The 57,671-nt window shown below is 69.1% G+C and carries 48 protein-coding genes and 1 pseudogene; 28 read left to right on the top strand and 21 right to left on the bottom strand.

Annotated elements, in window-relative coordinates; translation table 11 throughout:
* Positions 1 to 184: 184 nt before the first annotated feature.
* From IF11_RS0112905 to IF11_RS0112895, 3 genes are all read left to right on the top strand, one after another.
* Entirely contained in the window at positions 185 to 1,030 is an 846-nt protein-coding gene (locus IF11_RS0112905; RefSeq protein ID WP_030351686.1) for a GNAT family N-acetyltransferase, read from the top strand.
* A 16-nt stretch (positions 1,031 to 1,046) separates the two neighbouring features.
* Positions 1,047 to 1,625, top strand: coding sequence for a GNAT family N-acetyltransferase (locus tag IF11_RS0112900; protein WP_030351685.1), 579 nt, complete (start codon positions 1,047 to 1,049; stop codon positions 1,623 to 1,625).
* A gap of 67 nt (positions 1,626 to 1,692) precedes the next feature.
* Positions 1,693 to 3,384 carry a proline--tRNA ligase gene (locus tag IF11_RS0112895; RefSeq protein ID WP_030351684.1) on the top strand — a complete coding sequence of 564 codons (1,692 nt, stop codon included), beginning with the start codon at positions 1,693 to 1,695 and terminating at the stop codon, positions 3,382 to 3,384.
* Between the two features lie 116 nt (positions 3,385 to 3,500).
* On the opposite strand, the gene IF11_RS0112890 is transcribed toward IF11_RS0112895, so the two are convergent.
* The 3 genes from IF11_RS0112890 to IF11_RS0112880 are packed head-to-tail and all read right to left on the bottom strand — an operon-like array spanning position 3,501 to position 5,505.
* Positions 3,501 to 4,427 (bottom strand): aminoglycoside phosphotransferase family protein, encoded by a 927-nt coding sequence (locus IF11_RS0112890; protein WP_030351683.1) that lies wholly within the window; start codon positions 4,425 to 4,427, stop codon positions 3,501 to 3,503.
* A gap of 32 nt (positions 4,428 to 4,459) precedes the next feature.
* Entirely contained in the window at positions 4,460 to 4,927 is a 468-nt protein-coding gene (locus tag IF11_RS0112885; protein ID WP_051745855.1) for a ferritin-like domain-containing protein, read from the bottom strand.
* The gene (locus IF11_RS0112880; protein WP_240627918.1) at positions 4,924 to 5,505 is read right to left on the bottom strand and encodes a hypothetical protein; all 582 of its coding nucleotides are present in this window, start codon (positions 5,503 to 5,505) and stop codon (positions 4,924 to 4,926) included. The genes IF11_RS0112885 and IF11_RS0112880 overlap by 4 nt, the downstream gene beginning before the upstream one ends.
* Before the next feature lie 121 nt (positions 5,506 to 5,626).
* On the opposite strand from IF11_RS0112880, the gene rimP reads away from it, so the two are divergent.
* The 8 genes from rimP (at position 5,627) to IF11_RS0112835 (ending at position 13,974) form a co-directional block, all read left to right on the top strand.
* Positions 5,627 to 6,124: a ribosome maturation factor RimP gene (gene rimP / locus IF11_RS0112875; protein WP_030351680.1), complete on the top strand. Its 498-nt coding sequence runs from the start codon at positions 5,627 to 5,629 to the stop codon at positions 6,122 to 6,124.
* 2 nt (positions 6,125 to 6,126) lie between these two features.
* Entirely contained in the window at positions 6,127 to 7,182 is a 1,056-nt protein-coding gene (nusA, locus tag IF11_RS0112870; protein ID WP_030351679.1) for a transcription termination factor NusA, read from the top strand.
* A gap of 157 nt (positions 7,183 to 7,339) precedes the next feature.
* Positions 7,340 to 7,630: a YlxR family protein gene (locus IF11_RS0112865; RefSeq protein WP_078490684.1), complete on the top strand. Its 291-nt coding sequence runs from the start codon at positions 7,340 to 7,342 to the stop codon at positions 7,628 to 7,630.
* 149 nt (positions 7,631 to 7,779) lie between these two features.
* Positions 7,780 to 10,896, top strand: coding sequence for a translation initiation factor IF-2 (gene infB, locus IF11_RS38830; RefSeq protein WP_078490653.1), 3,117 nt, complete (start codon positions 7,780 to 7,782; stop codon positions 10,894 to 10,896).
* A 169-nt stretch (positions 10,897 to 11,065) separates the two neighbouring features.
* Complete coding sequence (locus IF11_RS0112850; RefSeq protein WP_030351675.1) at positions 11,066 to 11,359, top strand: DUF503 domain-containing protein; 294 nt, start codon at positions 11,066 to 11,068, stop codon at positions 11,357 to 11,359.
* Between the two features lie 40 nt (positions 11,360 to 11,399).
* Complete coding sequence (gene rbfA, locus IF11_RS0112845; protein WP_030351674.1) at positions 11,400 to 11,864, top strand: 30S ribosome-binding factor RbfA; 465 nt, start codon at positions 11,400 to 11,402, stop codon at positions 11,862 to 11,864.
* Positions 11,861 to 12,760: a tRNA pseudouridine(55) synthase TruB gene (truB, locus tag IF11_RS0112840; protein WP_030351673.1), complete on the top strand. Its 900-nt coding sequence runs from the start codon at positions 11,861 to 11,863 to the stop codon at positions 12,758 to 12,760. The genes rbfA and truB overlap by 4 nt, the downstream gene beginning before the upstream one ends.
* A gap of 263 nt (positions 12,761 to 13,023) precedes the next feature.
* Positions 13,024 to 13,974, top strand: a complete 951-nt coding sequence (locus IF11_RS0112835) for a bifunctional riboflavin kinase/FAD synthetase (RefSeq protein WP_030351672.1) — start codon at positions 13,024 to 13,026, stop codon at positions 13,972 to 13,974.
* A 113-nt stretch (positions 13,975 to 14,087) separates the two neighbouring features.
* Here the strand turns inward: IF11_RS0112835 and IF11_RS0112830 are convergent, their stop codons facing one another.
* The 9 genes from IF11_RS0112830 to eccE form a co-directional block, all read right to left on the bottom strand.
* Positions 14,088 to 15,155: an oligopeptide/dipeptide ABC transporter ATP-binding protein gene (locus IF11_RS0112830; RefSeq protein WP_030351671.1), complete on the bottom strand. Its 1,068-nt coding sequence runs from the start codon at positions 15,153 to 15,155 to the stop codon at positions 14,088 to 14,090.
* Positions 15,152 to 16,144, bottom strand: coding sequence for an ABC transporter ATP-binding protein (locus IF11_RS0112825; protein ID WP_037727665.1), 993 nt, complete (start codon positions 16,142 to 16,144; stop codon positions 15,152 to 15,154). The genes IF11_RS0112830 and IF11_RS0112825 overlap by 4 nt, the downstream gene beginning before the upstream one ends.
* Complete coding sequence (locus tag IF11_RS0112820) at positions 16,141 to 17,076, bottom strand: ABC transporter permease (RefSeq protein ID WP_030351669.1); 936 nt, start codon at positions 17,074 to 17,076, stop codon at positions 16,141 to 16,143. Before IF11_RS0112820 ends, IF11_RS0112825 begins: the two co-directional genes overlap by 4 nt.
* Complete coding sequence (locus IF11_RS0112815) at positions 17,073 to 18,146, bottom strand: ABC transporter permease (RefSeq protein ID WP_030351668.1); 1,074 nt, start codon at positions 18,144 to 18,146, stop codon at positions 17,073 to 17,075. The genes IF11_RS0112820 and IF11_RS0112815 overlap by 4 nt, the downstream gene beginning before the upstream one ends.
* 3 nt (positions 18,147 to 18,149) lie before the next feature.
* The gene (locus IF11_RS0112810; protein WP_030351667.1) at positions 18,150 to 20,030 is read right to left on the bottom strand and encodes an ABC transporter substrate-binding protein; all 1,881 of its coding nucleotides are present in this window, start codon (positions 20,028 to 20,030) and stop codon (positions 18,150 to 18,152) included.
* Positions 20,031 to 20,227: 197 nt separating this feature from the next.
* Positions 20,228 to 23,254, bottom strand: coding sequence for an SCO5717 family growth-regulating ATPase (locus IF11_RS0112805; RefSeq protein ID WP_030351666.1), 3,027 nt, complete (start codon positions 23,252 to 23,254; stop codon positions 20,228 to 20,230).
* 520 nt (positions 23,255 to 23,774) lie between these two features.
* Positions 23,775 to 24,008 carry a DUF397 domain-containing protein gene (locus IF11_RS0112800; protein WP_030351665.1) on the bottom strand — a complete coding sequence of 78 codons (234 nt, stop codon included), beginning with the start codon at positions 24,006 to 24,008 and terminating at the stop codon, positions 23,775 to 23,777.
* A gap of 149 nt (positions 24,009 to 24,157) precedes the next feature.
* Entirely contained in the window at positions 24,158 to 24,877 is a 720-nt protein-coding gene (locus tag IF11_RS0112795; protein ID WP_030351664.1) for a hypothetical protein, read from the bottom strand.
* Complete coding sequence (eccE, locus tag IF11_RS0112790; protein WP_030351663.1) at positions 24,874 to 26,220, bottom strand: type VII secretion protein EccE; 1,347 nt, start codon at positions 26,218 to 26,220, stop codon at positions 24,874 to 24,876. Before eccE ends, IF11_RS0112795 begins: the two co-directional genes overlap by 4 nt.
* A 183-nt stretch (positions 26,221 to 26,403) precedes the next feature.
* On the opposite strand from eccE, the gene eccB reads away from it, so the two are divergent.
* From eccB to IF11_RS0112750, 6 genes are all read left to right on the top strand, one after another.
* On the top strand, positions 26,404 to 27,930 hold the full coding sequence (gene eccB, locus IF11_RS0112785) for a type VII secretion protein EccB (RefSeq protein ID WP_030351662.1): 1,527 nt from the start codon (positions 26,404 to 26,406) through the stop codon (positions 27,928 to 27,930).
* A gap of 8 nt (positions 27,931 to 27,938) precedes the next feature.
* Positions 27,939 to 29,189, top strand: a complete 1,251-nt coding sequence (mycP, locus tag IF11_RS0112780) for a type VII secretion-associated serine protease mycosin (protein WP_030351661.1) — start codon at positions 27,939 to 27,941, stop codon at positions 29,187 to 29,189.
* Between the two features lie 239 nt (positions 29,190 to 29,428).
* Positions 29,429 to 29,890, top strand: a complete 462-nt coding sequence (locus IF11_RS0112775) for a hypothetical protein (protein WP_030351660.1) — start codon at positions 29,429 to 29,431, stop codon at positions 29,888 to 29,890.
* A gap of 1,736 nt (positions 29,891 to 31,626) precedes the next feature.
* Positions 31,627 to 32,928: a S8 family serine peptidase gene (locus tag IF11_RS0112760; RefSeq protein ID WP_030351658.1), complete on the top strand. Its 1,302-nt coding sequence runs from the start codon at positions 31,627 to 31,629 to the stop codon at positions 32,926 to 32,928.
* 110 nt (positions 32,929 to 33,038) lie between these two features.
* On the top strand, positions 33,039 to 33,398 hold the full coding sequence (locus IF11_RS0112755; protein WP_030351657.1) for a WXG100 family type VII secretion target: 360 nt from the start codon (positions 33,039 to 33,041) through the stop codon (positions 33,396 to 33,398).
* A 65-nt stretch (positions 33,399 to 33,463) separates the two neighbouring features.
* Positions 33,464 to 33,763: a WXG100 family type VII secretion target gene (locus IF11_RS0112750; RefSeq protein ID WP_030351656.1), complete on the top strand. Its 300-nt coding sequence runs from the start codon at positions 33,464 to 33,466 to the stop codon at positions 33,761 to 33,763.
* 308 nt (positions 33,764 to 34,071) lie between these two features.
* Here the strand turns inward: IF11_RS0112750 and tnpA are convergent, their stop codons facing one another.
* A complete protein-coding gene (gene tnpA / locus IF11_RS0112745; RefSeq protein WP_078490651.1) occupies positions 34,072 to 34,500 on the bottom strand; it encodes an IS200/IS605 family transposase in 429 nt (142 codons plus the stop codon).
* A gap of 26 nt (positions 34,501 to 34,526) precedes the next feature.
* Between tnpA and IF11_RS42935 the strand changes: the two genes are divergently transcribed.
* Both IF11_RS42935 and IF11_RS42930 read left to right on the top strand, forming a co-directional pair.
* On the top strand, positions 34,527 to 35,048 hold the full coding sequence (locus tag IF11_RS42935) for a hypothetical protein (protein ID WP_338119935.1): 522 nt from the start codon (positions 34,527 to 34,529) through the stop codon (positions 35,046 to 35,048).
* A gap of 136 nt (positions 35,049 to 35,184) precedes the next feature.
* The gene (locus IF11_RS42930; protein WP_338119936.1) at positions 35,185 to 35,460 is read left to right on the top strand and encodes a zinc ribbon domain-containing protein; all 276 of its coding nucleotides are present in this window, start codon (positions 35,185 to 35,187) and stop codon (positions 35,458 to 35,460) included.
* Between the two features lie 95 nt (positions 35,461 to 35,555).
* Here the strand turns inward: IF11_RS42930 and IF11_RS0112735 are convergent, their stop codons facing one another.
* The 6 genes and pseudogenes from IF11_RS0112735 to eccCa all read right to left on the bottom strand — a co-directional run bounded on the left by IF11_RS0112735 (position 35,556) and on the right by eccCa (position 45,024).
* Positions 35,556 to 36,116, bottom strand: coding sequence for a hypothetical protein (locus tag IF11_RS0112735; protein ID WP_133243276.1), 561 nt, complete (start codon positions 36,114 to 36,116; stop codon positions 35,556 to 35,558).
* Between the two features lie 837 nt (positions 36,117 to 36,953).
* Positions 36,954 to 37,652 carry a hypothetical protein gene (locus IF11_RS40855; protein WP_133243277.1) on the bottom strand — a complete coding sequence of 233 codons (699 nt, stop codon included), beginning with the start codon at positions 37,650 to 37,652 and terminating at the stop codon, positions 36,954 to 36,956.
* A 2-nt stretch (positions 37,653 to 37,654) separates the two neighbouring features.
* Positions 37,655 to 39,958, bottom strand: coding sequence for a DUF6571 family protein (locus IF11_RS0112730; protein WP_030351653.1), 2,304 nt, complete (start codon positions 39,956 to 39,958; stop codon positions 37,655 to 37,657).
* A pseudogene (locus IF11_RS42020) lies at positions 39,958 to 40,403 on the bottom strand (hypothetical protein). Before IF11_RS42020 ends, IF11_RS0112730 begins: the two are co-directional and overlap by 1 nt.
* Before the next feature lie 74 nt (positions 40,404 to 40,477).
* The gene (locus tag IF11_RS0112725; protein ID WP_030351652.1) at positions 40,478 to 41,047 is read right to left on the bottom strand and encodes a hypothetical protein; all 570 of its coding nucleotides are present in this window, start codon (positions 41,045 to 41,047) and stop codon (positions 40,478 to 40,480) included.
* Complete coding sequence (eccCa, locus tag IF11_RS0112720; protein WP_030351651.1) at positions 41,047 to 45,024, bottom strand: type VII secretion protein EccCa; 3,978 nt, start codon at positions 45,022 to 45,024, stop codon at positions 41,047 to 41,049. The genes IF11_RS0112725 and eccCa overlap by 1 nt, the downstream gene beginning before the upstream one ends.
* Before the next feature lie 304 nt (positions 45,025 to 45,328).
* Between eccCa and eccD the strand changes: the two genes are divergently transcribed.
* The 6 genes from eccD to IF11_RS0112690 all read left to right on the top strand — a co-directional run bounded on the left by eccD (position 45,329) and on the right by IF11_RS0112690 (position 52,493).
* Positions 45,329 to 46,837: a type VII secretion integral membrane protein EccD gene (eccD, locus tag IF11_RS0112715; RefSeq protein ID WP_030351650.1), complete on the top strand. Its 1,509-nt coding sequence runs from the start codon at positions 45,329 to 45,331 to the stop codon at positions 46,835 to 46,837.
* Between the two features lie 154 nt (positions 46,838 to 46,991).
* Complete coding sequence (gene rpsO / locus IF11_RS0112710; RefSeq protein ID WP_030351649.1) at positions 46,992 to 47,282, top strand: 30S ribosomal protein S15; 291 nt, start codon at positions 46,992 to 46,994, stop codon at positions 47,280 to 47,282.
* Between the two features lie 366 nt (positions 47,283 to 47,648).
* Entirely contained in the window at positions 47,649 to 49,874 is a 2,226-nt protein-coding gene (locus IF11_RS0112705) for a polyribonucleotide nucleotidyltransferase (RefSeq protein WP_030351648.1), read from the top strand.
* Positions 49,871 to 51,247 (top strand): M16 family metallopeptidase, encoded by a 1,377-nt coding sequence (locus tag IF11_RS0112700; RefSeq protein ID WP_030351647.1) that lies wholly within the window; start codon positions 49,871 to 49,873, stop codon positions 51,245 to 51,247. Before IF11_RS0112705 ends, IF11_RS0112700 begins: the two co-directional genes overlap by 4 nt.
* Positions 51,248 to 51,283: 36 nt before the next feature.
* A complete protein-coding gene (gene dapB / locus IF11_RS0112695) occupies positions 51,284 to 52,036 on the top strand; it encodes a 4-hydroxy-tetrahydrodipicolinate reductase (RefSeq protein WP_030351646.1) in 753 nt (250 codons plus the stop codon).
* A 4-nt stretch (positions 52,037 to 52,040) separates the two neighbouring features.
* Positions 52,041 to 52,493 carry a tetratricopeptide repeat protein gene (locus tag IF11_RS0112690; protein WP_030351645.1) on the top strand — a complete coding sequence of 151 codons (453 nt, stop codon included), beginning with the start codon at positions 52,041 to 52,043 and terminating at the stop codon, positions 52,491 to 52,493.
* 88 nt (positions 52,494 to 52,581) lie between these two features.
* Here IF11_RS0112690 and IF11_RS0112685 read toward each other — a convergent pair whose 3' ends face one another.
* Together IF11_RS0112685 and IF11_RS0112680 are read right to left on the bottom strand one after the other, a co-directional pair.
* Entirely contained in the window at positions 52,582 to 53,127 is a 546-nt protein-coding gene (locus IF11_RS0112685) for a hypothetical protein (RefSeq protein ID WP_030351644.1), read from the bottom strand.
* A 94-nt stretch (positions 53,128 to 53,221) separates the two neighbouring features.
* Complete coding sequence (locus IF11_RS0112680; RefSeq protein WP_030351643.1) at positions 53,222 to 53,461, bottom strand: hypothetical protein; 240 nt, start codon at positions 53,459 to 53,461, stop codon at positions 53,222 to 53,224.
* A gap of 215 nt (positions 53,462 to 53,676) precedes the next feature.
* Between IF11_RS0112680 and thyX the strand changes: the two genes are divergently transcribed.
* The 3 genes from thyX (at position 53,677) to IF11_RS0112665 (ending at position 57,361) form a co-directional block, all read left to right on the top strand.
* Positions 53,677 to 54,414 carry an FAD-dependent thymidylate synthase gene (thyX, locus tag IF11_RS0112675; protein ID WP_030351642.1) on the top strand — a complete coding sequence of 246 codons (738 nt, stop codon included), beginning with the start codon at positions 53,677 to 53,679 and terminating at the stop codon, positions 54,412 to 54,414.
* A 200-nt stretch (positions 54,415 to 54,614) separates the two neighbouring features.
* The gene (gene dapA / locus IF11_RS0112670; RefSeq protein ID WP_030351641.1) at positions 54,615 to 55,514 is read left to right on the top strand and encodes a 4-hydroxy-tetrahydrodipicolinate synthase; all 900 of its coding nucleotides are present in this window, start codon (positions 54,615 to 54,617) and stop codon (positions 55,512 to 55,514) included.
* A 161-nt stretch (positions 55,515 to 55,675) separates the two neighbouring features.
* Positions 55,676 to 57,361: a ribonuclease J gene (locus IF11_RS0112665; protein ID WP_030351640.1), complete on the top strand. Its 1,686-nt coding sequence runs from the start codon at positions 55,676 to 55,678 to the stop codon at positions 57,359 to 57,361.
* Positions 57,362 to 57,671 lie beyond the last annotated feature (310 nt).

Below are 57,671 nucleotides of genomic sequence, written 5' to 3'. Positions count from 1 at the left end.
ACGCTCTGTCCGGCCATGGACATACGTTCGCGACGGGTCCCGCAGCCACCGCCCCCCGGGCATCGGCTGCGGGACCCGTCGCGCTCTGACCTGCGGCGATACCGGACCCCGCTCCGATGAGCGGCATACCGCGAAGGGGCCGGGTACAGTGCGGAGATCGGCAGACGTATGGTGAGGCCCCCTCGTGTTGACGCAGACCACCACCCGGGTCCTCGAACCCAGCGAACTCGACGCCGCGCTCGCCATCCTGGAGAGCGAGCCCGTCGAAAACGCCTTCGTGACGTCCCGCGTACAGGTCGCGGGGCTCGACCCCTGGCGCCTCGGTGGCGAGATGTGGGGCTGGTACGCCGACGGGCGGCTGCGCTCCCTCTGCTACTCCGGCGCCAATCTCGTACCCATCTGCGCCACCCCCGAGGCCGTGTGCGGCTTCGCCGACCGGGCCCGCAGAACCGGCCGCCGCTGCTCCTCGATCGTCGGCCCCGCCGAGCCCACCACCCAGCTGTGGCGGCTGCTGGAGCCGAGCTGGGGCCCGGCCCGTGAGATCCGCGCCCACCAGCCGCTGATGGTCACCGAGCAGGTCCCCGCCGCGGTCGCGCCCGACCCGTTCGTCCGCCGTATCCGCAAGGCCGAGCTCGACGTGATCATGCCCGCCTGCGTGGCGATGTTCACCGAGGAGGTCGGTGTCTCGCCGCTCGCCGGTGACGGCGGACTGCTCTACCAGGCGCGCGTCGCCGAACTCGTCGGCGCGGGACGGTCGTTCGCCCGTATCGAGGACGGCAGGGTCATCTTCAAGGCCGAGATCGGCGCGGCCACCACCCGGGCCTGCCAGATCCAGGGCGTCTGGGTCGACCCCGAATTCCGCGGCCGGGGCCTGTCCGAGGCGGGCATGGCGGCGGTCGTACGGTACGCGCTGGCCGATGTCGCGCCCGTCGTGAGCCTGTACGTGAACGACTACAACACCCCTGCCAGAGCCGCGTACCGCCGGGTGGGTTTCCGTGAAGTGGGCGCCTTCATGAGCGTGCTGTTCTGAAAGTAGGGTTCGGCCCATGCTGAGCATTCCCGGGGGCAGCCCCCGCACCCCCGACGTACAGGTAGGGCCGGTCGATCTCGCCGCGCGCGTCGACGAGGCGCTCGCCGTACAGGCTCTCGCCTTCGGGCTCAGCGACGACGAGATCGAGGTACGCCGCCATATCGTGCTCCGGCATCTGCTGCTGCGCGGCGCCCGCGCCCTCGGCGCGACCACCGCCGCCGACCGGCTCGTCGGCTTCGTATACGGCCTGCCGAACGACCGCGCCCACTGGTGGTCCACCGTGGTCGAGCCGTATCTGCGCACCACCGGCTCCGAGGACTGGCTCGTCGACTCCTTCGTGATCACCGAGCTGCATGTCCACCCGGAGTTCCAGGCCCGGGGCATCGGCCGGGCGCTGATCACCACGATCACCGACAGCGCGAGCGAACCCAAGTCGATCCTGTCCGCGATCGACATCGAGAGCCCGGCCCGCCGCCTCTACCGCGCGCTCGGCTACCGGGACCTGGCCCGCCAGGTCCACTTCCCCAGCGCCCCCAAGCCGTACGCCGTGATGGGCGCCCCGCTCCCGCTGCGCAGGGCGGGCGCGGAGAACTGATTTCCGCCCGCGGGCGTGCCCCGGCTAACCTCCTGGCATCACCCGAGAGAACGCAGGAGTACTCCCCATGTCCCAGGTCCAGCGCATGTCCCGTTTGATGGTCAAGACATTGCGCGACGACCCGGCGGACGCCGAGACGCTCAGCCACAAGCTGCTCGTCCGCGCGGGGTATGTCCGCCGTACGTCCGCCGGCATCTGGAGCTGGCTGCCGCTGGGCAAGAAGGTCCTCGACAACATCTCGCGCGTCGTCCGCGAGGAGATGGACGCGATCGGCGCGCAGGAGGTGCTGCTGCCCGCGCTGCTGCCCAGGGAGCCGTACGAGGCGAGCGGCCGGTGGGAGGAGTACGGCGACCTGCTGTTCCGTCTCAAGGACCGCAAGGGCGCCGACTATCTGCTGGGCCCCACGCACGAGGAGATCTTCACCCAGGTCGTCAAGGACCAGTGCACGTCCTACAAGGACCTGCCGGTGATGCTCTACCAGATCCAGACGAAGTACCGCGACGAGGCGAGGCCCCGCTCCGGTGTGCTGCGCGGGCGCGAGTTCCAGATGAAGGACTCGTACTCCTTCGACACCACGGACGAGGGCCTCGTCGAGTCGTACGCGCTGCACCGCGCCGCGTACCAGAAGATCTTCGCCAGGCTCGGCCTCGACTTCCGGATCGTGTCCGCGGTCTCCGGCGCGATGGGCGGCTCCGCCTCCGAGGAGTTCCTGGCGCCCGCCGCGGCTGGCGAGGACACCTTCGTGGACTGTCCCGCCTGCGACTACGCGGCCAACACGGAGGCCGTCACCTTCGCCGCGACCGTGCCCGCGGCGGTCGAGCCCGGCCCGGTCGAGGAGCTGGACACCCCCGACACCCCGACCATCGAGACGCTCGCCGCGCACCTCGGCGTGCCCGCCTCGGCGACCCTGAAGAACCTCCTCGTCAAGATCGACGGCGAGATCACCGCGGTCGGCGTCCCCGGCGACCGCGAGGTGGACCTCGGCAAGCTCGGCGAGCACCTCGCGCCCGCGGTGGTGGAGCTGGTGACGGCCGAGGACTTCGAGGACCGCCCCGAGCTCGTACGCGGCTATGTCGGCCCGCAGGGCCTCAAGATCCGTTACATCGCCGACCCGCGCATCGCGCTCGGCACCGCCTGGATCACCGGCGCCAACAAGCCCGGCACCCACGCCCGCAATGTGGTCTGCGGGCGCGACTTCGAGGTCGACGACTACCTGGACGTCGTCGTGGTCGAGGAGGGCGACCCCTGCCCCGCCTGCGGCACCGGCCTCAAGCTCGACCGCGCGATCGAGATCGGTCATATCTTCCAGCTCGGCCGCAAGTACGCCGACACCTTCCAGCTCGATGTGCTGGGCCAGCAGGGCAAGCCGGTCCGCGTGACCATGGGCTCGTACGGCATCGGCGTCTCGCGCGCGGTGGCGGCCCTCGCCGAGCAGAGCGCCGACGAGCAGGGGCTGTGCTGGCCCCGGGAGATCGCCCCGGCGGACGTCCATGTCGTCGCGGCGGGCAAGGCGCTCCAGACGGAACTGGCGCTGGACGTCTCCGAGCAGTTGTCGGCGGCGGGTCTGCGGGTGCTGGTGGACGAGCGCCCCGGGGTCTCCCCGGGCGTGAAGTTCACCGACGCCGAACTGATCGGTGTCCCCAAGATCCTGGTGGCGGGCCGCCGCTCGGCCGAGGGCGTCGTGGAACTGAAGGACCGCCGTACGGGCGAGCGCGAGGAACTGACAGTCGCGGAGGCGATCTCCCGCCTGACGGCCTGACCGTGGCTCCACCGTGGTACGGGCTCGGATACCGGGCCCGTACCACGGGGAAGACCGACCCGTCCGGCACGGAACCCTCAGCGCGTCCGGCGCGGAAATCCCTTAGGGGCGGGGCCCTACAGCCAGCCCGCGAACTCCAGCAGCAGCTCCCCGCTCTGCCGCCGCCCCGCCCGCAGCGTGCGCACCCCCGACTCCACCGCCCGGAACAGCGTCCACCCCCGCACCCGTTCCCGGTCCAGATCCAGCGAATCGGCCAGTCTGTTGACCCGGCGACGGGCCGAGGACGCCCCCGACGAGGCCGCCACCAGATCATCCACCCGGTCGCGCACCAGCCGCGCCAGATCGTAGGCGGGCTCACCGACCAGCGGTTCCGGGCCGACCGCGAGCCAGGGCGCGCGGTCGCCGGCGAGGACCTTGCCCTGGCCGAAGGCGCCGTGCAGCAGCCGTATCTCGGCGGCGGAGGCGCAGAGTTCGTCGCGCGCCGCCAGCGCCGCCGACACCAGCGGCGCGAGCGTGTCGTCGGCGGCCGTCCGCAGCGCCGCCGCCTCCCGCGCGGTCCGCTCGGCCACCGTCTCGAAGCCGTGGTCCCCGGGCGGGTCGACCCACAGCCGGCGTACCGTACCCGCCGCTTCGAGCAGCGACTTCGCCTCCGGCAGGGAGCGCAGCGACACCTCGGGATGCAGTCGCTCCAGGAGCAGCGCGCCGCCGGCGGCGTCAGGGTTGTCCGCGCCGTCGTCCTCCCCGGCGTCGAGCAGCTCCACCGCCCCCCAGCCCTTCCAGTGCGCCAGCGCCGCCCGCTCCAGCGAGGGAGCCGCGAACGGCGGGACGATCTTGAGCGTCGCGGGGGAGCCGTCGGACCGCCGTACGAGCAGCACCAGTCCGCTCCGGCCGCCCGGCGCGATCACCCGCTCGACCTCAAGCCCCCGCCGGGCGACCGCCTCACCGGCGATGCCGGGCAGTTGGCCGAGCCACTCGGCGGCGGTGGTCTCCCCGTACCTCTCGCCGAGCGTGCGCACCAGACGCTGCGGCGGTTCAAAACCCATACGTGCGTTGTTCCCTTTCCGACCTCACGGGCTCACGCGCGCTCGGCGAGCCCAGGAAAGGCTACGCCGGTCCCGCGCCAGCGCACCGCGCGCACGGCGGCCTCGCGCAGCGCGCCCGCCGCCTCCCGCCGAAGGGGGCCCTCCGCGGCCCGTACGAGATCGGAGTAGACGCCCGCGACCCGGTCCTCCAGATGGGCGGCGAGCCGTACGGCCGCGGCGGGGTCCGGTACGGGGAAGGGCAGGGCGTACGCGGCTTCCGCGGGGGCGGGCGTGCCGCCCAGGTCCCGTACGGTCCGCGCCAGCGCGTCACGCCGGGCCCGGTGCGCCGCGTGCGCGCTGGTGGCCTCGCTCCGGCGTGCGCTGCCCACGCGACCGCCGACGACCCCGTACCCGTACACCGCGGCGTGCTCCGCGGCGAGCGCGGCCTGCGCGGCTTCCAGCGCACCGCCGCTCGTTCCGGTCGCCGTGCCCGCTGTCGCCACCGTCCGCGCCGTACTCATGAGCGGGATCCTTCCGTCAGCAGATAGGCGTGGGCGGCGCTCGCCGCCGCGAGAGAGGCCAGCAGCCGGGCCAGCTCCGGGGGTGCTTCCATGAGCGACGCGGTGTGCGCGTCGCTGGTACGGCGCTCGGTCGCGGCCAGTGCTCTGAGGGCCGCCGCCGGTTCCGCCGGTACGGCCGGCGAGCCAGGCGCGGGGGCCGCGGCCGTGACGGATACGGACGGAGCGGCGGACGGCGACGCGGCCGGGCTCGCTGACCCGGACGGCTCCGGTGCCAGCGCCGCCAACTGCCGTACGACCGCCGCCCGCAGCGGAGCCAGCCGCTCACGCTGCCCGGGGTGCCGCTTCAGCACGGCGTCGTACTGATCCAGCAACTCCCGGTTGGTGGCGGTCGCGCGCATCCGCAGCGCGCGCTCCGCCTTGGCCGCCCGCGCGATTCCCGCCGGGCTGTCCACGGCCGGGGAATCCTGGGAACAGCCGGTCAGCAGACCGGCCGTCGCGGCGCCCGCGGCCCTCAGCGCATGCCTCCGTGTCGTCCCCGTGCGCCCCACGCGTCTCTCCTCGGGCTTCGCGATGATCACCGCAGGCGAGCGTACCCGCGGGTCACCCCCAGGTGGACGGCAACACCCCTTGGGACCGGATACCCTTTGATCTGACACGCGACGATCCCACAACAGCACACGCGGCCGAGGAGTCACCCGGATGAGCACCACCCAGAGCGAAAGGCTGCGCGGACTGCTGGAACCACTCGTCAGCGCGAAGGACCTGGATCTGGAAGAGATCGAGGTGTCCCGGGCGGGCAGGCGTCGTGTGCTGAGGGTCGTGGTGGATTCCGACGAGGGCGTGGACCTCGACGAGTGCGCCGAGCTGAGCCGCTCCATCTCCGACAGGCTCGACGAGACGGACGCGATGGGCGAGGACGAGTACCAGCTCGAAGTGACCTCCCCCGGGGCGGAGCGCCCGCTGACCGAGCACCGCCACTACGTGCGCGCCGTGGGCCGCCTGGCCAGGTTCCAGCTGCACGACGACGGCGAGCTGGTGGCCCGCATCCTCACCGTCGACGACGAGGGGCTCGACCTCGAAGTGCCGGGTGTGAAGGGGCGCAGGCCCACCGCCCGCCGGATCGAGTTCGCGGGGATCGACAAGGCGCGTGTGGAGATCGAGTTCAGCCGCAAGGACAAGAAGGAAGAGGAGGCGTAGCCGTGGACATCGATGTGAAGCTCCTGAAGGGCTTGGCACAAGAGAAGGAGATTCCCTTCGACCTGCTGGTCGAGGCGATCGAATCGGCACTCCTCATCGCCTACCACCGCACCGAGGGCAGCCACCGCCGCGCCCGGGTCGTATTGAGCCGGGACACCGGCCATGTCACGGTCTGGGCCAAGGAGGACCCGGCCGATCTGGAGGAGGGGCAGGAGCCCAAGGAGTTCGACGACACCCCGTCGGACTTCGGCCGGATCGCCGCGACCACCGCCCGCCAGGTCATCCAGCAGCGGCTGCGCGACGCCGAGAACGATGTGACCTTCGGTGAGTACGCGCGCCGGGAGGGCGATATCGTCGCCGGTCTGGTCCAGCAGGGCAAGGACCCCAAGAACGTCCTGGTCAAGCTGGACGACAAGCTTGAGGCCATCCTTCCGGTGCAGGAACAGGTGCCGGGTGAGGAGTACACCCACGGCCTTCGGCTGCGTACGTATGTGGTCAGGGTGGCCAGGGGGGTGCGCGGGCCGTCGGTGACGCTGTCCCGTACCCACCCCAATCTGGTGAAGAAGCTCTTCGCGCTGGAGGTCCCGGAGATCGCGGACGGCTCCGTCGAGATCACGGCGATCGCCCGCGAGGCAGGCCACCGCACCAAGATCGCCGTACGGTCGACACGTTCCGGCCTCAACGCCAAGGGCGCCTGCATCGGCCCGATGGGCGCGCGAGTGCGCAATGTCATGGCCGAGCTGCTGGGCGAGAAGATCGACATCGTCGACTGGTCGGACGACCCGGCCGAGATGGTGGCGAACGCGCTGTCGCCGGCCCGCGTCAGCAAGGTCGAGGTGGTCGATCTGGGTGCCCGCTCCGCGCGGGTGACCGTGCCCGACTACCAGCTGTCGCTGGCGATCGGCAAAGAAGGGCAGAACGCCCGGCTCGCCGCCCGGCTGACCGGCTGGCGCATCGATATCCGGCCGGACACGGAGCCCACGGACGACGACCGCGACCGCGGCGACGACCGGGACCGCGGGCGGGACGACCGGGACCGCGGTCGCGGCCGCGGCTGAATATCCGACTCGAATGATCAAGGAGTGACCGGCGGTGGCGGCCTGTCGCGGTACGCCGCGACCGGGCCCCGCCGGACATCGACGCGATCTTTTGGGCGGCAGGCGTTCGAACCCAGCCCCAAAGGGGTGAGGTCGGCGCGGGGAGGTAGACTTGAACGTGTCTGGCCGGACGATCGACCGTGCATGCCCTGAGCGAACCTGCGTGGGCTGCCGGAAGCGAGCGGCCAAGAACGATCTGTTGCGCATCGTGGTGGCCGGAGAACAATGTGTTCCCGATCAACGCGGTACGCTGCCCGGCCGGGGTGCGTATATGCACCCCGCCTTGATCTGTCTCGATCTGGCGGTCCGCCGCCGGGCGTTCCCCCGGGCCTTCCGGGTCCAGGGACCGCTCGACAGCGCGGAGCTGCGCCGGGTGGTCGAGGCGATCACAGTGCAGGCAGCACTGTAGGAAGAAGTACGGCACGGAGCCCCGTGCGGTTCAGGTACCTCGCGAGTTGGAAGTAGGTCGAGATTGCGATGAGCACTCGATGAGTACGCGATGAGTACGCCCATGAAGTAGCGACGGTCCGGCGGTAACCCGGACCTAAAAGGAGCGAAGTGGCTAAGGTCCGGGTATACGAACTCGCCAAGGAGTTCGGCGTGGAGAGCAAGGTCGTCATGGCCAAGCTCCAAGAACTCGGTGAATTCGTCCGTTCGGCGTCGTCGACGATCGAGGCGCCGGTTGTACGCAAATTGACTGACGCTTTGCAGGGACCCGGTGGCAACGCCGGCAAGTCCGCTGCCAAGCCCGGGGCGCCCCGCAAGGCGACCCCCGCCAGGCCCGCCGCGCCCTCTCCGGCGCAGGCGGCACGTCCCGCTGCCCCCAAGCCTGGTGTCCCGGCCCCCAAGCCGGCCGCCGCCGAGGCCCCCAGGAGCATCCCTTCCGCCGCGCCGACGCCCGGCCCGCGCCCGGCTCCGGCCCCGCGGCCCGCGGCTGCCGCCCCGAAGCCCGCGCCCGCCGCACCGGCGGCGCCGGAGTTCACCGCGCCCCCGTCGGCCCCGGCCGCCGGTCCCCGGCCCGGTGCCACCCCCGGCCCGCGTCCGTCCAACCGCCCCACGGGCGGCCAGGGCGACCAGCGCCAGGGTGAGCGGCAGAGCGATCAGCGTCAGGGAGACCAGCGTCAGGGCGGCCGCTCCGGCGGTGCGCGCCCCGGCCAGGCCCCGCGTCCCGGTGCCCGCCCCGCGGGCCCGCGTCCGGGCAACAACCCCTTCACCTCAGGTGGCTCCACCGGAATGGCGCGCCCGCAGGCGCCCCGTCCGGGCGGCGCCCCGCGTCCGGGCGGCCCCGGTGCCCCCGGTGCTCCGCGCCCGCAGGGCTCCGGTCAGGGCGGTCCCCGTCCGCAGGCCGGTCCCGGTGGACAGACCGGACGTCCCACCCCCGGTGGCATGCCGCGTCCGCAGGCGCCCCGCGCCGCGGGTCCCGGCGGTGGCCCCGGTGGTAACCGTCCGAACCCGGGCATGATGCCGCAGCGTCCCGCTGCCGGCCCGCGTCCCGGTGGTGGCCCCGGCGGTGGCCGTGGTCCCGGTGGCGGCGGTCGTCCCGGCGGTGCCGGTGGCGGCGGCGGTCGTCCCGGTGGCGGCGGCTTCGCGGGCCGTCCCGGTGGCGGCGGCGGTGGCGGTTTCGCCGGTCGCCCGGGTGGCGGCGGCGGTGGCGGCGCTCCGGGTCGTCCCGGTGGCGGCGGCTTCGGTGGCGGCGGTGGCCGTCCCGGCTTCGGCGGACGTCCGGGTGGTCCCGGCGGCCGTGGTGGCACACAGGGCGCGTTCGGCCGTCCCGGCGGGCCCGCCCGTCGTGGCCGTAAGTCGAAGCGGCAGAGGCGCCAGGAGTACGAGGCCATGCAGGCCCCGTCGGTAGGCGGCGTGATGCTGCCGCGCGGCCAGGGCCAGACGGTCCGGCTGTCGCGCGGTGCGTCGCTCACCGACTTCGCGGAGAAGATCAACGCCAACCCGGCGTCGCTCGTCGCCGTGATGATGAACCTCGGCGAGATGGTCACCGCCACGCAGTCCGTCTCCGACGAGACCCTCCAGGTCCTCGCCGGCGAGATGAACTACGTCGTCGAGATCGTCAGCCCCGAGGAGGAGGACCGCGAGCTGCTTGAGTCCTTCGACATCGAGTTCGGCGAGGACGAGGGCGGCGAGGAAGCCCTCGTGTCCCGTCCGCCGGTCGTGACCGTCATGGGTCACGTCGACCACGGTAAGACCAGGCTGCTGGACGCGATCCGCAAGACGAACGTCGTCGCGGGCGAGGCCGGCGGTATCACGCAGCACATCGGCGCGTACCAGGTCGCCACGGACGTCAACGGTGAAGAGCGCAAGATCACCTTCATCGACACCCCGGGTCACGAGGCGTTCACCGCCATGCGTGCCCGTGGTGCCAAGTCCACCGACATCGCGATCCTGGTGGTCGCGGCCAACGACGGTGTGATGCCCCAGACGATCGAGGCGCTGAACCACGCCAAGGCGGCCGATGTGCCGATCGTGGTCGCGGTCAACAAGATCGACGTCGAGGGCGCCGACCCGACCAAGGTGCGCGGTCAGCTCACCGAGTTCGGTCTGGTGGCCGAGGAGTACGGCGGCGACACCATGTTCGTCGACATCTCCGCCAAGCAGGGCCTGCACATCGACAGCCTGCTGGAGGCCGTGGTCCTCACCGCGGACGCCTCGCTCGACCTCCGGGCCAACCCGGAACAGGACGCGCAGGGTATCGCCATCGAGGCTCACCTCGACCGCGGTCGCGGCGCCGTCGCCACCGTGCTCGTCCAGCGCGGCACGCTGCGCGTCGGTGACACGATGGTCGCCGGTGACGCGTACGGCCGCGTCCGGGCGATGCTCGACGACAACGGCAACAACGTCGAGGAAGCGGCGCCGTCGACGCCGGTCCTGGTCCTGGGTCTCACCAACGTCCCCGGCGCCGGCGACAACTTCCTCGTGGTCGACGAGGACCGCACCGCCCGGCAGATCGCCGAGAAGCGCGCCGCTCGTGAGCGGAACGCGGCCTTCGCCCGCAGGGGCGTCCGGTTCTCCCTGGAGAACCTGGACGAGGCCCTCAAGGCCGGTCTGGTGCAGGAACTCAACCTCATCATCAAGGGCGACGCGTCCGGTTCGGTGGAGGCTCTTGAGTCCTCGCTGCTCCAGCTCGACGTCGGCGACGAGGTCGACATCCGGGTCCTGCACCGCGGTGTGGGTGCGGTCACGGAGTCGGACATCGACCTGGCCATGGGCTCCGACGCCATCGTGATCGGCTTCAACGTGCGCGCCGCTGGGCGTGCCGCGCAGATGGCCGAACGCGAAGGCGTGGACGTCCGGTACTACTCGGTCATCTACCAGGCGATCGAGGAGATCGAGTCCGCCCTCAAGGGCATGCTCAAGCCGGAGTACGAAGAGGTCGAGCTCGGTACGGCGGAGATCCGCGAGGTCTTCCGCTCGTCCAAGCTGGGCAACATCGCGGGTGTTCTCATCCGCTCCGGCGAGGTCAAGCGGAACACCAAGGCCCGGCTCGTCCGCGATGGCAAGGTCATCGCGGAGGACCTCAACATCCAGGGTCTGCGCCGCTTCAAGGACGACGTCACCGAGATCCGCGAAGGCTTCGAGGGCGGTATCAACCTCGGAAACTTCAACGACATCAAGATCGACGACGTCATCGCGACGTACGAGATGCGCGAGAAGCCGCGCGGCTGACGCACGGGCTGGGTTCTCTGGGGGACACCCCCAGACCCCCGAGATCCGGGGCCGGTCGATGGGACGCATATTCCGTCGATCGGCCCCGGCCGTTCCGTGTACGGTTCTTGTGCCCCTGCCAAGCGCTGGCAGGGCATCTGAACCCGTACCGGCGGGGATCCGGAAACGCATGTATGTGGGGACGCTGTCCTTCGATCTGCTCCTCGGCGACGTACGGTCGTTGAAGGAGAAACGCTCGGTCGTCCGGCCCATCGTCGCCGAACTCCAGCGGAAATTCGCGGTGAGCGTGGCGGAGACCGGCGGCCAGGACCTCCATCGCAGGGCCGAGATCGGTCTCGCGGTGGTGTCCGGGGACTGGGCGCACCTCACGGAAGTGCTGGACCGGTGCGAGCGCATGGTCGCCGGCCACCCCGAGGTGGAGCTGCTGTCGGTACGACGGCGGCTGCACGGCGATGAAGACTGACCAGTACACAAGAAAACCCAGAAGGAAGAGTGACGGACCGGTGACCGACAACGCGCGGGCCCGCAAGCTGGCCGATCGCATCCAGGTCGTGGTCGCGGAGACCCTGGACCGGCGTATCAAGGACCCGCGGCTGGGCTTCGTGACCATCACGGACGCCCGCGTCACCGGCGACCTGCGGGAGGCCACGGTCTTCTACACGGTCTACGGCGACGACGAGGAGCGCGCGGCCTCCGCGGCGGCCCTGGAGAGCGCCAAGGGCGTTCTGCGCTCCGAGGTGGGCCGTCAGACGGGCGTCCGCTTCACGCCGACGCTGGCGTTCGTGCCCGACGCCCTGCCGGACAACGCCCGCACCATCGAGGACCTCCTCGACAAGGCGCGCGCCAAGGACGCGGAGGTGCGGGAGGTGTCGACCGGCAAGACCTACGCGGCCGGGGCCGACCCCTACCGCAAGGACGACGAAGACGCCGACCACACTGACAACACGGACGGCGCCGCCGCGGAATGACTCAGCAGAACTCGACGCCCGACGGGCTTGTCATCGTGGACAAGCCGTCGGGCTTCACTTCGCACGACGTCGTCGCCAAGATGCGCGGGATCGCCAGAACCCGGCGCGTCGGCCACGCCGGCACCCTCGACCCCATGGCGACGGGCGTCCTCGTCCTCGGCGTGGAGCGGGCCACAAAGCTTCTCGGCCATCTCGCGCTGACCGAGAAGGAGTACCTCGGCACGATCCGGCTGGGGCAGAACACCGTCACCGACGACGCGGAAGGGGAGATCACCTCCTCCGCCGACGCCTCCGCGGTGAAGCGCGAGGCCATCGACGCCGGGATCGCGGCGCTGACCGGCGCCCTCATGCAGGTGCCGTCCAAGGTCAGCGCCATCAAGATTGACGGCAAGCGGTCGTACGCGCGCGTACGCGGCGGCGAGGAGTTCGAGATCCCGGCCCGTCCGGTGACCGTCTCCTCGTTCCGCCTCTACGACGTCCGCGAGGCCGTCGCGGAGGACGGCACTCCGGTCCTCGACCTGGTCGTCTCCGTCGTCTGCTCCTCCGGCACGTACATCCGCGCCCTCGCCCGCGACCTGGGCGCCGGCCTCGGGGTCGGCGGCCATCTCACCGCGCTGCGCAGGACCCGGGTCGGCCCCTACGCGCTGGACGCCGCGAAGACGCTTGAGCAGCTCCAGGAGGAGCTGACCGTCATGCCGGTCGCCGAGGCCGCCGCGGCGGCGTTCGCGCGCTGGGACGTGGACGAGAGGCGCGCCAAGCTGCTGATCAACGGCGTACGGCTGGACATGCCCTCGTACGCGACGAACCCGGTCGCCGCGTTCGACCCCGAGGGGCGCTTCGTGGCGCTCGTCGAGGAGCAGAACGGCAAGGCCAAGAGCCTCGCGGTCTTCGGCTGAACCCCTCCACCGTGGGGCGGGCAGGCACGCCTGCCCGCCCCACGGTCCCCCTCCCGGAGAGGGTCTGTCCACCGCGCACCCGCCAGTCACCTCACCGGCCGGGCGCTCGGAGTGCACCACGGGTGTACGGGGGGCGTGTTCGGTCCGCGGGCGGCCCCGCCGGGTTCTCCGGTGCCGGTGAGGGCGGTGGGCGCCGGGCATGGCAGTCTTAGAGCTGCGTAATCGGCAATGACGTACACGGTTTCGGGCGAGGAGCGGTCACAGTGCAGCGCTGGCGTGGCTTGGAGGACATCCCCCAGGACTGGGGGCGCAGCGTCGTCACCATCGGCTCCTACGACGGGGTGCACCGAGGTCACCAGCTGATCATCGGACGAGCGGTGGAGCGGGCGCGCGAGCTGGGGATGCAGTCGGTCGTCGTGACCTTCGACCCGCACCCCAGCGAGGTCGTACGCCCCGGCAGCCATCCGCCCCTGCTCGCGCCCCACCACCGGCGCGCCGAGCTGATGGCGGACCTGGGGGTGGACGCGCTGCTGATCCTCCCCTTCACCCTGGAGTTCTCCAAGCTGTCGCCCGCCGACTTCATCGTGAAGGTCCTGGTCGACAAGTTGCACGCCCGCGCGGTCATCGAGGGCCCGAACTTCCGCTTCGGCCACAAGGCGGCCGGCAATGTCGCCGTCCTCGCCGATCTGGGCGTGACCTACGACTACGAGGTCGAGGTCGTCGACCTCTACGTCACCGGCGAGGCGGGCGGCGGCGAGCCCTTCTCGTCCACCCTCACCCGCAGACTGGTCGCCGAGGGCGACGTCGCGGGCGCGGCGGAGATCCTGGGCCGGCCGCACCGGGTCGAGGGCGTGGTCGTACGCGGAGCCCAGCGCGGCCGCGAACTCGGCTTCCCGACGGCCAACGTGGAGACCCTGCCGCACACCGCGATCCCGGCGGACGGGGTGTACGCGGGGTGGCTCACGGCGGACGGGGAACGGATGCCGGCGGCGATCTCGGTGGGCACGAACCCGCAGTTCGAGGGCACGGAGCGGACCGTCGAGGCGTATGCGATCGACCGGGTGGGGCTGGATCTGTACGGGCTGCATGTGACTGTGGACTTCTTGTCGTATGTGCGGGGGCAGCGGAAGTTCGAGTCGATCGATGCGCTGCTGGAAGCGATCAGGGACGACGTGAAGAGGTCGCGCGCGCTTATCGAGGCGTATGACGCGTAGCGGCTTGCGGTTCGTCTGTGGCCGGGGCCGGGGCCGGGGCCGGTGGTGCGGTGCGGGTGCTCGTGGGTGGCGGGTGCCGGGGTCTCCGGAGGTGCGTGTCCGGACTGCTTTCCTCACCGCGCTTCGCGCGAGCTGCGACGCTTTACGTCCGGACACGCACCTCCTCCGTAACCCGCGCCCACCCAATGGCACGCCACCTGCGTAGACGCCCCACCCATCAGCACCGGCAGCGCCTCCGACCGGCATCTCTCCGCCACCCCCGCCCTCTCCGCCTCCCCCGACGCCAGCACCTGGCACCGCGCGTGGAAGCGGCAGCCCGTCGGGATGCGGGACGGGTCCGGGGGTTCGCCCGTGAGGATGACCGGGGGGCCGTCCGATTCCGGGAGGACGGACAACAGTGCCTGGGTATACGGATGCTGAGGGTTCGTCAGTACGTCCTCGACCGGGCCCGTCTCCACGATCCGGCCCAGATACATCACCGCCACTCGGTCCGCGATGTTCCAGGCGAGACCCAGGTCGTGCGTCACGACCAGCGCGGAGAGGCCGAGTTCGTCGCGCAGGGACAGCAGGAGCGCCAGGATCTCGCCCCGTACGGACGCGTCCAGGGACGCCACCGGCTCGTCCGCGACGATCAGTTCGGGCTTCAGGACCAGCGCGCCGGCGATGACGACGCGCTGGCGCTGGCCCCCGGACAGCTCGTGCGGGTAGCGCAGGAAGAAGCGCTCGGGCGGGCGCAGGCCGGCGCGGGAGAGCGCCTCGGCGACGGCCTCGCGTTCGTCGCCCCGGTAGCCGTGGATCCGCAGGCCCTCGGCCACCGCGTCGTACACCGTGTGGCGTGGGTTGAGGGAGCCGCTCGGATCCTGGAGTACCAGTTGGACCCGCTTGCGGTACGCCTTGAGGGTGCGGGAGGCGTACCCCAGCGGTTCGCCGGCGAAGCTGACACCGCCGCCGGTGGGCGGCACCAGACCGAGCAGGGTGCGTGCCAGCGTGGTCTTGCCGCAGCCGGACTCGCCGACCAGCGCGACGATCTCGCCGGGACCGATGTCGAGGTCGACACCGTCGACGGCGCGGGCGGGCGGAGCGCCGCGTCGGCCGGGGAAGGTGACGTTCAGTCCGGCGGCCGAGAGCAGGGGGGCAGCGGGCATGGGTGGCTCCTGAGGGGTGGTCGCGGACGCCGTCATGGACGTACCTCCGCGGGTGCCGTCGAGCCCACCCGTACGCACGCCGCCCGGCGGTCCGGCCCCGCGTCCCGCAGCTCCTGGTCGTCGGTCGCGCAGGAGTCCAGCGCGACCGGGCAGCGCGGATGGAACGTACAGCCGGACGGCAGCGCCGACGGGTCGGGCGGGTCGCCGGGCAGCCCGCGCGGGGCGCGGCGTGACGCGAGGTCCCCGATGCGGGGGAAGGCGGCGGAGAGCGCCCGGCCGTACGGGTGCTCGGCGGCGTCGTACACCGTGCGTGCCGGGCCCTCCTCGACGATCCGGCCCGCGTACATCACGGCGAGCCGGTCGCAGGTGTCCGAGAGGACCGCCAGGTCATGGCTGATCATCAGCAGGCTGATGCCCTGGTCCGCGACGAGCTGTTCGATCAGCCGCAGGATCTGCGCCTGGATCATCACATCGAGCGCGGTGGTCGGCTCGTCCGCGACGATCAGCCGCGGATCGCAGGCCAGCGCCATCGCGATCATCACACGCTGGCGCTGGCCGCCGGAGAGTTCGTGCGGATAGGCGTCCGCGCGGGCAGCTGGCAGCCCGACCTGTTCCAGCAGTTCGCCGGCGCGCGAGCGGGCCGCGGCGGGGGTGGCGCGGCGATGCAGCAGCACCGGTTCGGCGATCTGGTCCCCGATCCGGTGCACCGCGTTGAGCGAGTGCATCGCGCCCTGGAAGACGATCGACGCCCCCGCCCACCGAACGGCGCGCAGCCGGCCCCACTTCATGGTGAGGACGTCCTCGCCGTCGAGCAGGATCTCCCCGGACAGCCGCGCGGAGGCGGGCAGCAGCCTGAGCAGCGCGAGAGCGAGGGTGGACTTGCCGCACCCCGACTCACCGGCGATGCCCAGCTTGCGGCCGGACTCGACGGTGAGGTCGACACCCCGTACGGCGGGCACGGCGGAGGGACCGGAGCCGTACGTCACATGGAGATCCTTGATCTCCAGCAGCGTCGTGTCGGTCAACGGGCCACCCCCAGCTTCGGGTTGAGCACGGCCTCGATCGCACGGCCGCAGAGTGTGAAGGCGAGGGCGACGAACGCGATCGCGATACCGGGCGGTGCCAGGTACCACCAGTGTCCCGATGAGACCGCGCCCGCCTCGCGCGCGTCCTGGAGCATGCCGCCCCAGGAGATGATCAGGGGATCGCCGAGGCCGAGGAAGGCGAGCGTCGCCTCGGTCAGGATGGCGCTGGAGATGCCGAGGGTGGTCTGCGCGAGCACCAGCGGCATCACGTTGGGCAGCACATGGCGCGTCATGATGTGGCCGTGGCCGCCGCCGAGCGCACGGGCGCGCTCGATGTACGGACGGGACTCGACGGCGATTGTCTGGGCCCGTACCAGCCGTGCCGTTGTCGGCCAGCTGGTGACGCCGATCGCCAGGATCACCGTCCAGATGGACCGTGACATGACCGTCGCGAGGACGATCGCGAGCACCAGCGTCGGCATCACCAGGAACCAGTCGGTGATTCGCATGACCACCGTCGCGAACCAGCCGCCGTAGTGCCCGGCGATGACCCCGACGAGGGTGCCGATGGCCACCGAGAGCGCGGCGGCCAGCAGGCCCACGGTCAGCGAGATCCTGGCGCCCCAGATCAGCAGGCCGAGCAGCGAGCGCCCGAACTGGTCCGTACCGAGCGGGAATTCACCGCTCGGCTTCTCCAGGGCCGTACCGGGCGCGTTGGTCACGCTCTGCACATCGCCGCCGACGAGCAGCGGCGCGAAGAGGGCGATCAGCGCGATGAACGCGAGCCCGGCGAGCCCGAGAAGTCCGGCGCGGTGTGTCCGGTACTCCTTCCAGAAGCGGGCCACCGAGCCGCGCCGGCGGGCCCACGCGAGCGAGGAGGCCGACGGCGACGAGGGGTCCGCGGACGCGGGCGGGGTCTTCTCCAGGGTCATCGGCCCACCCGGGGATCGAGGAGCGGATAGAGCAGGTCGGCGAGGAGGTTCATGAGGATCATCGCCCCGGCGAACACGACGAACAGCCCCTGGACGAGGGGCAGATCGGGCACGCTCAGCGCCTGGTAGAACAGTCCGCCGAGACCGGGCCAGGAGAAGACCGTCTCGACGAGGATCGAACCGGCCGCCACATGGCCCAGGTTGATGAAGACCATGGTGACGGTGGGCAGCAGGGCGTTCGGCACCGCGTGCCGGCGTCGTACGAGATCGTCCCGCAGCCCCTTCGCCCGCGCCGTCGTCAGATAGTCGCCGCCCATCTCGTCCAGCAGGGAGGACCGCATGACGAGCAGCGTCTGCGCGTATCCGACCGCCACCAGCGTGGCCACCGGCAGCACCATGTGGTGCGCCACATCCAGGACGTAACCGAAGCCGGACGAGTCGCCCGACTCCATACCGCCGGTGGGGAACATGCCGGGGACCGGACCGATGCCCACCGAGAAGACGATGATCAGCAGCAGTCCGAGCCAGAAGGACGGGACGGACCAGAGCGTCAGCGCCACACCGGTGTTGACGCGGTCGCTCAGGCTGCCGTTGCGCCAGGCGGAGCGGGTGCCGAGCCAGAGCCCGAGCGCCGAGTAGATCAGCACGGCTGTACCCGTGAGCAGCAGTGTCGCGGGCAGCTTCTCGGCGATCAGCTCACCGACCGGCGCGTGGAACTGGTACGAGGTGCCGAGATCGCCGGTCAGCGCCCGGCCGCAGTAGTCGGTGAACTGCTGCCACAGCGGCAGATCGAGCCCGAACTGCTTGCGCAGCGTGGCCAGTTGCTCGGCGGAGGTCGGTACGCCATGGGTCATGGCCTTGACCGGGTCGCCGGGGATGATCCGGAAGAGGAAGAAGCTGGTGACGAGGACGGCGAGCAGCGAGACGGCGGCGCCGCCCAGCTTGCCCGCCACATAGAGCGGATACGCGGTCCTGGTGCCCGAGGTGGTGGGTGCGGAGCCGGACGGCCCGGTCTTCACCGGGCCGTCGACGGCGTCCCGCATCACACCGGGGGTGCTTGCGGTGCTCATCGGTTATTCACGGTCTTCCGCGGTGGAACGGCGACGCATCGCGACGAAGAGACCGAGGGCGGCGACGACCACGACAGCGGCCCCGATCCCGATCACCACACCGGTCGAGGAAGAGCTGCCGGAACCGCCGCCGTCATCGGCCGGCACCGCGGACCACCAGCTCCAGTAGCCGTCCTGGCCCCAGAGATTGCCGGCGGCCTCCGGCATCGTCGTGATCGACTTGATCTGGTCGGTACGGTACGCCTCGACCGCGTTCGGATAGGCCATGACATTCATATACCCGGTGTCGTACAGCCGCGATTCCATCTGCTTGACCAGTTCCGCGCGCTTGGCCGGGTCGTACTCCGCCGACTGCTGCGCGTAGAGGTCGTCGTACCGCTTGTCGCAGATGAAGTTGTCCGTGGCGCCGCTGTCCTTGGGCGTGGCGGGGAGCGCACCGCACGTGTGAATGGAGAGCACATAGTCGGGATCGGGGTTGACCGACCAGCCGTCGAACGCCAGGTCGTAGTCGCCCGCGAGCCAGGGGTCGGAGACATTGTCGAGACAGTCGACCTTCAGCCCGATGCCGAGCTGTCCCCACCACTCCTGGAGATATTTGCCGATGGCCTTGTCGTTCGGGTCCGTGGCATGGCAGAGGATCCGGAAGTCGAGCGGCTTGCCGTCCTTCCCGACGCGCTTGCCCGCGGCGTTCTTCTCGTAGCCGGCCGTGTCGAGGGTCCTGGCCGCCTCGGCGGGGTCGTACGCGATCGTCTGGTCGGCCGAGGGCTCCCAGAAGTACGCGCTGAAGCGGGGCGGGATATAGCCCTTGCCCTCGACGGCGTGGCCCTGGAAGACCTTGTCGATGACGGTCTTGCGGTCGACGGCCTGGAACAGCGCCTTGCGGACCGCCGGATCCAGCAGTGCGGCATGCCCGTTGCCGAACTTCTTGCCGTCCTTCGAGCGGGCACCGGGGTTGGTGGCGAGCGCGTAGAAACGGCGCCCGGGAGCGTCATTGACCTTGATGTTGTCGGCGCTCTTCAGCGCCGCCGCCTGCGCGGGGGTGAGACCCGAGGTGAAGGACACCTCACCCTTCTGGAGCGCCGCGACGGCCGCGTCCCCGTCCTTGTAGTACTTGAGGACCAGCTCGTCGAACTTGGGCGCGCCGCGCCAGAAGTCCTTGTTCGGCTTGAGCTTGATGTACTGGTCGACCTTGAAGTCCGTGATGATGAACGGTCCGTTGCCGACGATCGGGAACTGCTTGTCGTTGTTGAACTTGGAGAAGTCGCCGACCTTCTCCCAGATGTGCTTGGGCACGATCGGCACATCGAGCGCGGTCATGGTGGCCTGCGGCTTGTTCAGCTCGACGACCAGCGTCTCCGGGTCGGGCGCGGTGACCTTTTTGAAGTTGGAGGTGAAGCTGCCGTTGGCGGTGGCCGCGTTCTCGTCCGTCATCATCTTGTTGAACGTCCAGGCGGCGTCCTCGGCGGTCGCCTGCACGCCGTCGGACCACTTCGAGTCCTTGCGGATGGTGAAGGTCCACGTCAGCTTGTCCGCGGAGGACTCCCAGGCGGTGGCGAAGCCGGGGACCGTGTGCGCGTCCTTGGGGTCGTAGTTGGTCAGATACTCGTAGGTCAGCCGATGGATGCTGGTACTGACCAGTTTCTGGGCCAGGAACGGGCTGAGGGAGTCGACGCTCTGGCTGACCGCGACGGTGAGGACCTTCTTGCCGTCGGCCGCCTGGGCCTGCTGGGGCGCCGGGAGCAGCGGGTTGAGGGGGATCACGGTCCCGGCCACGAGTGCGGCGGAGGCGGCACCGGAGGCCAGGAGCAGACGGAGACGGGGGCGTTGCCGGGCGGGCTGCCGGGCAGGTCGCCGGGGCGTGCGCGGGAAGACTCTTTCGACCATGGGACGGTGACCTCGTGTTATCACTCGCACGGAGAAGCCGGGTTGCTGCTGAATCGCCAACTGGTGAAGCGAAGGTTTATCAGCGCCCGTCCGGCTGAGTCAACGGCCGCCCATACCCCGTGTGGTCTGCGGGAATACGGCGAGGGGCCGCACCGTGAAGACGGTGTGGCCCCTCATTGGTCTCTACCTCTGATGCCTTACTGCTGAGGCGCTGGCGGTGCCTGTGGGGGCTGCTGCTGCGGCCGGCCACCGGGCGGGACGGGCCCCTGCAAGTCCGGCTGACCGGGCTGGTGCGGCTGGCCCGGCTGACCGGGATGACCGGGCTGCTGACCGGCGGGGGACGGCGGCTGTTGCTGCCAGCCCTGCTGGACAGCAGGTCCCGGGTAGGGTCCCGCCTGCTGCTGGGGCGGATAGGGGTACGGCGGCTGATGCTGCGGGTGGTGCGGTTGCGGCTGCTGCTGCGGGTAGTGCTGGGGATGCTGCTGGGGCGCGTACGGCTGGCCCTGCACCGGCTGGCCGTACAGGGGCTGACCCTGCATCGGCTGCTGGCCGGGTCCCGGCATCGGCGGCGCGAGGTGCGGCGGCGGCTGGCCGTCCGCGGTCCACAGCCCCTGCGCCTGCTGGGCGCGTACGAAGTCCTCCGCGACCATCGCGGAGAGATTGAAGTACGCCTCACGCGTCTTGGGGCGCATCATGTCGAGGTCCACCTCGGCACCGGCCGCCAGATGCTCGTCGAAGGGCACCACGATCACCCCGCGGCAGCGGGTCTCGAAGTGCTGCACGATGTCATCGACCTTGATCATCTTGCCGGTCTCGCGAACCCCCGAGATCACCGTGAGGGAGCGCTGCACCAGTTCGGCGTAGCCGTGCGCGGACAGCCAGTCGAGCGTGGTCGACGCGCTGCTCGCGCCGTCGACGGACGGGGTCGAGATGATGATCAGCTGGTCGGCCAGGTCCAGCACCCCGCGCATCGCGCTGTAGAGCAGACCGGTGCCCGAGTCCGTGAGGATGATCGGGTACTGCTTGCCCAGGACCTCGATCGCGCGCCGGTAGTCCTCGTCGTTGAACGCCGTGGAGACGGCCGGGTCGACGTCGTTGGCGATGATCTCCAGACCGGAGGACGCCTGCGAGGTGAACCTGCGGATGTCCATATAGCTGTGCAGATGCGGGATCGCCTGGACCAGGTCACGGATGGTCGCGCCCGTCTCACGCCGTACGCGGCGGCCGAGCGTGCCGGCGTCCGGGTTGGCGTCGATCGCCAGGATCTTGTCCTGCCGCTCGGTGGCCAGGGTGGAGCCCAGCGCGGTGGTCGTCGTGGTCTTGCCGACACCGCCCTTGAGACTGATGACCGCGATCCGGTAGCAGGAGAGCACCGGCGTACGGATCAGTTCGAGCTTGCGCAGCCGCTCCGCCTCCGCGGCCTTCCCGCCGATCTTGAAGCGCGAACCGCCGGACGGGTTGCGACTGCTCTTGGCCTTCGGCTTGTTGTTGCGCAGCAGCCGGTCGGAGGAGAGCTCCACGGCGGCGGTATAGCCGAGCGGAGCACCGGGCACGGACCGCTCGCGGTGGTCGTGCGAGACGGCGGAGGGCCAGGCGGCGCCGGTACGGGGATCCACCGGAGGGGCCCCGGGCGCGGGCTGCTGGTGCGGCTGGGGCTGCGGCTGGGCCTGATGGGGCTGAGGGGCGTGCGGGGGCTGCTGGGCCTGCTGGGCAGGGAGGTTGGGGGCGGCGGGTACGGGCAGATGGGACGCCTGCGGAGGCAGCGGGGCGGGAGCGCCGGGGCCCGGCTGACCGGGGTGCGCCTGCTGGCCGGGGAGTCCCGGTTGGCCCGGCTGTCCTGGCTGAGGGAAGCCGTAGCCGCCCGGCGCTCCCTGCTGGGGGAAGCCGTAACCGCCTTGCGGGGCCGGCTGGTACGGGCCCGGCTGCCCCTGTTGGTGCGGGAAGCCGTAACCGGCCGGTGGGACGGGGGCGTCGGGGCCGGGTACGGCGGGCGGCAACGCGGCGGGGGCGGCGTGTCCGGGCTGGCCGGGGTGCCCCTGCTGTGTGGGCTGCGGCGGCTGGCCGGGCTGGGCCTGGTGGGGGAAGCCGTACCCGCTCTGGGGCGGCTGTCCGGGCCAGGCGTTCGGAGCCTGCGCGGGGCTCTGCGGCTGGGACTCGGGCTGCGGTTGTGCCTGTGCCGGGGCCTGGACGGGCCACTGCGGCGCGGCCGTCGGCGCGGCGGGCTGGTACGCGGGCGGCAGCGGAGGCAGTCCGGGGCTCTGGGCGGCGGCCGGCTGAGGGGCCCAGGGCTGGGCCGGCGCGGGGGCCGGGGGAGCGTCCTGGGGCTCGTCCGCGGGTGCGGCGGCCGGGGGAACGGCGTCCATGATCGCGTCCACGGGCGCGGGGGCGGCCGGTTCGTCGGCGTCGGTGGTCTCGCCGACGTCGCGTTCGTCGTCCTCGTGGTGCTCATGGTCCGCACGCTCGCGGGAGCCTTCGGCCTCGTCCGGAACCTCGGGCTCCGGCGGAGCCTCGGCCGCCGCGACCGGATCGGCCGCCGGCTTCGGTACATCCGGCGCCTCGGCTTCCCCCGTACCGTCGGCAACCACCGCGGACGTGGAGTCGGCCTCGGGCTTGGTCTCGGACTCGCTCACGCGTACGGCCTCTGCGGCGTCCGGTCCCTCGGGGGCTCCGGATTCGGTGCTCTCCGTAGCCCTGTTCTTCGCCGCCTCCTGCTCGGCGATCTCCCGCTTGAGAGACGCCGGGGAGAACCGCATGGTCGAGCCGCTCTCGATATCACCGCCACCGAACGGCTCCGGCGCGGCGGGAGCGGGGTCCGCAACCGAAGCCGAAGCCGGGTCCTGGGCCGGGGGAGCGGCCGGGGCCGGGGCCGCGGCCGGAGCAGGCACCGGTGCGGGCTCGGGCGGCGGCATCTGGACGGGGGTCTGCGTCGGGGGCGCCGGCTGCTGCGCCGGTGCCCAGTTGGGTTCGAAGCCACTGCCCGCGGGCAGCCCCGGTACGGCGACGGGCGCGCCGTCGGGCGGCGGGGGAGGGGTCGTGAACGACGCGGGTGGCGGTGTGCTCGCCGCGCCACCACCGGACGTGTCCCCCGGCGCGTTCTGCGTGTACCAGGCCGGCGGGGTGTAGTCGATGGTGAACTCACCCGTCATCTCGGGCTCCGCGTCGGACTGATCGTCCGCGGCAGGCCGGTTCCAGCCTCCGCGGATCTCGTCCCGATCGCCCTTCACTTTGCCTCCTGGTGTGGTCGAGCACCCTTGTGCCGTGGTGGGTGGGGGCGACCGAATCTGTACGTCCGGTCCGCCCGGCTCTTCCCCTTACGACGCGGTCGGCCTGTCCACAAGTTCAACGCTGCCGCGCCCACACCTACCCTAATCGTCAACGGCGTCGACACGTCAGGCCGGACCGGTCCGTCAACGGCCGTCCCGTACAACACGTACCGCACTCCAGCTGCCCTCAAGTGAACAATCCAGGGCGGAGAGTGAACGGGACGAGTGGTCAAATCCGTATATCTCTGTACGAGATCCCGGCGAAACCCACACCGGCCGGGCGCACCGACGGTCCATGGGCGGGTAGCGGCCCTCCCGTGTGCGCTGCCCAACAATCCGGTCTCGGTGTCGATGTCCCGCGCCCCGGTGCGACTCGAATCCGGAACGCGCCTCCGGCACGCGTAGGGGGCGCGCTCCGTCCGAAGCGTGCCCCCTACATATCCGTCCTGTGTCCCGGGCCGCCTCCGCGGCTTCCGCGGCCTCAGCGCAGATCGAACTCGCCGTCACGCGCGCCGAGTACGAACGCCCGCCACTCCGCCTCGGTGTAGCGCAGCACGGTGTCCGGATCGATGGACGACCGCATCGCGACGGCCCCCTCGGGCAGATAGGCGATCTCGACCCGTTCCTCGTCCGCGCTCGTGCCGGGGGCGCCGATCCACTCGACACCCGAGATGTCGAGGGCGTACAGCTCTTCCTTCTCCTGTGCGCTCCCCATCAGTCAAGCTTCCCTTCGGTAACGGCCGACGTCACTTCGGACATCTTAGGACAGCCCCCTCAAGCCGGTTGGGCGCTCCGGTAAGTTCGACGCCTGTTCGCGCAGTGCGCACACGACGTGAAGATGCGGTGCCGAATCCGCCGACGGAATCAGTCCATCCGGCGCGCGACACCCAGCAGTCCGGTCTCGGCGTCCGTGGCGCCCGTCATCACCCAGTGGCGCTCACGCCCGGCGCACCAGAGCGTCACACCGTCCGCGAGTGTGGGCAGGGCCTCGCACTCGACCCGGGACAGCCCCAGGATCCTGCCGATCTGCTCGGCCTCCTGCGGCGACACCCGCTGGACACCCACCAGCGTGGCCGCCCGCATCAACCGGGGGGCGACCGGGCTCAGATACGGCAGAAGGGTCAGCACCGACTGCCACGGGGACGACACGACGCGCCCGCGCGGCGGCCGCATGCCGCAGTCCCGGATCACCACGACCGGGCTGCCCACCGTCGCTCCCATCGGCGGGACGCGACCGACCTCGTGCAGTGTGATGCAGTCAAGTCCCGCGCCGGCGGCCTGCGCCAGCCGGGTCCACGCCTGGGCGCGCCCGGTCTCGACCGCCACCCGCGCGCCCGTGCCCGCCGCGCGCAGCGCCAGCACCTGGGCCGTCCACAGACCGCCGATCAGCAGCACGTCGTACGGCGTCGAACGGTGGAACCCCACCAACTGGGGGCGCCCCTCCGCGTCATCACCGATCACCACTCCGTCGTCCCCGACGGGCAGCGACAGCGCGCGCAGATCCTCGATGGCCAGCGTGTGTCCCGCGTGGCGGGGGCCGCGCAGCCCCCGCAGTCCACGCGCCGTCCCGCTCGCGGCGGTCATCGCGCACCTCCCAGGGGCAGCGTCGCGAGAACGCCGGGCAGCTGTTCTCGGTCCAGCCGTACGAGACCGACCTTCGCCGACCGCGCCGCCTGCTCCAACGACCGCCGTACCCGCACCAGTCCGGTGTCGGTGCCGCCGGTGATCCGCACATGACCGGACATGGTCATCGAACCCCGGTGCGGGCCGGGCCGCAGGGTGAGGCTGAAGGTCGTCGCGTACGCCGGCGCCGCCGTGAGCAGCGCCGCCAGCTTGGGGAGCGGGGTCGCGGCCCGCCCCAACTCGGGCCAGCGGCCCACCGCGTAGGTGGTGTGCCAGCGGTTGTCACACCGCCACACACGCGGCGTCTCGGCCGTACGCCGACGGGGCGCGGCCTCCGGCCGGCCCGTGCGGGCGGACAGCGCCGGACTCGCGCACGCCGACGTCGCCATGGTGGAGTTCAGCTCGTCCTGGTCCAGCACCACCGCGCGGAAACCCGCGCCGGTGATACGGCTCGCCACATGGTCCGCCACCCGCACCAGACAGCGCTGGGCGCCCTCGATGCCGCCGCCACGCGCCTCGACCGCCTCCCGGCACAGCTCCGGATCCAGCTTCACCGCGACCCAGGTGAGCCGCAGCGCGGGCGCTCCGGTCAGCTCCTGGAGCGGGGCGTACGAGAGCCGGGCCACCGACTGCTCGGGAAGGTGCGGCGCGGGCGCGGCCCGCACCTGCTGCACCAACTGCACCGACTCCAGCATGATGTCGTCGACCTCAAGGGCATCGCCCAGGAGCGAGAGCGGGAGCGCCCGCGCGCCGAACACCGGGCGCAGCGCGTCGCTGCTCGCCTCGACCCGTACCACCGCCGTGAGGAACGTGCCGTCACCGAGCATGCCGACGGTACGGCGGTCCCGGTCGACGTAGGTGAACGGACGGAATCCCGGCACGCTCTCCACGACCGGGACCAGCGACGGGTCGACCTCCCAGGCGCAGGGCTCCGCGGCCCGTCTGCGGGAGCGGAGGGCGAGGGCGGTGGACACCCAGTCCTGTACGGCGTGACCGCGGCGGCGTATCACGGCGAACAGCACCAGCGCGGCGGCGACGACGAGCGTGGGCACCATCCAGAGCCCGCCGAGCGCTCCGCCGATCAGGGCCAGCGCGGCCGCCGCCTCGACCAGCACCAGTTGACGCAGCTGGAAGGGGCCGACGCGGCTGGTGCGCGACAGGGCGCGCGGAGTGGTGGCCGCGGGGACGGCCGACGGAGGTGTCACCGGCCGTGCGTTGCTGCGTTGCCGTCGGGAATTGTTCCGGGACTGGTCAGGGGGTTGTCCGGTGGTCCGCCCATTGCGCTCGCGCGTCGCCGTACCCATCGCCGCGTTGCCCCCTCGTGTCCGTAATTACCAATTTTCCCACGGGCGTTGACCGGCCGATCACCCTACCTGAGCAGTGCGACGGAAGCGCCAGCATGCATAGTAGGGGGCTGGTACGACAGCAGGCCCGCTCGGCGAGTGTGGGAGCCTGGTCGCCCGGTGGGGGAGAGGGACAGCGGACAGATGGCATCACGACGGGACGAACTCAACGCCTACACCTTCGCGAAGCGAAGGCTGATCGCGCAGTTCGTACAGCCGAGCCCGACCGGCTCGGAGGAGGGCGCGCCCCGACCGCTTCGTGCGGTGGTGCCCGGCGCGATCGTCGGTGTGGTGGTTCTCGCGGTGTTCGGCGCCTGGGGGATGTTCAAACCCGTGGCGCCGAAGGGATGGGACACCCCCAAGGAGAACGTCATCATCGCCAGCAAGTCCACCACTCGCTATGTGGTGCTGGACACCGCCGGCAAGATTCAGCTCCACCCCGTTCTGAACATGTCCTCCGCCAAACTCCTCCTCGACCCGGACAAGGTCAAGGTCATCAACGTCGACGAGTCGGTGCTCGACAACGGCAAGATCCCGCACGGCGCCACCCTCGGCATTCCCTACGCCCCCGACCGGCTGCCCGACGCCAAGGAGGCCGGGGCCACCAAGCGCTGGGCGGTCTGCGAGCGGCCCGGCGAAGGCGGCAGGGCCATCCAGAAGGCGTCCTTCGTCCTCGCCGAACGCGAGCAGAAGAAGACAGAGGGCGGCGGCCAACTGCGCGGCGGTGAGCTGCTGTACGTGGAGGGGCCGGACCGGACGCGCTACGTCGTGGACGCCGAGGGCAAGGCGTACGAGGTGGAGAAGGACGAGCTGCTGCTGCGCCAGCTGGTGGGTCTGGGAACCAAGCCCCAGCGGGTGTCGGCCGGCTGGCTGGACACGCTGCACAAGGGGGACCGGATCACGTTCCCGGAGATCGACGGCACCCCTGGCGTCGATGCCGGCGCCCCCGGTGCACTGGAGCCCGAGGCCAACAAGGTGGGCATGGTCCTCACCGCCACCGACGGCACCAGGATCCAGCACTACCTGGTCCTGCAGGGCCGGGTCGCCCCCGTCTCGGACTTCACCGCGAAGCTGCTCCTCAGCAGCAAGGATCTGATCGACGTCGGCCAGGCGGGAAAGGCGCGGCCGGTCAGCCCGGCCGCCATCGAGCCGGGCGAGGCGTTCGGCCAGGACCGGGACTGGCCGGACAACGCGCCGAAGTCCGTCAACTCGGCGAGCACCGCCGAGGACAGCCGTAACACCGTGTGCAATGTGCTGCGCGAGGTGGACGAGGACAACGGCGCCACCACGCTCAGCACCTGGGCGGGCACCGACTTCCCCGCGACGCTGCCGACCGGGTCGAGCAGCGGCTATGTCACCCCGGGATCCGGACAGCTCTTCCGCCAGTTCAAGGGCTCAAGGACCGACTCGGGCTTCGTGTTCCTGGTCACGGACACCGGACTGCGGTACGCGATGCAGTCGAACGGCGACAGCGCGACGGACGACTCCGGTATCGGCTCGTCCGGCTCGGACGAGCAGAAGCAGTCGCAGCAGGAGGAAGCACAGCAGGCCCAGAACCGGCTCGGGTACAAGGACGTCGATCCGGCGCCGATCCCCGCCGCGTGGTCGGCGTTCCTGCCGACCGGGCCGCGTCTGTCGACGGGGGCTGCCCGCCAGCCGCAGGGCTCGTGAGGGTGACCATGCCACACACATACCGACGCGTCCTCGCGGTCTCGGCCGCCACCACGGTCGCGCTGATCGGCCTGCCCGCGTCCCCGGCCGCCGCGGATTCCGACCAGTGCACCTACCCGGGGAAGAAGTACGAGGGCAGGCCCTGGTCGCTCCAGCGCGTTCAGCTCGACGAGTTGTGGGCCCAGTCCCGGGGCAAGGGGGTGCGGGTCGCGGTCATCGACACGGGCGTCGACATCAAGAACCCGCAGCTGAAGGACGCGGTCGACGTCGGCAGCGGCAAGAACTTCATGGACAAGGACCTCAAGGACGACAACGGCAACAAACTTGAGCGGGGCAAGGAGGACGGCACCACGGACACGGTGGGCCACGGCACCAAGGTCGCCGGGATCATCGCGGCCCGCCCCACCACGGGCACCGGTTTCGTCGGCCTCGCTCCTGACGCCACGATCATTCCTCTCCAGCAGAACGACGCCGACGGGAACGGCACTGCCGTGACCCTCGCCCGCGCGATCAACCACGCCGTCGACGAGGAAGCCGACGTCATCAACATCTCCCAGGACACGGCCGACGCCGTCAAACCCACGGAGCTGCTCCAGCAGGCGGTGGACCGTGCTCTTGCCAAGGAGATCGTCATCGTCGCCTCGGCCGGCAACGACGGTCTGGGCGGCAACGTCAAGGAGACCTATCCGGCGTCGTACAACGGTGTTCTGGCCGTGGCCTCCTCCGACCGCAACAACGAACGCGCGGCCTTCTCCCAGTCCGGGGAGTTCGTCGGCGTGGCGGCCCCCGGCGTCGACATGGTCTCCACAGTCCCCGGCGGCGGCCACTGTGCCGACAACGGCACCAGCTTCTCCGCCCCCTACGTCGCCGGCGTCGCCGCTCTCATCAAGAGCAAGCACAAGGACTGGACGCGGAAGCAGATAGTCGCGCAGATCCAGCAGACCGCGGAACGGTCGATCGCCGGCCATGACAGGCTGGTGGGCTGGGGAGTCGTCGACCCGGTGCGGGCTCTGACGGAGGACGACAAGCCGATCGAGAAGCCGGTCGCCCACGAGGGCATCGACAACGCGGAAGCACCCACTCCGGCCCAACTCCACCTGGGAGAGACGGCGGAGGAGCGCAACGCCCGTCTGGCGACCTACGTGGTCGTGGGCGGCGGAGTCCTGGTCGCGGCGATCGCGGGCGCCGCGGTGGCCCTACGGGACGCGCGGCGGCGCACGCGCCGGATGAGCGGGGCAACGAGTGAGGCGCGCGGCTAGCGGATCAACGGATCGCAGCGAATATGCCCGAAAGAGTTGCAGGCGGATTGCAACCGCATAGGGCGGTGGGATCGTCGTAGGAGGAAGTCACATGATGGATAAGACACTTGGGGCTGTCAGAGCCAGTAGATAGAGTGGCTTTCATGTGATCAGTGATGTTCATGTCACCGCGATCGCGATGTGCGGGGAGTGAGCAAACGGGGAGGTACGGCATCGTGCTCGATGCAGGTGGTGGTGGCATGGGCGGAACCGGCGCGAGAAGCGACCTGGAGAAGGGCGTCGGCGCCCTGAAGCGTTTCCAGACGAGGGTGAACGCGCTGCTGACGGATCTTGAGAACGGGGCGGCCGGCAACAAGAACGTTGCCGCACACCGGATTTCGAGGAGTTCCTTCAGCGGTGGCAACCTGCCGTTCGCGGAGGCGGACGGGTTCTTCACTCAGTACAACCGTGTCCATGAGGAGATCGTCAAGCTCTCCAAGTCCCTCGGCGATCAGATCGAGATGCTGAGCATCGGGGTGCATGCGGCGGAGGTCGGCTTCAACAACGTGGAAGAGGACCTTCGGCAGCGCTTCCACACGATCCAGAGTCGCGTTGATGAGGAGCGTGAGGCGCAGGAGCAGCGGGGCAGGAACGGGGACAAGAACGCTGAGCCTGGGCAGCCGCGTCACGGCGCCACGACCGGCACGACGGACCTGGGGTGAATAGCTGATGAGTGGCGAGAAGCAGCCAGAACTGACACCCGAGCAGCAGCAGGCGCAGGACTCGGCTCTGATCCAGGGCCAGTTCAGTGCGACCGACGCCTTCGAGCGCGTCACGGCGATGATGGATGGCATCGGGTTCGGCAGCAGGAGCCCAGGTGGGCTCTTCGGCAAGACCAACTTCGAAGGCGCCCAGCTCAACGCGATGCTCGACCTCGTAGAGAGCTCGCAGCCGTCGAATCTGGAGGATGCGGGCGAGGCCCTCATCGCCGCCAAGAACGCCCTCAACAAGGCCGCCGAAGAACTGAACGACTACGTCACGTCCGTTGAGTGGAAGGGCGAGTCCGGCACCGAGTTCCGCAGGTTCGGGGGAGAGCTCGCGAAGCACGCCTGGGCTCTGGGCACGTTCGCCAACGCGGCGGGTACGCAAATGAAGGTCGCGAGCACGGGCCTGACCTCAGTGCGCAACTCCGCGCCTCCGCGTGACGACCGGGCGGTCCCGAAGAAGGTCGAGGACTTTCCTCTGCCGGAGCGCACGGCCGACAACCCGGAGTACGCCAAGGCCGTGAAGGTGGAGAAGGATCGCCAGGAGGCCATCAACCAGATGAACCGCCTGGCCTCGTTCTACGCGGTGTCTGAGGAGTCGTTGGCCTCGCAGGAACCGCCGAAGTTCCCCGGGATGCTGAATGCGGCTGTGCCGCGGCCGAGTAATGACTACATCCGCGAGCCGAGCGGGGACGTCACCCGAGCGGATGGCGGGCCCTCAGGTGTTACCGGGCAGCCGCCGGTTTCGAGACGCGAGGATTCCGGATTCACGGAGGCCCCACCCCGGACTGAAGTCCTCGGCGTGGTCACCCCCGTTCCGGGGCCGGATACGTCAATGCGGATTGACACCGTCGCGGCACCCCCGGCTCCCACCACAGGCCCCAGCGTCACGCCTGTTCCCTCTCCCACTGGGACGCCAAGCCCTAGCGGTGGTCCCTTCCCTCCGGTGCCGCCCGGATTGGTCAACACCGCACGGAGCGGTACGTCGCGAGCGTCGGGTCCGACCGGAACACCTAGAGCGGGCGGTCCGCCTGCGGGGAAAGCGTCACCAACAGGTGTAACAGGAGACCGCTCTTCGGCTGCCGGACGCTCATCAGCAACCGGGCGTTCGGGAGTGACGGGCGGTGGTCCCCCGACGGGGCGCGCCGGTGCCCCTGGCCAGACACCCACCGGTAGACCAGGCACGACCGGTCAGCCCGCTGCGGGCCGCGCAGGTACGAGTGGAGGGACGGGCCCCCGCGCAGGCCGTACGAGCGGCATCGTGGGCGGTACTCCTCAGCGCTCCACCTCAGGTTCCTCGGGCTCACGCATTCCGCGTGGGACCGTCATCGGTAGCGGTGGGACGTCGACGGGGCGCCCTCCTGCCGGACGAGCCGGCCAGCCGGGGGTCATCGGTGCGAACACGAACAGCACGCCCCGGCCCGGAGGCCGAGGCACGGCCAGTTCGAATGGCGTCGTGGGCACCCCGCGCGGAGGCGCTCCCGGTTCACGGCCCGGCGCGGGTGGTTTCACCCAGGGTGGCGCCGGCCTTGTGCGTGGCTCCGGTCGGAATCAGCCCAAGAACGAGGAGCAGGAGCGCACCGGATCAGAGCGTCCTGACTATCTGACGGAAGACGAAGAGACATGGGCGGCTCGACGGCGCGGTGCCGTGCCGCCAGTCATCGAATAGGCACAGGGAAGGTGCGGAAGTCAGGATGACGGCAGGAATGGGCCAGGCTCGGAAGCGCGGAGCGCCTCATGTAATGCGGCGTGGGCTGCTCCGCGCGCTGGCTGTGGTCGGCGCGTGCACTTTGGGCATCGCCGGTATGGCTCCGGCCGCCGTTGCTGCGGACGGTGTGCAGTCGAAGCAGTGGTATCTGGATGCGATGAACGCCGAGGACATCTGGAAGTCTGCCACTGGTGAAGGCATCAAAGTCGCTGTTATCGACACTGGCGTCAACCCGTCCACCCCCTCACTGAAGGGGCAGGTCCTGGAGGGGGTGGATGCTATGGACGCCGAAGGCGAAGCCACGGACGACTACAACGGTCACGGGACAACCATGGCCGAGTTGATCGCCGGTACAGGCAAGGGAGGCGGACTCCGGGGTCTTGCGCCTGACGCCAAGATCATTCCGATGCGCGTCTCCAACACGGAGTACCAGAACGAGCACAAGGTGAACGCGCACGATGCGCAGGACGCAATCCGGGCCGCGGCTGACAGCGATGCGCAGATCATCAGCATGTCGTTCGGTAGTGACTTCTCCAATATGGACGAGCGCGACGCGGTGAAGTATGCCGAAAGCAAGGGGAAGCTGTTCTTCGCAGCTGTTGGAAACAAGGCCGAGGACGGCAACAAGAAACAGTTCCCCGCCAGCTATCCGCAAGTCGTCGGCGTTGCGGCTACTAGCCCCAAGGGCCGTGTAGCGGAATACTCCCAACATGGGGACTTCGTCGATATCGCCGCCCCAGGCGACAGCATTCCGCACTGGTGCGACGCGGAATTCAAGAGCTATTGTGACGGCGACGGCGGAACCAGCGCGGCCACCGCGATCGCCTCCGCCTCCGCCGCCCTGATCTGGTCGGCCAATCCTGACTGGACCGCGAACCAGGTCCTCCGCGTCATGTTCGAGTCCGCCGGCCGGAGCGAGGACTGGAAGCCGGGTACGGTCAGCAACTACCTCGGTCACGGCATCGTGCGCCCTGGCGCCCATATCAACCGCGGAGTGGGCAAGCCCGGCGACCCGAACCTCAACCCTCTGACCAACGAGCGGACGCCCGGCGTTCCCGGCTCCGCATCATCGCCCGACTCGTCGTCGTCCTCCGCGCCTTCCGGATCGGCTTCGGCACCGGCCTCGGGGGCTTCGGAGGCGCCGGACGGAGACAAGGCCGTCGCCGTAGGCACCAGCAAGAGCACGGGAGACGACAGCCAGTTGGGCCTGATTCTCGGCGGGGCCGCCGTCGTGGTGGTCCTCGCGGGTGGAGCCTTCTTCATCCTTCGTAAGCGCCGCGCAGCCTGACCGTATGACCCGCACGCTCTTCACACCGCCCCGGCATCCACCCGCCGTCGAGGCTCACGCACGGCCCGGGAAGACACACACCCACCGGGATCTTCGAGAAAGGAAGACCAATGGCAGTCCAGAAGGTCAATGGCGTTGCCCTCAAGTCGCTGCAAGGCGAGCTCACCAACAGCTTTGACGACGTCAAGGGGCAGCTGCACGCGCTGCAGGCGACGATCGACAGCCTCGAAGGCGCCTGGCAGGGCATCGGCGCCGGCGCGTTCAACGCGAAGCAGACGCAGATCAACAACAACATGGTGGGCATCGGCAAGCTGCTGCTCAAGTTCCAGGAAGCGATCGAGGCAGCTCGTACGATTTCCGGCAACACCGAAGACGAGGTCGAGGCGGCCCTGAAGGGCATCGACGTGGTCGAGGGCTACTCGGGCGACGCCTCCGCCACGGCTCAGACGTCGAACCTCAGCAAGTTCTGATATTTGCCGGCCGTAGCGCGAACTCGGCCATCGCATCACACACAAGCACGTAGTTGGAGGACACCATGGCATATGACGACGGCACGATGATCGTCACTTACGCTTCGCTCGATGCCGCGGCCGGGGACATCAGGAAGCAGGCGGACAAGCTCGACCGGAGCCTGGACGCCATCCAGGCGAAGATCCGCTCGGTCTCCGACCTCTGGGCCGGTGAGGCCCGGGAGGCGTACAACATCGCCCAGGCCGACTGGGACAGGAAGGCCAAGGAGATCCACACCGCGCTCCTGCAGATCTCACGCGCGGTCCAGGAAGCGGCCCCTGCCTACAAGGCCGGCGACAAGAGGTCCGCGGCGAACTTCCAGTAGGCGTACCGGCGGTACGTCATCACAGGCCAGGGTGGACACGCACGGGAGGTGCCCACCCTGGCCTGTGGCCGACTGCGCCTGATAGGCAATGGCCCAGAAGCCGACCTGCATCTGCTCCGCGCCCTGGTTTCCTGCGCGTTGAGAGGCTTCGCTTCGCTCTCTCCGGTGCTCGATCGAGCGGTTCATCGGGCGACCAAGAATTTCAGCCAGATCTCGCGAGGAACCCCGGGCGTTCACGTCTGGGAGGAATCGCGTCCTGGGTAGGGCGGCGCGGAGCGCCGTCGCGTCGCTCCGGGACGCTGCCCCGCTCAGTCGGGGCGTTTCTGGTTCTCGATGTATTCCTTGATGACGGCGAGCGGTGCACCTCCGCAGCTTCCTGCGAAGTAGGAGGGGGACCAGAAGTGGTCACCCCATTGGTACGTGCGGATGTGGCCGGGGAACTCCTGGCGGAGGTATCGGGCGGAGACGCCCTTGAGGCTGCCGACCAGCCGTGACAGGGCCACCTTGGGCGGGTAGTGCACGAGCAGGTGCACGTGGTCGGTCTCGCCGTTGAACTCGCGGAGCTCAGCGCCGAAGTCTGTACAGACCTCCCGCATGATCTCCTCGCAGCGCCGAAGGATCTCGTCGGTGAACGGCCCGCGCCGGTACTTTGGCGTGAAGACCAAGTGAGCGTGGAGAGTGTGGACGACGCTACGACCCCTGCGTATGTTGGAGTTTGGCTCCCAGCGTGGTGACATAGGCCAAGCGTCGTACGCTGGTCCGCGTGAAACTCGTTGTGCAGGTCAAGCTCATGCCGGATGCCAGGCGGGCACCGGCATTCGAGCGCACCCTGCCCGCGGTCAACGATGCGGCGAACTGGGTATCGTCCGTTGGATTCGAGCACTTCCGGCTCAAGGGGGCCGTGCGTGAGCTGCGGAAAATGTGTTATGGGGAGCTGAAGGCCCGTGGGTTCGGAGCGCAGACCGCGCAGCACATCATCAAGCGCGTGGCCGACGCCTATACCACTTTGCGGGCTAGCATCAAGGCGGGAAACCTCGGAACCGAGGGGTCGAAACGCCGGATCAAGGCCGAGTCCAAGCCCATCGTCTTTCGCCCGGACGCAGCGCACACCTTCGATGACCGATGTCTGTCGTGGAACTCGACGCGCGGACCGTCAGTATCTGGACCCTCGACGGCCGGATCAAGAACGTCCGCTTCGCCTGCTCGGCGGATGCGCTCCAGCGACTCACCGAGAACCGCAAGGGTGAGTCCGACCTGTTACGTCGGGACGGCAAGTGGTTCCTGATCGCCACCATCGACCTGCCTGATGTCGAGGTGTTCGAGCCGACGGGCTGGATCGGGGTGGACCGGGGCATCAACAACCTCGCCACCACCTCGGACGGCACCAACTACACGGGCCGTCGCCTGAAGCGCTACCGCAGGTGGCAGGCGCGCCGTTCCATCAGCTCGGCTCCTTCCTGGAGTACAAGGCACGCCGCGCCGGTGTGCCGTTCATCGAGGTGGATCCGGCCTACACCTCGCAGCGCTGCCCGCGCTGTGGCCACACCGAGCGAGCCAACCGGCCCACTCGGGACCACTTCTCCTGTCGTCGGTGCGGCCTCGCTGGGCCTGCCGACCACGTCGCCGGGGTCAACATCGCCAAGCGCGGCTCCTCGGCGTGGGTGCTCGTCAACGCACCCGTCCCGGGCCCCGCCTAGCCGGGCCCGGGAGATGCGACCCGTGACCGCCCTGTCGTAGGGGGCAGTCGGGAGCGCGACAAGGTGTAGACGACTGAGCCAACAAGCTCGGTCGTTCATGGCCGAGAAGTTGACAGATCGATTTCGCATTCACCAGCCGTGGGAACGGCAGTTGTGTACGCCTCGACCATCCTCAGCACCGCGGCGGCGTTCACCGAGTCGTCGCCGACCCGGACCGTCGTGTAGAGGTCACCGTCGACGTCTTCGTCGATCGTGGACGAGTCTTCGCACCGGATCAGCCCGGCCCCGTTGCCCGAGTAGGTGTACCGCTTGTCGGCGGTGACCCTGTCACCGGGACCCGCGCCGACCGTCTTCGAAGCGATCTCCGCTACCGGGGTCCCGGCCTCGTACCACTCGATGGACGTCGCCAGCGCGACCTTGCCGTCCACCGACACGTAGCAGCGCTTGAGACCGTTGGTCGTCTTCGAGCGCTCAGAGACGACTTCTCCCTCGGGCAGCAAGGGATCCAGCACGTCTGCCGGCGCTTCGACACCACAGAGCGCTCTGGGGGTCTCGTACTGCTGTGCCGGTTCCGAGCAGGCGGAGCTCAGCAGGACGAATGAGAGGGCCCAGGCCCATGGTGAGCCGACGGCATACGGTGTACGGGCAGTGCTCACGGCTTTTCATACGTTCCCTTGCGACGCCATGGTCTGAGTGGCAGTCAGCCGGACGCAGAGGCAGGGACTTGAGCGCCGACGTCATGGCGAAGCCGCTGGTCAACTGAGCTGTGAAAGCCAAAACCTGCGGCCGGACCGTTGCCCCTGCCGCAAGGCACCTCCATGGCGACCTTGTTATTCGTCGCGATGAAGGCTGCGGGTCCTGGGGCGAACGATTGCTCGACCGCCTTGGTGTAAGCGGTCGGATGTAAATACCTGGATGACGGTGAAGAGATTCTGGTTGGGGTGCGTTGAGTCGGCGCAGTCCTCCGTCTTTCCGGCGGCTCCGGTACCTGAGTAAAAGCATTTCTCGTTATCCGTTACCTGTCCGGGGTCCACCTTGGCATGCGCCCCGGCTACGTCGATCACGCCGACGCCTTTCCCTTTTCCCCACCATATGCGGCTCGCGATGACGGCGACTTTTCCATCCACGGTGATGCTGCATCGAGTGGTTCCGCCGGAGGGTGACGTCTTTTGCGTGGAGATCTTCTCTCCGGGCGGGGGGGCAGGAACGGTGACATTAGGTCGGGTTCCACGGTTATCCCGCACAGTGAGTCCGGTACGGCGTACTTCCGCTCCTCGGTTTTCAAGCTTGAGCGGGCTGCCAGTGTGGTTCCCTTGGCGACGACTGTCGCCAAGAACGCAACTTTTTTAGGTGTCAATGAGAGTCTGACACAGAAGTACATCCGACCTCGACTCAGCGCCCCCGCGGTCGCAGCGAACGACGAGAATCCGGATCGGCGCTTACCCTGAGATGCTCCAACATGACTCCTGTGGATCCTGTGCCGGGCGGATAGTTCAGCGGGTCACTGGCGCGGGGATTTCGGAAGGGAGCTGCGCTTCGTCCGAGCACCCCAACTCCGCTGCGAGGTGCCGCGATACGGAGTTGAGAATCGTCATCAGGTCCTTACTCGTGGTATCTCCTTCGAGCTGGTTACCAGAGGTGAACATGCTTCCATTTACGTACTTTGTGTCTCCCTTCGCGCCCTTTGTAGGGCACCGGAAGAACAGGTCTGCACCAGAGTCTGCGTCCGTGCGCGCGTACACGCCCATGGGGTAGAAGATCCGGTCTTTCTGATGGGTCGTCAGAGCCCCGGCCTGGTCTGGGTGATTAACGGATGCCTCGAAGTCCACGTCAATCAACGGATGGCCGCTCTTGTCGTCGGCCTTGTAGACAGTACAGGTGTTCCGCTGCGGAGTTGTTCCATGGAGATGTTTTGCAGCCAATTTGAGTGAGAACTTGTTCGGTTCACCTGCGTCGTTGGTTCCAGTGAGTTCTGTGAACTCGTCCGTCCCTGCGATCTTTTTCGGAGCTGCCGCAGCTGTGGTGTCCAGTGTTGATTGACATACCTTACTGGCAGGCGTCCATGAGGCATCTTCCTCGGCCTTCTGGTTGCACCCGGAGACTCCAGTGACAGCTACCAGTCCGCAAGCCGCCCACCGGAGTGCCCGCCCTTTAGGAACCTGAAATCTGCTGTATCCGCATTTCTGTGCCATGATCAGTCCTCCTTGTATGCGGCCCGCCCGCGGAAGTCGGTCTCGTGGGACCCCGTGCCGAGGTAGCTTTCCTTAATTTCTTTTATCCAGTTTTCGTCTTTGGCTATCTTCGTGGTGTCAGGGCTGTCCTTCAAGTATGCGTCGTAGCTGGATCCGAGGGAGTCTATTCCCTTTCCATAGAACTCCTGACTGGTCAGCTGGGCCTTCTCCCGGGGGTCGTCCTCGGCCCCCTGGACTCCTTTGTCGATTTGCTGTCCAATGAAAGTATTGACGGCTTCTCCGGCCAGATCCGTGGCGATCGGTGCGATAGCGATAGCCGCAGCTGTCGACCCTGGCACTGGGATTGCGGCCACTCCACCGGCAACGACCGCTCCAACAGCGAACTTTCCCCACTCTGCCGATCTACCAAGGGACTTGTTCGCCTCTTCGGCCTCGGCACCGTAGGTGACTTCTGCCTGCTGGACCCGTGCGTTGTCGAGGATTCCCCGTGCCTCGGCCTCCATGAACAGGGCATCCCTGCCGTGATTCATATTCACGTCGTTCGTGGGCGGATTGGCATCGAGCACGCTCAGCGAGTAGATGTGCTGACCGGTGGTTACGATGCCATGTGAGGTCTCGTTCTGCCCCAGTACGCTGAGGAAGTTGATGGCGTCCTGATTTGGGAAGTCCGCTCGCCCCGCGTACTTGGCGGGAAAGACCTCTGCGTCCTTCGCGTGATCCCCTAGACCAGAAAGGCTGTAATTGATGTCATCGATATAGGCGGCACCCATCTTGCCGAGACTGTCCGCCAGTTCGGGCTGGTCGTGCAACATCTTGGGCCCGTCCTCGCTGCCGTACAGGTAAGCGACCTGCTCCATGACCCCTGCCGTCGCCGCAGTGCGATGGTCCGCGCTACCCGGAGTGAGGGGGTCCTTGCCGGATGCCGCGGTGGCGTCGTAGGCGTACCCCGTGGTTGCTGCCTCCAGCGCGTGACCGAGTGAATCGCGTCCGGCGATGACCTTGTCGTCGCCGCCTATAACCGGGGCGTCGGACAGCCAAATCCGGTCCTTGGTGAGGTACTTGAGGTGATCGTTGACCTCGGATTCCTTGTCGACCGTGGCTACTGCGCCTTCCGGCTGGGCGAAGAACTGGGTCGAGGCGTCAGGATTGTGACCGAGCGCTTCGAGGAATCCGGTCATCGGGTCGCGGTCGAGGTCGTTCTTACCTGAAGGATTGAGGTTTCCGTTGTTAAAGTTATTGATCCAGGGGCTCATGTTTTCGACGTTGCGTTCCTTGTCGTAGGCGATGAGTTTGTCGCCGTAGTCGTTCAGGAACTGGTCGTCGTAGTCACCGAAGCGCATAAGGTTGCTCATGACCGAGAACCCGAGGGGGTCGCTGGCGTCGTCGATCCCGAGGCGATCCGGGCCGAGCTTCACCATCTGCCTTTCCCACTCGTCCATCTTGGCGCTGTCCGAGAGGGTGGCGGTGCCCAGCGTGATGCCAAGGTTCTTCTGTAGTTGCTTGGCCTGTTCCTTTTGCTCCGCGTCGTAGCCGTAACCCTGGTATGGATCGGCGATACCGGCGTAGAACTCCAGTGTCTTCTTCGGGCCGACGTCGGTGGCGAACTTCTCGGCGAAGAGTGGATCGTTCTTGTACTTGGCCATCGTGCTGTTGAGCTGGTTGAGCTCGGTGTTGGTCACATCATGAGGATTTTTCTTCATGATCTTGGCCATCTCTTCGGCCTTTTTGATGGCTTCCACGGCGGCGTCGCGGTCCTTGTAGTTGGCACCGGAGAAGCCGACCTTCGCCTGGTCGACGATGAGCCTGAGGGCTTTCGCCGCGCTGGTGTCGCTCTCGGTGGCCTTGTCGAGGATGCCCTTGATTTCGTCGCGGAAGCTGTCGACGTCGGCCTGGGTATGTTTGGGCACCTCGGTGCCTTTGGCGGCGCGGTCGGGGTGGATGTTCATCGTGACGGTGAAGGAGCCTTCGCCGGTGTCCATAACGGTGAGGTTCTTGTCCACGCCGCGTGAGATGGCTTCGTTGAGCTGGGTGCGGTAGGAGATGAGTTCGCCGCGTGTGTCGCCGAGGATGTTGGCGATGGTGTTTGCCTGGGTGTGGGCGTCGGCGAACTCGCCGGCGGTCTTGGCGATGAATTCGCGGGAGACTGTGGCGTTGGCGCCGGCCCAGTTGGCCTTGTCGGCCTTGGCCTTGAGGTTGTCCTTGGCGTCGTCCTGGAGGGTTTTGAGGTTCTTGGCCATTTCTTGCCAGTCGGTGATGGCTTCGCCGAGCTGGGAGAAGTTTCCGAAGCGGAGGGCGTCGAGGTCCATTACTTCTGGGTCCTTTCGTCGAAGCCCTCGTCGAGCTGGGAGATGCTGCTGAGGGTTCCGGCGATGTAGACCTCGTCGTCGGCGTGCGCGCCCTTGGTGAAGTCGAGGTGGTTGGATATGTGCGCGCACGCATCGAGAAGGGTGCGGGTCTGGTCGATCCAACGTGGGCTACGTGTTGGAGGGCTCCGCCGATGGCGAAGCCCTCGGTCTTGAGGCCGTCGGCGGCCTTCTGGGAGGCGGCACGGGCGTGGTCGCTGAACCGGTCGAAATCGCCGTGCAGCTTGAAGGCCGCGTCACCGATCGCGGCCAGGTCCGTCTGGTTGACCGCCAGATCGCCCTGCTGATTCCCCGGGCCCTGATCGCCGGGCAGCTGATTCAGCTGCATCTGCGTCGATTTCTTCTCGGCCGCCGCGGCCTTCAACTGCTCCCACTCGTCCCATGCCATCTATGGGTTCCTTCCCCCGTGCAGTATCTCCATCTACCTGGATGCACACCATCCGGCCTGAACAATTGTGCTCGCTAATCGCAGGCCCGGTCGGTCACTTGGGCCTTGAGGTTGTACACCCGAGTGTCCAAGTCCTCAGTGACAGGATCCGGCTCGCCGGCCCTCGGGCGTGCCGTCACTGTGATGCACACATCGCCGTCCGGCGCGGCCACTCGATAACGCTCCACGTCCCCGGACCTTGAGACGAGAACCGCAATCGGGTCGTCGGCTTCCGGTCCGCGGAGATCGGAGTTGATGTACTCGGCCCACGAGCCATCATTCTCACCAGCACCCGGGAACTTGTACTGGCCGTTGCTGTTCTCCAGCTCGTCCGCGGCCGTCCGCACCCGCTCCAGGATCTCGTCATGGTCCGGGCCGAATTCCACCATCGTGCTGAAGGCGTAGACGGAGGTCGCGGCCACCACGGCTCCGACGCTCAGCAGCGTGATCCGCTGCCCCCTGTACGCGGAGTCCGACGGCTCGTTCGCCGCCGGGTCCCGGAAGCGCCTCGCCTGGAACCGCCACCACATCCTCCGCTGGTCGGAAAGCCCCATGAGGAGGAGTACGAGAGCGAGCAGCGCGAGAAAGCCCCCGAGACCGATCATTACTGGTGCGCCTCCGGCATCAGTCCCGTCTGCACCAGCGGGTTCCCGCGCCGGCGCGAGACGAAGATTCCGCGTCCCACCGGCATCGGGCGCATCCTGACGTTGCCGAGCACGTCGCCTTCCTGCGGGTCGCCGGAGAGCAGCACACCCTGTGCGCCGAGTTCCGTCATCCGCTGCATGAACGGCTCGTACGCGGCCCTGCTCGCGCCCGCCGCGTTGCGGGCGATGATGAAGCGGACGCCCACGTCGCGAGCGAAGGGGAGCAGTTCCGTCAGCTTCGCCAGGGGGTTCCCGCTCGACGTGGAGACCAGGTCGTAGTCGTCCACGACCACGTACACGTCCGGGCCGCGCCACCAGCTGCGGTCCCGCAGCTGCTGTGCCGTGACATCCGCCGACGGTGTGCGCCGGCGCATCAGGTCGACCAGGGCGTCCACATGGTGCTCCATGTTGTTGGACATGGGGACGTACTCCGCCAGGTGCGTGGCCGGGGTGGCGTCCAGCAGTGCGCGGCGGTTGTCGATCACGAAGAGCTTGCACGAGTCGCCGTCGTACCGCTCGGTCAGCTGCTTGATGAGCAGCCGCAGGATGTTGGTCTTGCCGGCCTCGCTCTCGCCGAACACCAGGAAGAACGGGTCCTGTTCGAAGTTGACGAAGACCGGTTCCAGGTTGTTCTCGTCGATGGCGAAGGCGACCCCGCGCTCCGGGTGGGCGAAGCCCGCCGGGAGGTCCGCCATCGGCAGTTCGCGCGGCAGCAGCCGTACGGCAGGGGCGCCCGGTGCGGTCCAGTGCCGGGAGACCTCCTGGGTCATCGCGGCCGTGGCCTCCGACAGATCGCTGTCGGAGTTGATCCCGTCGATCCTCGGGACCGCGGCCATGAAGTGCAGCTTCTCCGGGGTCAGCCCGCGTCCCGGCACCCCCGAGGGGACATTGACCGCGGACTTGCGGTCCAGTTCGGAGTCCATCGTGTCGCCGAGCCGCAGCTCCAGGCGGTTCATCAGATGGTCCTTGAGATTGGCCCGGACCTCCATCGAGCGCGAGGCCGTGAGGATCACATGGATGCCGTAGCCGAGCCCGCGCGCCGCGATGTCCAGGACGGCCTGCTCCAGGCCCTCGTAGTCCGAACGGAAGTTGCCCCAGCCGTCGATGACCAGGAACACGTCACCCCACGGCTGCTCCGTCAGCGAGATGTCGCCGCGCGCCCGCAGCCTGCGGTACGTGGCGATGGAGTCGATGCCCGCGCCGCGGAAGTACTCCTCGCGCCGCGCCAGGATCCCGTACACCTCGGCGACCGCACGCCGTACCCGCTCGGGGTCGAGGCGCGAGGCCACCCCGCCGACATGCGGCAGGCCGGCGATCGACGACAGACCGCCACCACCGAAGTCCAGTCCGTAGAACTGGACCTCCTGCGGCGTATGGGTCAGCGCGAACGCCGAGATGATCGTCCGCAGCAGCGTCGACTTGCCCGACTGGGGACCACCGACGATCTGCATATGGCCCGCGGCCCCGGAGAAGTCCCGGTAGAGCGTGTCGCGGCGCTGCTCGTACGGCTTGTCGACCACACCGAGCGGTACGACGAGACGGCCCGCGCCCTCGAACCCGGGCTGCGTCAGCCCGCGTCCCTCCACCCCCGCGAGTCCCGGGAGCAGTTCGTCCAGCGCCGGCGGGTTGTCCAGCGGGGGCAGCCACACCTGGTGGGCCTCCGCGCCCCGGCCCTCCAGCCGCCGCACGATCACATCGAGTACGGAGTCGGCCAGCGCGTCGTCCTCGCCCGAACGCGCCTCGGGCACGTCGGGCCGGGTGGTGCTCGGCTCGACGTACCGTACGGGCACCGGAGCCGCCGTGAACGGTACGGGCCTGCGGTCCACCGGGAGCGGTCCGCCGGGGGCCGCCGCCTGCTGCTGGTTCGTGCGGTACACCCCGGAGACATAAGCGGCCTTGAACCGCACCATCTCGTCCGTACCGAACTTCAGATACCCGGAGCCGGGCACATTGGGCAGCTGGTACGCGTCGGGCACGCCCAGCGCCGCGCGGGACTCGGCCGCGGAGAACGTCCGCAGACCGATCCGGTACGACAGATAGGTCTCCAGACCGCGCAGCCGCCCCTCCTCCAACCGCTGTGAGGCCAGCAGCAGATGGACGCCCAGCGACCGCCCGATGCGTCCGATCTGCACGAACATCTCGATGAAGTCCGGCATGGCGGTGAGGAGTTCGCTGAACTCGTCGATGACCAGCACGAGCGAGGGAATGGGCTGGAGCGGCGCGCCCGCGGCCCGCGCCTTCTCGTAGTCGTGGATGTTGGCGTAGTTGCCCGCGTCGCGCAGCATCTCCTGCCGGCGGTTGAGCTCACCGCGGATGGAGTCGCCCATGCGGTCCACCAGCGTCAGATCGTCCGCGAGGTTGGTGATCACCGCGGCGACATGCGGCATCTGCGACATCCCGGCGAAGGTCGCGCCGCCCTTGAAGTCCGCGAGGACGAAGTTGAGGGTCTCCGAGGAGTGGGTGACGGCCAGGCCCAGTACGAGCGTACGCAGCAGCTCGGACTTGCCGGAGCCGGTCGCGCCCACGCACAGACCGTGCGGACCCATGCCCTCCTGGGCGGCTTCCTTCAGGTCCAGCATCACGGGTGTGCCGTCCTCGCCGACACCGATCGGGACCCGCAGCCGCTCCGCCTGCGAGCGCGGCCGCCAGGTGCGGGTGACGTCGACGGAGGCCGCGTCGCCCAGATTCAGCAGATCGGTGAAGTCGAGATTGGCGAGCAGCGGTTCGTCGTCGTCCCCGCCCGAGGCCACCGTCAGCGGCGCCAGCTGGCGGGCGAGCGCCTCGGCCGCCTCGGCGCTCAGCTGGTCGGGCGCGCCGTCGTACACCAGGCCGTGCCCCGACTCCAGTTGCAGCGAATCGGGGTGGACGACCACGGACAGCCCGCCGCGCGAGCCGGTGACCTCACCCGGGACGACCTCGATGACCGTCACCCCCTGAAGGCCCTCCGCCGCGGCGAGCGCCGACATGGCGGGTACCGACTGGCCGTCCAGTACGACGACGATGTGCGGCTGGTCGAGCAGCGGCTGACCGCCGGGCTGGAAGCGCGGACGGCCCTCCAGCCGGCCCGCCAGCAGCTCTTCCAGTTCCCGTGAGTCAGTGGTGATCAGACGCCGGCTGCCCGCGCCGTCGGTGCTGCCCGGGACCTGCACATGCGGAAGCCACTTCGCCCACTCCCACCGCGGGGCCGCCTCGCGCCCGGCGGCGATGGCGATGACCAGGTCGTCGGGGGAGTGCAGCGAGGCGAGCGAGCAGACCACCGCGCGGGCCGTGGAGCGTACGCACTCCGGCTCGCCGCTGACCGTCAGATGGTAGAAAGCGCGCAGCGAGACGGCCATCGGCAGCCCGCCCAGCGTGCTGTGCGCCGTCAGGAACTGCTGCATCGCCCCCGCGGTGAGCGGCTCCAGATCGTCCACCGGCGCCGTCTCGGGCGCGATGAGCGGGGTCGCGAGCTGCTGGCTGCCCAGACCGATGCGCACCTGCCCGAAGTCGACATCGCCCACCCGGCGTTCCCACACCCGGCTGCCCTCGGCGACCAGCGCCCACAGCTGCTCCGGCGACGGATGGAGGTAGTACTGCGCGTCACGCTGGAGGCGTGCGGTGCGCAGTACCGTGCGCCGGGTCTGCGTCAGGTACTTGAGATAGTCGCGCCGCATGTCGGCGAGCTGGCCCTGGGTGCCCCGCCGGTAACGGACCAGCATCGCGATGGCCATGGCGACCGTCGACGCGATCATCACCATGCCCATGATCCGCATGATCGGGTTCGGGGTCATGAAGAAGAAGACGACCGAACCACCCATGCCCAGCATCGGCAGCAGCTGCATCAGCGCGCCCTCCTGCTGTCCTCGCGGCAGCTCGGGCGGAGGTTGCACTTGCACCTGCTCGCCGGGCACTTCAGCAGGCAGGACCCGTGGTGGGCGCTTGACGACGATCTGGCTCACAGCTCACCAATTCCCTTGCCGGACGGAATGTTTCCTATCGGCGCCCCCGTGGCGACGGGTTCCATCCGCGGGGAGGGATCCTACTTGCGTAGCGGATGAGGGCTTGGCGGTAGGGTGGCGCGACGCGTTTGCGCACCCGTGAACTACTGCAAAAAACTGGGTGATTCGGGTCGTAGTGGGAGGCCCGGCATCAGCGCGCGGCCCACGGTCCACACGGTCCGCGCACAGGATCCGCGCATCGGATCCACGCATGCGGTCCATGCACACGATCCATCAGAACCACAAGGGGGAGCAGCAGGTGAGTATGACGGCCCAGACGGCCCAAGCGGCGGCCGCCGGAACCGGTCACCCCGGTCCCGCGGCTCCGGCCGGCGGCGGAACCGGCTTCTGCCGGATCACGGTCGTCGCGCCGGACGGCCGCGTCGATGTGGCACTGCCCGAGGACATCCCCGTCGCCGATCTCTACCCGGAGATCCTCAGGCTGTCGGGACAGAGCCCCGCGGAGGGCGCCCCGGTCGGGTACCACCTGGTACGCCGGGACGGCACCGTACTCGACAGCGCGCGCTCCCTGGCGGCTCAGCGCATCCTCGACGGCGAACTGCTCTCGATGCGGCCCTTCGCCGAGTCCCTGCCGCCGGCGGTCTTCGACGATGTCTCCGACGCCGTCGCCTCCGCCGTCGCCCGCGACAGCACGCTCTGGACCGATGGCCTGATGCGCGGCGCCGGGCTCTTCGGCGGCTCGGTCCTGCTGGTCCTGCTCTCCTTCGTGCTGTGGACCGCAGACCCCCGGCACGACATGCACGGCCTGCCCGGCATCCTCGCCGCCGTCACGGCCGTCCTGCTGCTCGCCCTCGCCGGCGTACGCGCACGCATCTACGACGACCGCGGCTCGTCCATCGCCCTGGGCATCGGATCACTGGCGAACGCCGGCGTCGCCGGTTCCGGGCTGCTGTCGCTCGCGCAGGGCCAGGGCCCCGGAAGGCTCCAGTTCCTGCTCGCCTGCGCGGCCGTGCTCGTCGCCGCGGTGATCCTGATGATCGTCACCCCGAGCGGGGACGGTGCCTTCGTCGCGTTCGTGTTCGCCGCCGCCGTCGGCCTGCTGGTGACCTTCGCCGCGATCATGACGGACATGGCGCCCGCCGAGACCGCCGCGGTCTGCGCCCCGCTCGCCGTGGGGGCCCTGGCGTTCCTGCCCGGCCTCTCCACCCGCTTCGCCCGGCTCCCCATCGGCTTCGAGCCGCCCCGTACGTCCGTCGGCGACTACGGCGCCGAGCCCGTCCCGCAGGGCCCGGTCGACGCTGAGCGCATCGCGGCCCAGGCCCGGCGCGGTCATGAACTGCTGGTCGGACTGGTCGGCGGCTGCGCGCTGGTGGCTGTGGGCGCCGCGGCGGTGCTCGGCTTCTCCGACAACGTGTGGGGGCAACTGCTCGCGCTCGCCACCGGCGTCGCCATGCTGATGCGCGCCCACCTCTTCCGCTACACCGCCCAGGTCGGCTGCGCCCTGGGCGCGGGCCTCGGCGCCCTGGCGCTGCTGGTGCTGGGGCTCTGCCTCAACCCGCCCTCGGATCTGATCCGCGAGGCCCTGCGGGGTGACGGCACGGCGCTCGACATCCGTACGGTCTGGCTCATCACCGCGGTCGCGGCCGTCGCCGCCCTGATCACCGCCATCGGCCTGATCGTGCCGAGCAAGGGGGTGACCCCCTTCTGGGGCCGCTTCCTGGAGATCGCGGAGTCCTTCGTCCTGCTGACGCTCGTACCGCTCTGTCTGGCGGTCTTCGACGTCTACCACTCCATCCGGGCGCTGACCTCCTGAACGGGCTGGTACGCTACGTAGCGGCCGTTTGTGTACGCGTTCCGGGACCGTCCGGAACAGCGCCCAACGGATCCCCGCCTCCCGAGTAACGGAAGCTCCCCAGAGTATTCGACCTGGGGCACTCGGTGGCCACGAAGACCCACGAGGAGTACGCGTGTCGCTCGACGCCGCTACGAAGAAGCAGATCATGACCGAGTTCGGCACCAAGGAAGGTGACACCGGCTCCCCCGAGGTCCAGGTCGCCATGCTGTCGCGCCGGATCTCGGACCTGACCGAGCACCTCAAGACCCACAAGCACGACCACCACTCCCGTCGTGGTCTGCTCATCCTGGTCGGTCAGCGCCGTCGGCTGCTGCAGTACCTGGCCAAGAAGGACATCCAGCGCTTCCGTACGCTGGTCGACCGCCTGGGCATCCGCCGCGGTGCGGCCGGCGGTGCCAAGTAAGACACCGTGAAGGGAGCGGTTCCCACTTCCAGGGGGCCGCTCCTTTCGCGTACGCGCGTACGTTCTGTCGCGTACGCACGCGGGTACGGGCGGGCCGGCCACCCCCGTACCGGGCCCACGAGCGCCCCGCCCGGGACAACCGGAATGTCATCCCGCGGCGAAGCTCAGTAATCTGGTCGCACGAGCACAACTGAAGAGGAGGAGCGAACTCCGCCGCCGCCGGTCCTCGGTAGTGGCCTCCGGATGGCGCGCGGCCCATGCCGCGGCCCCGGGTGCTTCGATCGAAGACCGGCCCGCACCAAGGAGCGCTTCTCCGCCACGTCCCCTGCCACACGGGCACCGGACGAACACGAGGAGAAAACACTAGTGGAGAACGAGACCCACTACGCCGAGGCCGTTATCGACAACGGAACCTTCGGTACCCGCACCATCCGCTTCGAGACGGGACGGCTCGCCAAGCAGGCCGCCGGTTCCGCCGTGGCCTACCTGGACGACGACACCATGGTGCTGTCGGCCACCACCGCTTCGAAGAAGCCCAAGGACCAGCTCGACTTCTTCCCCCTGACGGTGGACGTCGAGGAGCGGATGTACGCGGCCGGCAAGATCCCCGGCTCCTTCTTCCGCCGGGAGGGCCGGCCGTCCGAGGACGCGATCCTCACCTGCCGCCTGATCGACCGCCCGCTGCGCCCCTCCTTCAGGAAGGGCCTGCGCAACGAGATCCAGATCGTCGAGACGATCATGGCGCTCAACCCCGACCACCTGTACGACGTGGTCGCCATCAACGCCGCCTCCTGCTCCACGCAGCTGGCCGGCCTGCCCTTCTCCGGCCCGATCGGCGGCACCCGTGTCGCCCTGATCAAGGGCCAGTGGGTCGGTTTCCCGACCCACACCGAGCTGGAGGACGCCGTCTTCGACATGGTCGTCGCCGGCCGCGTCCTGGACGACGGCGATGTCGCGATCATGATGGTCGAGGCCGAGGCCACCGAGAAGACCATCCAGCTCGTCAAGGACGGCGCCGAGGCTCCCACCGAGGAGATCGTCGCCGCCGGTCTGGAAGCCGCGAAGCCCTTCATCAAGGCGCTCTGCAAGGCTCAGTCCGACCTCGCCGCCAAGGCCGCCAAGCCCACCGGCGAGTTCCCGGTCTTCCTCGACTACCAGGACGACGTCCTGGAGGCGCTGACCGCCGCCGTCAAGAGCGAGCTCTCCCAGGCGCTCACGATCGCCGGCAAGCAGGACCGCGAGGCCGAGCTGGACCGCGTCAAGGAGCTCGCCGCCGAGAAGCTGCTCCCGCAGTTCGAGGGCCGCGAGAAGGAGATCTCCGGCGCCTACCGCGCGCTGACCAAGTCCCTGGTGCGCGAGCGCGTCATCAAGGACAAGGTCCGTATCGACGGCCGCGGCGTCACGGACATCCGTACGCTCGCCGCCGAGGTCGAGGCCATCCCGCGCGTGCACGGCTCGGCGCTCTTCGAGCGTGGCGAGACCCAGATCCTGGGCGTCACCACCCTCAACATGCTTCGCATGGAGCAGCAGCTGGACACCCTCTCGCCGGTGACCCGCAAGCGCTACATGCACAACTACAACTTCCCGCCCTACTCCGTCGGTGAGACCGGCCGCGTCGGTTCACCGAAGCGCCGCGAGATCGGCCACGGCGCGCTCGCCGAGCGCGCGATCGTGCCGGTGCTGCCGACGCGCGAGGAGTTCCCGTACGCGATCCGCCAGGTCTCCGAGGCGCTGGGCTCCAACGGCTCGACGTCCATGGGCTCGGTCTGCGCCTCCACCATGTCGCTGCTGAACGCCGGTGTGCCGCTCAAGGCCCCCGTCGCCGGTATCGCCATGGGCCTGATCTCGCAGGAGATCGACGGCAAGACGCACTACGTCGCCCTCACCGACATCCTCGGTGCGGAGGACGCCTACGGCGACATGGACTTCAAGGTCGCCGGTACGAAGACCTTCGTCACCGCGCTCCAGCTCGACACCAAGCTCGACGGCATCCCCGCCTCGGTCCTGGCCGCCGCGCTGAAGCAGGCCCGCGACGCCCGCCTCCACATCCTCGATGTGATGAACGAGGCCATCGACGTCCCGGACGAGATGTCCCCGAACGCCCCGCGGATCATCACCGTCAAGATTCCGGTGGACAAGATCGGTGAGGTCATCGGCCCCAAGGGCAAGATGATCAACCAGATCCAGGAGGACACCGGCGCCGACATCACTATCGAGGACGACGGCACGATCTACATCGGTGCCGCCGACGGCCCGGCCGCCGAGGCCGCCCGCGCCACGATCAACGGCATCGCCAACCCGACCATGCCGGAGGTCGGCGAGCGTTACCTGGGCACGGTCGTCAAGACCACCACCTTCGGTGCGTTCGTGTCGCTGCTCCCGGGCAAGGACGGTCTGCTGCACATCTCGCAGATCCGCAAGCTCGCCGGCGGCAAGCGCGTGGAGAACGTCGAGGACGTCCTCGGTGTGGGCCAGAAGGTCCAGGTCGAGATCGCCGAGATCGACCAGCGCGGCAAGCTCTCCCTGATCCCCGTCATCGAGGGTGAAGAGGCCGGAGAGTCCGAAGAGGCGAAGGACGAAGCCGCGAAGTGACAGCCAGCTCCAGGGCGACGGCCCGCACCTCCTCGGAGGCGCGGGCCGTCGCCCGTACCCAAACCCTGCTCAAGGGCGAGAACGGCATCGGTACGGTCCGCCGTACGACCCTCCCCGGCGGCCTCCGCGTCGTCACCGAAACCCTTCCGTCGGTACGCTCCGCGACCTTCGGGATCTGGGCACAGGTCGGCTCCCGCGACGAGACCCCGGCGCTCAACGGCGCCACGCACTATCTGGAGCACCTCCTCTTCAAGGGCACGAGCCGGCGCAGCGCCCTGGACATCTCCTCCGCCATCGACGCGGTCGGCGGCGAGATGAACGCCTTCACGGCGAAGGAGTACACCTGCTACTACGCGCGGGTGCTCGACACCGATCTGCCGCTGGCCATCGATGTCGTCTGCGACATGCTCACCGGCTCGCTCATCGAGGCCGCCGACGTCGACGCCGAGCGTGGCGTGATCCTCGAAGAGATCGCCATGACCGAGGACGACCCGGGCGACTGCGTACACGACCTGTTCGCGAAGACCATGTTCGGCGACTCCCCCCTCGGCCGGCCGGTCCTCGGCACCGTCGACACCATCAACGACCTCGACCGCGACCGGATCGCGCGCTTCTACAAGAAGCACTACGACCCGACGCGTCTCATCGTCGCCGCCGCGGGCAACATCGACCACGCCACGGTCGTACGGCAGGTCCGCAAGGCGTTCGAGAAGGCCGGCGCCCTGTCCCGTACGGACGTCACGCCCCTGGCGCCCCGCGACGGCAGCCGCGCCGTACGTACCGCGGGCCGGGTCGATCTGCTGGACCGCAAGACCGAGCAGGCCCATGTCGTGCTCGGCATGCCCGGCCTGGCGCGCACCGACGAGCGCCGCTGGGCGCTCGGCGTGCTGAACACCGCTCTCGGCGGCGGCATGAGCTCACGGCTCTTCCAGGAGGTACGGGAGAAGCGCGGGCTCGCCTACAGCGTCTACTCGTACACCTCGGGGTTCGCCGACTGCGGGCTCTTCGGGGTCTACGCGGGCTGCCGCCCCAGCCAGGTCCACGACGTCCTGAAGATCTGCCGCGACGAGCTCGACCGAGCCGCCGAGGAAGGGCTCAGCGACGAGGAGATCGGCCGCGCCATCGGCCAGCTCTCCGGCTCCACCGTCCTCGGTCTGGAGGACACCGGCGCGCTGATGAACCGGATCGGCAAGAGCGAGCTGTGCTGGGGCTCCCAGATGTCCGTGGACGACATGCTGGGGCGGATATCCGCCGTCACCCCCGACGACGTACGCGCGGTCGCCCGCGACGTACTGGGACACCGTCCCTCGCTGTCCGTCATCGGACCCCTCAAGGACAAGCAGGCGGACCGCCTCGACGACGTGGTCTCCTGACCGGGCCGCACCCCCGACGCTGAAGGAAGCAGAGCAATGAGCAAGCTGCGCGTGGCCGTTCTCGGAGCCAGGGGCCGTATCGGCGCCGAGGCGGTACGGGCCGTCGAGGCCGCCGACGACCTGGAACTGGTCGCGGCCCTCGGCCGGGGCGACAAGCTGGAGACCCTGGTGGAGACCGGCGCGCAGGTCGTGGTGGAACTCACCACCCCGGCCTCGGTGATGGGCAACCTCGACTTCTGTGTACGCCATGGAATCCACGCGGTCGTCGGCACCACGGGCTGGACCGACGAGCGGCTCGCGCAGCTGAACACCTCGCTGGCCGCCTCCCCGGAGACGGGGGTGCTGATCGCGCCGAACTTCTCCATCGGCGCGGTCCTCACCATGAAATTCTCCGAGACGGCTGCCCGCTACTTCGAGTCGGTCGAGATCGTCGAGCTGCACCATCCGAACAAGGTCGACGCGCCCTCCGGCACCGCCGTCCGTACGGCCCAGCTGATCGCGGCGGCCCGCGCCGCGGCGGGCAGCGCCCCGCAGCCCGACGCCACGGTCACGGCGCTGGACGGCGCGCGCGGCGCCGATGTCGACGGGGTGCCGGTGCACTCCGTACGGCTCCGTGGCCTCCTGGCCCACCAGGAGGTCATCCTCGGCGGCGAGGGCGAGACCCTCACCGTCCGGCACGACTCCCTGCACCACAGCAGCTTCATGCCGGGCATCCTGCTCGGTGTGCGGCGCGTGGTCTCCGCCCCCGGCCTCACCTTCGGCCTGGAACACTTCCTCGACCTGAGCTGACCCCATGCGTGCAAAGATCACCTACTGCGTCACGGCCGCCGTTCTGGTCGTCTACTTCGTCCTGGTCGGCAGCCGGGGAGTGCTGCTGATCGAGCACGGCACGGCGCTCACCATCACTTTCGGTGTCGCGGTGCTGGTCCTGCCGCTCATCGGTATCTGGTTCCTCTGGAAGAACACCCAGTTCGTCGCCCGAGCCAACCGGCTGGCGGCGGAGCTGGACGCCGAGGGCGGCCTGCCGGTCGACACGCTGGTCCGTACGGCCGGCGGCCGGATCGACCGGGACTCCGCGGACGCCGTCTTCGCCGAGCGTCGCGCCGAGGCCGAGGACTCACCCGACGACTGGCGCTGCTGGTTCCGGCTCGCGATCGCCTACCACGACGCCCGGGACACCCCGAGGGCCCGCAAGGCGATGCAGCGGGCCATCGCGCTCCGTGACGGCAAGCCCGTACGGGTCTGACCGCCGCAAGAACCGCGTACGACAGAGCGGGGCCCGGCCTGCCATGGCCGGACCCCGCTCTGACCGCTCTCCCGCCCGTACAACGGCGTCAGGCGCCCCGGTACTCGTCGCCCCATGCCTCCACGGCGTCGGCGGCCCGGTCGAACGCTTCTCCGCGCGACAGGAAGTCCGCGTTGTGGTCGGTGAGCAGCTGAATCGGCTCACCCTGGCGGCGTACGACGACGAGCGCCTGCCCCTGAACGGTGCGCGGCAGCCCGAGCCAGCGCACCGGCTGCTGGACAGTGCGTACGGCCGTGGCCCGGTCCCAGGGCACGGTCTTCGTCAGCAGCAGGCCCACCCGGCGTACGCCGTGCCGGCTGACCCACGCGCCCATCCGGAGCAGGCGCAGCGCGGCGGCGATCACCGCCGCCGCGACCGCCAGACACACCCCCGCGCCGGACAGCGCGCCCGCGAACGCGATGATCATCGCCGCGAGCAGAACGAACGAGGCGAGCAGCAGAAGCAGCGCCGCCGCCACCACGCGCCAGGGGCCTGGGCGGTACGGACGCCGCCAATGATCATGATCGTCGAAGGGCAGCGCGACATCATCGGTCGCGTCAAAAGCCCGGTCGGCCGTCAGGAAGGGCAGGGGCACGACTGATCCTCACTCACAAGCACGCTCGATTGCTGTGCCCGGTGAGGCTACCGATCACCGGCCCGCCCGGACCACCCCAGGGGGGCCGGACGAGTCAGCGGCCCTGTGACGCCTCGGACTGCTGCGTGTGCCCGGACGACTGATTCGTGTCCAGGGACGGCAGTCCGAAAAGCAGCGCGCCGGTGAACCCGGCGGCGACGGTCAGCCCGATCAGCGTACGGCTGACGAGCTCGGACGTGCTGGCCCGCTGTTTGGGCGGGGGCGCGACGTTACTGCGGAAGCTTTCGGCCTCGGCGACGAATGCGAACGGGACGGCCTCTCGCCGGCGGAACATGGAGGGACTCTCCTTGCGATCTCGTGGTGGAACGCGGCTGGTGTGTCAGCCGCTACTCAGTGAGACGAACAACAGCGTCATTCGGTGCCCTATTTCCCCGAATTGACCAATGAACGCCGCGCGAGGTGCTCCCGTCCGCCGCTCCGTCCGTCGCTGTCAGTGCCGAGCCGTAGAGTGGGCGCCGCCCGTGCGATGCGACTGGAAGGAACCCGCCGGTGAGCGACACCCCCACCGAGACCAAACCGAGCTTCCGCAGCGATGTCACCGTCGAGCTGGTCAAGCACGCCGCCGGTGATTCCGATGTGCTGTGGGCGGCGCGTGTCTCCACCGCCGGCGAGCAGTCCCTGGAAGAGCTCTCGAAGGACCCCGAGCGGTCGAAGGGACTCATCAATTTCCTGATGCGGGACCGCCACGGCAGCCCCTTCGAGCACAACTCGATGACCTTCTTCATCAGCGCCCCGATCTTCGTCTTCCGCGAGTTCATGCGGCACCGCGTGGGCTGGTCGTACAACGAGGAATCGGGCCGCTACCGCGAGCTCCAGCCGGTCTTCTACGTCCCCGACGCGTCGCGCAAGCTCGTCCAGGAGGGCCGCCCGGGGAAGTACGTGTTCGTCGACGGCACGCGCGAGCAGCAGGAGCTGACCGGCCGCGTCATGGAGGAGTCCTACGTACGGGCGTACGGGGCGTACCAGGAGATGCTGGCGGCGGGGGTGGCCCGTGAGGTGGCCCGTGCCGTGCTGCCCGTCGGCCTCTTCTCGTCGATGTACGCGACCTGCAACGCGCGCTCGCTGATGCACTTCCTCGGCCTGCGCACCCAGCACGAACAGGCGAGGACCCCGTCCTTCCCGCAGCGGGAGATCGAGATGGTCGCGGAGCGGATGGAGCAGCACTGGGCGCAGCTCATGCCGCTCACCCATGCGGCCTTCAATGCCAACGGCAGAGTCGCTCCCTAGGGGGCGCTCCGGGCCTGTCCGGGGCACAGATGTACGGTCGGCCGAGTGAAGTGTCCGTATTGCGGCGTTTCGAGAAGTTCATCTAGGCTGATCAAACGGACCCGGCACTGCTTGAACCCCCGAGCAGGCAGTGCCGGGCTCCTCTTGTCCCGTCCCCCCAAGGGGACACGGTGAGCTGAGCAGCGAGTAGCGTGTTACCCATGGCTCCGATCTCCACTCCGCAGACCCCCTTCGGGCGGGTCCTCACCGCCATGGTCACGCCCTTCACGGCGGACGGCGCAATCGACCTCGACGGTGCCCAGCGGCTCGCCGTCCATCTCGTGGACGCGGGCAACGACGGCCTGGTCCTGAACGGCACCACCGGTGAGTCGCCGACCACCAGTGACGCGGAGAAAGAGCAGCTGGTACGGGCCGTCCTGGAGGCCGTCGGAGACCGGGCCCATATCGTCGCCGGCGTCGGCACCAACGACACCCGCCACAGCCTGGAGCTGGCCCGCACGGCCGAACGCGCCGGAGCGCACGGACTGCTCGCGGTGACCCCGTACTACAACAAGCCCCCGCAAGAAGGCCTTTTCCGGCACTTCACCGCCATCGCGGACGCGACAGGCCTGCCGGTCATGCTCTACGACATCCCGGGCCGCAGCGGTGTCCCCATCGACACCGAGACGATCGTCCGGCTCGCCCAGCACCCGCGCATCGTCGCCAACAAGGATGCCAAGGGCGACCTCGGCCGCGCCAGCTGGGCCATCGCCCAGTCCGGACTCGCCTGGTACTCCGGCGACGACATGCTCAACCTCCCGCTGCTCTCGGTCGGCGCGGTCGGTTTCGTCTCCGTCGTCGGCCATGTGGTCACCCCGGAGCTGTGCGAACTCCTCGACGCCCACCTCACCGGTGACGTCCAGAAGGCCACCGAGATCCACCAGAAGCTGCTCCCGGTCTTCACGGGCATGTTCCGCACCCAGGGCGTCATCACCACCAAGGCCGCGCTCACCCTGCAGAAGCTGCCGGCCGGACCGCTGCGCCTCCCGCTCGTCGAGCTGTCGGACCATGAAACGGCTCAGCTCAAGATCGATCTCGCGGCCGGCGGGGTACAGCTCTAATCACAGACTTCACAACTGAATACGCGAAGACATAGTCCATCGAGACGAACCGACACGTCGGTTCACACAGACATCGGTCCACACAGACAACAGCAAGTGCACGAATGTCATGCGCGCCACGTGCCTCTGCGGCACGTGGCGTGCGTGGTGAGGAGAGTCTTTTGAGTCATCCGCATCCTGAACTCGGCGCGCCGCCGAAGCTGCCCAAGAACGGCCTGCGTGTCACCCCGCTCGGAGGTCTGGGCGAGATCGGCCGCAACATGACGGTCTTCGAGTACAACGGCCGTCTGCTCATCGTCGACTGCGGCGTCCTCTTCCCCGAGGAGGAACAGCCCGGTATCGACCTGATCCTGCCGGACTTCACCACCATCCGGGACCGTCTCGACGACATCGACGGGGTCGTGCTCACCCACGGCCACGAAGACCACATCGGTGGCGTCCCGTTCCTGCTCCGGCTGAAGCCCGACATCCCGCTGATCGGCTCCAAGCTGACCCTCGCGCTGATCGAGGCGAAGCTCCAGGAGCACCGCATCCGCCCGTACACCCTTGAGGTCACCGAGGGCCACCGCGAGCGCATCGGCCCGTTCGACTGTGAGTTCGTCGCGGTCAACCACTCCATCCCGGACGCCCTGGCTGTCGCCATCCGCACCCCCGCGGGTATGGCGGTGCACACCGGCGACTTCAAGATGGACCAGCTCCCGCTGGACCGCAGACTGACCGACCTGCCCACCTTCGCCAAGCTCGGCGAGGAGGGCATCGACCTGCTGCTCTCGGACTCCACCAACGCGGAGGTCCCGGGGTTCGTCCCGCCCGAGCGCGATATCTCGAACGTCCTGCGACAGGTCTTCGCGAACGCGCAGAAGCGGATCATCGTGGCGAGCTTCGCGAGCCACGTCCACCGCATCCAGCAGATCCTCGACGCCGCCCACGAGTACGGGCGCAGGGTCGCGTTCGTCGGCCGCTCGATGGTCCGCAACATGGGCATCGCCCGCGACCTGGGCTATCTCCGGGTCCCGGCCGGTCTGGTCGTCGACGTCAAGACACTTGACGACCTCCCCGACCACGAGGTCGTCCTCGTCTGCACCGGCTCCCAGGGCGAGCCGATGGCCGCGCTCTCGCGCATGGCCAACCGCGATCACCAGATCCGGATCGTCCAGGGCGACACGGTCATCCTGGCGTCGTCCCTCATCCCGGGCAACGAGAACGCGGTCTACCGCGTCATCAACGGCCTGACCCGGTGGGGCGCGAACGTCATCCACAAGGGCAACGCCAAGGTCCATGTCTCGGGCCACGCCTCGGCCGGCGAGCTCCTGTACTTCTACAACATCTGCAAGCCCAAGAACCTGATGCCGGTCCACGGCGAATGGCGCCATCTGCGCGCCAACGCCGAACTGGGCGCGCTGACCGGGGTCCGCAAGGACCACATCGTCATCGCGGAGGACGGCGTGGTGGTCGACCTGGTCGACGGCAGGGCCAGGATCGTGGGCAAGGTCCAGGCCGGCTACGTCTATGTGGACGGTCTGTCGGTCGGCGATGTGACCGAGACCTCCCTCAAGGACCGCCGCATCCTCGGCGACGAGGGCATCATCTCGGTCTTCGTGGTGGTCGACTCCACCACGGGCAAGGTCGTCGGCGGCCCGCACTTCCAGGCCCGCGGCTCCGGCATCGAGGACACTGCGTTCTCCGCCGTACTGCCCAAGGTCGAAGAGGCCATCGGCAAGGCGGCCGCGGACGGCGTCGCCGAACCGCACCAACTCCAGCAGCTCGTACGCCGCACGGTGGGCAAGTGGGTCTCTGACACGTACCGCAGGCGCCCGATGATCCTGCCCGTGGTGGTCGAGGTCTGACGTATCTGACGCATCGTCCGATGCGTCACCTGGAGCGGGGGGCCTCGATTTGCTTCGAGGCCCCCCGCTCCAGTACGTTTACGGCTCCACCTCGACGGGAACCCGGGTTAATCATATGCCTGGAGCCTTCCGAATCGGCGGGTGGGAATCCGACTCGGATCACTCTGATAAAGTCGGAATCGCCGGAAAGGGAAACGCGAAAGCGGAAACTTGGAAGGCGGCCCCGCTCCGACGGGGAATCGGACACGAAAGAGTCTGATAGAGTCGGAAACGCAAGACCGAAGGGAAAAGCCCGGAGGAAAGCCCGAGA

The organism is Streptomyces scopuliridis RB72 (assembly GCF_000718095.1).
GTDB classification, from domain to species: Bacteria; Actinomycetota; Actinomycetes; order Streptomycetales; family Streptomycetaceae; genus Streptomyces; species Streptomyces scopuliridis.
Note: the sequence above shows the minus strand (reverse complement) of the source record. Positions and strands in the feature narration are given on the sequence as shown.

Coding starts and splice junctions, on each gene's coding strand:
- IF11_RS0112900 (WP_030351685.1), top strand. CDS start 1,047: ATGCTGAGCATTCCCGGGGGCAGCCCCCGCACCCCCGACGTACAGGTA.
- IF11_RS0112895 (WP_030351684.1), top strand. CDS start 1,693: ATGTCCCAGGTCCAGCGCATGTCCCGTTTGATGGTCAAGACATTGCGC.
- IF11_RS0112890 (WP_030351683.1), bottom strand. CDS start 4,427: ATGGGTTTTGAACCGCCGCAGCGTCTGGTGCGCACGCTCGGCGAGAGG.
- IF11_RS0112885 (WP_051745855.1), bottom strand. CDS start 4,927: ATGAGTACGGCGCGGACGGTGGCGACAGCGGGCACGGCGACCGGAACG.
- rimP (WP_030351680.1), top strand. CDS start 5,627: ATGAGCACCACCCAGAGCGAAAGGCTGCGCGGACTGCTGGAACCACTC.
- IF11_RS0112850 (WP_030351675.1), top strand. CDS start 11,066: ATGTATGTGGGGACGCTGTCCTTCGATCTGCTCCTCGGCGACGTACGG.
- truB (WP_030351673.1), top strand. CDS start 11,861: ATGACTCAGCAGAACTCGACGCCCGACGGGCTTGTCATCGTGGACAAG.
- IF11_RS0112830 (WP_030351671.1), bottom strand. CDS start 15,155: ATGACGGCGTCCGCGACCACCCCTCAGGAGCCACCCATGCCCGCTGCC.
- IF11_RS0112820 (WP_030351669.1), bottom strand. CDS start 17,076: ATGACCCTGGAGAAGACCCCGCCCGCGTCCGCGGACCCCTCGTCGCCG.
- IF11_RS0112815 (WP_030351668.1), bottom strand. CDS start 18,146: ATGAGCACCGCAAGCACCCCCGGTGTGATGCGGGACGCCGTCGACGGC.
- IF11_RS0112810 (WP_030351667.1), bottom strand. CDS start 20,030: ATGGTCGAAAGAGTCTTCCCGCGCACGCCCCGGCGACCTGCCCGGCAG.
- IF11_RS0112800 (WP_030351665.1), bottom strand. CDS start 24,008: ATGGGGAGCGCACAGGAGAAGGAAGAGCTGTACGCCCTCGACATCTCG.
- IF11_RS0112795 (WP_030351664.1), bottom strand. CDS start 24,877: ATGACCGCCGCGAGCGGGACGGCGCGTGGACTGCGGGGGCTGCGCGGC.
- eccE (WP_030351663.1), bottom strand. CDS start 26,220: ATGGGTACGGCGACGCGCGAGCGCAATGGGCGGACCACCGGACAACCC.
- eccB (WP_030351662.1), top strand. CDS start 26,404: ATGGCATCACGACGGGACGAACTCAACGCCTACACCTTCGCGAAGCGA.
- mycP (WP_030351661.1), top strand. CDS start 27,939: ATGCCACACACATACCGACGCGTCCTCGCGGTCTCGGCCGCCACCACG.
- IF11_RS0112775 (WP_030351660.1), top strand. CDS start 29,429: ATGGGCGGAACCGGCGCGAGAAGCGACCTGGAGAAGGGCGTCGGCGCC.
- IF11_RS0112760 (WP_030351658.1), top strand. CDS start 31,627: ATGACGGCAGGAATGGGCCAGGCTCGGAAGCGCGGAGCGCCTCATGTA.
- IF11_RS0112755 (WP_030351657.1), top strand. CDS start 33,039: ATGGCAGTCCAGAAGGTCAATGGCGTTGCCCTCAAGTCGCTGCAAGGC.
- IF11_RS0112750 (WP_030351656.1), top strand. CDS start 33,464: ATGGCATATGACGACGGCACGATGATCGTCACTTACGCTTCGCTCGAT.
- tnpA (WP_078490651.1), bottom strand. CDS start 34,500: ATGTCACCACGCTGGGAGCCAAACTCCAACATACGCAGGGGTCGTAGC.
- IF11_RS40855 (WP_133243277.1), bottom strand. CDS start 37,652: ATGGCACAGAAATGCGGATACAGCAGATTTCAGGTTCCTAAAGGGCGG.
- IF11_RS0112730 (WP_030351653.1), bottom strand. CDS start 39,958: ATGGACCTCGACGCCCTCCGCTTCGGAAACTTCTCCCAGCTCGGCGAA.
- IF11_RS0112725 (WP_030351652.1), bottom strand. CDS start 41,047: ATGATCGGTCTCGGGGGCTTTCTCGCGCTGCTCGCTCTCGTACTCCTC.
- eccD (WP_030351650.1), top strand. CDS start 45,329: ATGACGGCCCAGACGGCCCAAGCGGCGGCCGCCGGAACCGGTCACCCC.
- dapB (WP_030351646.1), top strand. CDS start 51,284: ATGAGCAAGCTGCGCGTGGCCGTTCTCGGAGCCAGGGGCCGTATCGGC.
- IF11_RS0112690 (WP_030351645.1), top strand. CDS start 52,041: ATGCGTGCAAAGATCACCTACTGCGTCACGGCCGCCGTTCTGGTCGTC.
- IF11_RS0112680 (WP_030351643.1), bottom strand. CDS start 53,461: ATGTTCCGCCGGCGAGAGGCCGTCCCGTTCGCATTCGTCGCCGAGGCC.
- dapA (WP_030351641.1), top strand. CDS start 54,615: ATGGCTCCGATCTCCACTCCGCAGACCCCCTTCGGGCGGGTCCTCACC.